The sequence below is a fragment of the Clostridioides sp. ZZV14-6387 genome (assembly GCF_020657835.1).
Classification (GTDB): domain Bacteria; phylum Bacillota; class Clostridia; order Peptostreptococcales; family Peptostreptococcaceae; genus Clostridioides; species Clostridioides difficile_A.
Genome location: NZ_JAGWCW010000018.1, coordinates 1 through 57,671, shown reverse-complemented (window position 1 = coordinate 57,671; position 57,671 = coordinate 1). Strand labels below are relative to the sequence as shown.

Sequence of the window (57,671 nt, the reverse complement as noted above, 5' to 3'; positions counted from 1 at the left end):
GAAGGTTATGTGGTCCAAATGGTCCTGGTTTTCCTAGCCCTGCAACATTAAAATTAGGATAAGGAAAATCTTTTGGTACTTCAGGATATGGAAACTGAGCAATTAATGTCGGTTTTGTTGGATTGCTAACATCAACCATATGTATATTATTCATAGCTTGGACATCTGTAATATTCTCTGGTTTAAAAAACTGAAAACGTTCTCCTTCGTTTTGAACAACAACCAAATCCCTTCCTGGTAATGGTAGTGCTGTATGCGTTCTTGCTCCTGCAAGTCTGCTAGAAAACGCAGGCATAAATGGTAATTCGCCCAAACATCTTGGTCTTGTTAAATCCTCAACATCTAACACAACTAAACCGGCTCCTCCATAACCACAATAGGCTTTTTTATTTCTTACAAATGGAGGTCCATGAAGCCATCCTTTATCCATAAATTCTGGACAATGAGGCGCTCCTGGATCAAATGTTCTATTTGGATATCCATCTGCATATTGGTCTGGTCTCCACCACTTACCTATTTCTACTGGATTAGTTGGGTCTATTATATCTATAATTCTATAAATCATTCCTTCAAATCCAACACAGTCACTTGATAAGTGTACATATCTTCCACCATTATACATAAATCTATGAACACCCATTACATGCTTTAATCCACAATCCCAATATCCTAAAAACTTAGGATTTAGAGGGTCCTCTTTTAAACTATATATTCTAATTCCTGCTTCACACTTAATACTTGATAATTTAGCTTGGTCAACAAGAGCTCCTGGCCCACTTCCACAGCTCATAGCTACTATCATTAAATCATCTGCTATTTGAATTTTTGGAGTTGTTGTTGTAGGATACTCTTTTGGGTCTAACATTTGAAAATGCTTTATAAATTGTGGACTATAAGGATTTGTAACATCACTAATCATTACTCCATTTTTCTTACTTCCGCCAAAACAACATCCATATAAATAGTATTTTTCATCTCTTTTGTACAGAGCCATTTGAAACATTCCACAAGTTCCATCTAAGTTATTAAAGGAACAAACTTCAAGATTTTTAATATAACCGTTATTTCCTTTACCTTTTGCATAAAATTTATCTTCCATTTTTTCTCCCTTCTCATTTAAGGTATTATCAATTGATATACTTTCATTTTATGAGATAAACTTACTTAAATCCAATATCGTTTTCATGGGAATATATAAGTTATTCTTATTAATAAATTTATAAAATCTAGTGTGAAAATATGTTTAAAATATATATTTTTATACAAATATTTTTCAATATCCTTTAAAAGTAAATTTTCTTATACTATAATAAGTTTTAATTATATATAAATGAGGTTTACAAACAATCAAATTTAAATAGGGGTGATTATTTGAATACTAAACAATTAGAATATTTTATATCTGTAGCAGAAAGTCTAAGTTTTACCAAAACAGCAGAAAAATTTTATATTTCCCAAACTGCTGTTACACAGCAAATAAAAGCTTTAGAAGAACAAATAAATGTAACTCTATTTACAAGAAGTAAACGACATGTTGAACTAACACCTGCTGGAAAAGTTTTTTTATCTGAGGTACGTACTATAATAAAAAATATAGATGATGCTATTACAAAAACACAGCAATTTGCACATGGTTTTTTTGGAACTTTGAGTATAGGAATTTTAATAGGATATGAAAAAAACAAATTTCAACAATATTTAAAAGAATTTTCTAATATATACCCTAATATATCTATGGAAATTTGTACTAATGAGATAACTGAACTTTTAAACTTAGTAAAAAATAATTTTATGGACCTTGCATTTGTAATTAATCCAGAAAATCAACCATTAAAAGATTTTGAATATAAAACTGTAGAAAGGTATTCCTTGGTAGCTCTTTTACCCCCTTGCCATCCACTTTGCAATGAGGATTATATTGATTTAATTGAACTACAACATGAGAAATTTATTTTTGTAAAAGAAACAGGAGATGAATATGGTCAGAAATCCATGATACAGAATAGATATCGTGAAGCAGGATTTGTGCCTAATGTAGTTCAACGTTCAAATAATCTTAACACTATTGAATCACTAGTAGCATCTAATATGGGGATATCCATTTTACCTTCATTTTGTGTTCTAGATACGATGATAGAACATGGTATTGCAATAGTACCTATAAAAGAAGTAGAAAATAGAATTGAAGTTGTAGTTGTATGGAATAAAAACAATACAAACCCAGCATTAGAAAAATTTATTTCTATAGTATAAAATTAATTATAAAAATAGCATTAACCACTTTTATATGGTTAATGCTATTTTCTACTTAATTAATTAGGTTTACCAAAACATCAATAATGGAACACTATAAATATGATATAAAAATATTATCTCAATATATCTAATTTCTCATTGTTCATCAATCTAAATACATGATTTGTATTTATTAAGGAACTATCGCCATAAGTTGTATGGGCTAACACTGAACTAGCAACTCCAAATTCAACAATATCTTCATTTCTCATCTTTTCCAAATATGAATATATGATTCCTGCTACATATCCATCCCCAGCACCTACTCTATCGTATATTTCTAGTTTATATTCCTTACTTTCAAAATAGCCATCATTATTTGATATGTATCCCTTTATAAATCTATTGTTCATATTATCAAATCTTCTCATAGTTCCAGCTACAATTTCTATATTATACTCTTTTCTAATTAATTCTGAACTCCATTTTATATCTAAAGTGTCTATATTAAGTATTTTATTTATATCTCTATAACTAGCAAATAACCCGTGACAATATGGCAGTATTTTTTTATAATCATTTACTAAATCATCATAAGTCTTATCTGGATTTAGTGATTGTCTAAAATTAAAATCAAAGAATACTTTTATTCCCTTTTCGTAAGATTCTTTAGCTAGTTGTAAAGCAATATGTTTAACTGAATCTGTAAGTTGCATAGCAATACCACAAATATGAACCACATCAATTCCTTCTAAACATTTATCAATATCATAGTCTTGTATCCTACTCTCGCAAAATGAACTATTTAACCTATTTAAGTAAGTCACTTCTGAAGGTCTTTCCCCATATCCATTCTCAAGAAAGTATACCCCCATATGATTTCCTCCATATGTAATAAAGTCATCTTTTACTCCAAGCTTTCTTATGTTTGCACTTGATGCTTTACCTACATTGTTATTAGGTAACTTTGTTAACATATAGGTATTATATCCAAAGTTTTTAAGTCCAGATAATATATTTAACCCTGTACCTGTAATTACATAATTTAGTTGGTCAGTTTGTGTTAAAAATTTATAATCAGGTACTGAAAGTCTCATCATTATTTCACCAAAGGCTAATATATTCATAAATCTATCCCAATAATTCTTTCATTATTTTATAAAGTGTTTTTATATCTTCTACTTTTGTATCACCTGTTACTTTATCGATTATTGATGTATAAACATGAGGTATGACCTTTTCTACACCATTATCAAGTGCAATTTGAACTATCTCTTTAAAGTTATCTAAATCTATGCCTCCTGTTGGCTCTAGATAAAAATTATGTTCTGCACAAGCTTTTACAACTTCTATATATTCATCTTTTGTTTTAAGCCCTCTCATTGGGAAAAACTTAACTGAACTTCCTCCCATATCCTTCATCATAGCTATGGCTGTTTCTATAGGAACTATACCATCTTCCTCTTTTGAACTTAATGGACCTGTAGATATCTTTACAAATCCTGGTTTACCAGTTGGAGAAACTAATCCATTTATTATACTATCGTTTTGACCAAGTAATGCTCTAGATGTAGCTACACCTGTAAATACTTGATTTATATGTTGTGGTTGAAGTTCTTTAGAAATTTGAGATACCATATTTGACTGATTTGGATCTCCAGCTCCAAGACCTACAGATACTGCATTATCTATTTCCTTTGAGTATTTTTTCATATCTTCAATAGCTGCTTCTACAGTACTATAATTCTTCGATAATATTCCTACTAATACATGCCCATCACAAGCATCATATATTTCTTTGGCGTTTTTTATACTTCCTGCAAGAACATTTAAACAAACTCTATCTTCATAATATTTTGGCGTACAATTCATATCACTTACCCCCGTTAGTAAAATTTAATAAATCTTTATAATTTTATTTATCTTATTTTCTATTTTTCTATTATCTCTTTTATTCTATTATAAATAATATCTAAATCATCTTCACTCACGCTTCTTATATCAACCTCTATATTGCCTTCATTAGACTTATAATCTCGAGTGTATATAGCTATCTTTCCACCTCTAAGTTCGTTTATAATTTGTTGTGTTGATTTATTTATTATATCTTCATTAAAATTAATCTCTCCACGTAATATTTCTCTCCCTGCTGAGTCTCTAGTTATATTCGCACTAGCTCCTTTTAAAGTATTTATCTTATCTATAAATGGATTTAACTTATCCTCCATTTCTTTTAAAGTTACTTTAGCACTATTAACATATCTCTCAATTGCACATGTTAAACCTATTATACTTTCTTTTCCTATTTTCATAGCTCTTCCAATACCCTTTGATTGAAGCTTTACATTATCTATGTATTTTTTTCTACCTATTACTAACCCTGAACTAGGACCCTCTATAGCCTTTGCACCACTGTATATAACTAAATCTGCTCCTAATTCATAGTATACTTTTAAATCTTCCTCTGCTGCTGCATCTACTATTAAAGGTAGGTTGTATTCTTTGGAAACTTGCACTGCATCTAATACACTTAGCATACTCTTTTGAACACAATGATGAGATTTAATATACATAATTGCTGCTGTATTGTCATTTATCTCTCTTATTATATGTTCCTTACTGCACATATTACTATAACCAGCCTCAACAACTTCTCCACCACCAAGTCTTATCATTGTTTCTACTGGAACTCCATAGTCAACATTGTGCCCTTTGGGAATTATTATTTCTCTTTTAATTTGTTTATTAGGGTTATTTATATTGTAAATTAAATTTATATCATCCTTTGCTATTATTGCACCTACACTCTGTGCAATTCCAGCAGATGCACTAGAAACTATTACTGCACTTTCACACCCTAATAAACTCGATATATATTCATCAGTTTTATTTACAAGCTCTTCTACTATGAAGAAATTTTCACACCCTTGACCTATTGCTTCAATAACTTCCTTATCTAATGTTGACACCCCTAGTATAGTCATCTTACCTGAAGCATTTATAACACGTCTTACAGAGTACTTTTCAAATATACTACTCATACAATCAGCTCTCCCATCTATACTTTCTATTTTATGAACTAACATATATTCAAATACTCTCCATTTATTACTACAGCCCTTGGCTTTATGGACGTATTTGTGATTACTGAATTATTCAAAGAATCTTGAAGCTCTTTTTCTTCATTCACTATATCAAATATAGTTAAATCAGCATCATATCCTTTTTTTATTAAACCTTTATTTTTCAAATTTATTGCATTTGCTGCATTTTTAGTAACCTTATTTATTATATCTTCAAGTGAGTAACCCATATATATAAACTTTTCCATTGTTGTAGATAAACTATATACTGGACCATTTATTCTATTTTTAATATATATATCTGTACTTATGGTATCTGGAAAAAGTCCTGCATCCTTAGCTTTCATTGCAACATCCATACTAAAACTTTCTGTTCCATGACCTACATCAAGGATTATACCTCTTTTCCTAGCTTCTATAATTTCCCCTTTAAGTTTATTACCTTTCAATATTCCATTTGGTTTTCCGTTATATATATGAGTTAATATATCACCTTTTTCCATATATCCTAATATATCCTCTATAGTTGGAGGAGAGCTGCCAAAGTGAACCATCATAGGTAGATTAAGTTCTTTTTTAACTCTTTTAGCTAACTTCAAAGGTTCAATGCCATTTGAAATTACAACACTTTTACTCATTCTAGCTTTGATTCCAACAATAAAATCTTTGTATTTTTTAACTGCATATTTAAGCGCCTCCTCATCTATGCTCATCATATTTGAAAGTTCATCTTGAGATGTTATTCCCTGCTTTGCAATATTTATCAAAGCATACACATTTGTTTTGTACTTTTTAGTATCCTCATAAAATTTTTCTATATCTAAAGCACCTGTTGTCCCTGTATCTACCACAGTGGTAACTCCACTTTTTACTCCAACCTCATCAGGATAATCCTTATAAATCTCTAACCTTTCATAGCAGTGTGTATGTATATCTATCCATCCTGCACTAATAAATGTCTCTCCATACAGTTCTATGATTTGGCTTGCTTGATACTTAGAATCATCTATATTATTTGTTACCTCTATTATTTTACCTTCTAATATAGCTATATCAATTATATGTTTATCTACTGTTTTTCCACCTTTGATTAATATGTCTATCTTCACTTTACTCTCCCTCTAAAATAATCTTAAATTTGCTCCAAGGTTCAATAAAGTCTAAAAGCATTATTTCATCTTCCTTTATTCTACCAACCCTATTTTTTCTTTCATCTTCACAGTCTTGAAGTATCAATTGTAATTCTCCTTTATACTTTCCAAAGTCATCATTACCAATCACTACGTCTCCTCTTTTAAAAACAGTACTGTTATCATGTTTAGGGAAATGTTCTTTAGCATATTTTTTTCTTACCTCTGTAGACCTGGCCACCTGGCTAGTTATGTCTCCTCTTCTAAAGTGTTGCTCTTTTATCATTATTCTCTTTTCTAGTTCAGAAATTTGCTCCTCAGCTACTACATTAAATACAATTTGATATTTATTTACTTCAGACATTCTTTTTAGTTCATCTTCACTTGCATATGCATTTCCTACAATCACATCATCAATCAAACCAGTTGCAAATAAGTGCTTAGTCACTGTAGATATATCTAAATTTCTATGCATTTCAAGTGTGCACAATCCATCATTTATATCCCAAGGTCCTATTGTTGCGTGTTTTGAATTAACAAAAGCAGAAGTTCTTATTCCATACTTTTTAAATCTATTTGAACATCTTACAAAGAAATCATATGATAAACCTGTACCCCTTTGAGGGTAAAAATTATGACAACCATATATATTATTTACATTTGGCTTGTATGTAATTATATTATCTAAGTATGCTACATCATTACTCATATTTAGCTCTACTTTTAAATCATATGGATTAAAAGAAATCATGGCTTCTTTACTTCCATCATATCCATAGTCAAGTCTTATTCCACTAGCATTTAACTCATTGAAGAATGTTAAATCATCGTAAGATATTTCTAATATATCAAATATATTTGGAGCTATATCAAGGATTACTTCAAATCCCAAGTCTCTTGCATAGGTTATAATCTCTTTAAAATGTTTTTTAACCTCTTCCTTTGGTCTTGTAATTGAAAGCATACACATAAATATTCTTTTAAATCCATACTTTGAAGCCATTTTTATATATGCTTTATCATCTTCCGTATTACTATGTTCTGGATATACTGATATCCCTAATCTTCTTTCCATCTTTATCCTCCTCAAACTTTTTAATATGTAAAATAAAAGTGAAGGTAATTCCTACTACCTTCACCTTTAATAATTTATAAGTTCTTTATATTTATATTATAAAACTTCTATTATATGTATTTTTATAAACTTTCACTCATTTCTTCTTGTTCTCTTTGTAATTGTTGCTTTTCAAAAACCTTGAAGAATGGATAATAAACAACAAATGATATCACAAAGTTAATTAACACTAAGACACCTGCCATTATACTCCAGTTAGTACTCATTACTGCTGCTATTGGTGCTGGCATTGCAAATGGTAATCTTGCTACCATCATAGGTATAATCCCTGTAATAGTAAGAACATACGACAAAGCTGTCATTATCATAGGTCCAATTATAAATGGTATCCCTAGTATTGGATTCATAACTATTGGTGCTCCAAATATTATAGGTTCGTTTATGTTAAATAACCCTGGTAAAAATCCTAATCTACCTAAACTTTTTAGGTACTTTGACTTAGAAAACATGAACATTACAACTAGTGCAAGAGTTGCTCCTGCCCCCCCTATCCATACATACCATTGTAAAAATTGTTCTGTAAATATATTTGGCATTGCATGAGCTGAGACTCCTTCTGTGAATGCAGTTATATTTTCTGCTATAGACATATCCCATATAGGTCTTATTACTGGACCCATTATAGCTGGACCATGTATTCCAAGTACCCAGAATAATGTTATTAGGAATACTGTTAGAAGTCCACCACCCAAACTGTTTCCTGATAAGAATCCTTTTAATGGTGATAACATAGAACTTAGTGCTGCACTTATATCAAATCCTAGCATATGTCTTGTTACCCAGAATAACATTAACACTACTGCTGTTGGCAATAATGCAATAAATGAGTTTGAAACCTCTGGTGGAACCCCTGCTGGCATCTTAATTGTAATATTTCTTTCCTTCATAAAACGATATATCTCAACTGTAATTAATGAAGTTACGATTGCTCCAAATAATGATGGTGAATTAAGTTTTGCCATGTCCATCCATCTACCAGCTTCTATAACTCCAGTTATTGGCTCAACAACTTGAGTTGGAACTATTGTAGAAACCAAAAATGCCATAACTGCGAGCATACCAACACCTGTTGTATCTAGGTTGTAGCTTTTAGCAAGTGATGATGCTATTCCAAAAGTAGCATATAAGGATAAAAATCCTACAGTATATCTAAATGGTATATCTAATGTTGCTCTGAATGGAGCTATAAAATCCATATAAGCATCAATAGGTATGTTTAATAATATTGTAAAAAATGACCCTACTATTGTTAGTGGTAATGTTGCTATTATACCTGCTCTTACAGCTCTCATATGTCTTTGATTACTTATCTTCGCTGCTACAGGCATGACCTTATGCTCTAAAAAACTTGCGAATTTTTCCATAGTTCCCCCCTATATTAGTGATATTCCCCTTTATTTATGATGCAATAACGATTTCATGACAAAAATTAATTTTTATATAATTGATAATATCACTTATTTTCTTAAAAATATTATAACATTATAATGTTTAATTGTAAACATTATAATGTTATAATATTATTTTTTTATAAAACCAATAAAAATCCTGAGCATATTATCACTTTAATAAGCTCAGGATTTTTATTATATTTCATATTTAATTACATAATTTTGTACTTCTGTATTATATCTTGCAAATGATAATTCAACTATATTATCATTTTCATCATAAGTCTTTCTCTTTCGTCCTAATAATTTGTCTTTATCTATATTTAGAGCTTTTGATACTTCTACTTCTGATTCTTCTATAAAAAATTCATCTTCAAATCTAGTTATATTTATATTCTGTCTATATAAGTACATATATAAAGAACTGTGGTTATTAAAGCTTTCAATAGTTAGATTTTCATCAAAAGGTATATAATGAGTAAAATATATATATGGTTTACTATTCAAGTAATACATTCTAGTAATCTTGCTACATTTTTCTCCAAATATACAAAATTCTTGTGAGTTTACATCATTTGTAATTTTTTCAATTGAAATAGTCTCTTTAGATAACTTATGCCCTTTAGATAGAAGTATACTTGAAAAAGAATCGGCCTTAGATAACTTATTAAAAAGACTATTACTTATTACTTTTGTACCTTTTCCACTCTTTTTCTCTACATACCCTTCTGATTCTAATATCTCAATAGCTTTTCTAATAGTAATTTTACTAACTCCAAACTCTTGCTCCAACTCTCTTTCTGTTGGGATATTTTCATCAATTTTATATTCATTATTCAGTATTTTTTGCTTTAATATCTCTACAACTTGTATATATAATGGTTGATTTCTTAACATGATTCACCTCTTAGATTATATGTTATAATATTATAACATATAATCTTATACTTTAATAGTAATATACATTAACTTTAAACTTAATATAAAAGAGTACTTAAAATAAACTTAATGTATACTTCAAGCACTCTCTCAATTTATTCTCTTTAATTTTTATTTATCTTGTAGCTTCAAATGTAAATCAACGATTTCCTCAGCTAACTGTTGAAAATTCATAGCATTCATTAAGTGGTCTTGTGCATGTACGAGTATGACACTCATTTCTGTCTTGTTTCCACTAGCTTCATTTTGTATTAATTCTGTTTGATATCTATGTGCCTTATTTATAACTTCCTTAGACTCTTTTAACAATTCTTTTGCTTTTTCTATATTTCCATTTTTAGCTTCTTGTATTGCCTCAAAAGCTAATCCTTTACCTTCACCTGCATAACCTATTATACCAAAAGAAATCTCTATAATTTTTTCGTCCATCCTTTGATTCTCCCAATTTATATATTAAAAGTAAATTATATTTTCTATTACTTCGCATTGTTAAGTTCTATTGCTCTATTTAGAACAGCTTTTCCGTCAACTGTCCCATAGTGCATCATATTTATAACCTCTACTGGTACATTATATGGCTTAGCTATTTCCTGAGCTTTAAATAATATGTATCTAACTTGTGGACCTAATAATAAAACATCACATTTTTCTATTTCATTTTGTATAGTTGATTCTGGTATTGCCCAAATTTGTGACTCTATACCGTTTTCTTTAGCTACACTTTCCATTTTATTAACTAATAAACTTGTAGACATTCCCGCTGAACAAGCCAACATTATTTTTATCATATATTCCCCTCCAAATTTTTATTAATAACCTTTTTAAATATTATAATGTTATAATATTATGTTTAATTCTACATTAAATATAATATACTTTCAACACTTTTTTATTATTTTAATATTATTAGTTGCTAAACAGATAAAAACTGTATCACTTGCTTGTAATATGATTCCCTGTACCTTACTCTACAAAGCAGGTTTTTATTCCTTAACTATAAGTGATTAATAATTGAATTTAATTTCCTTAAGCCAAAGTATAAAATACTCAATAACCCAGTATATCCAATTGTAACTATTAAAAATAATATCTTATTAAAAACTTGTCTTTTGTCTTCTATAAATAGACGGCGATACTCCTGTTTTCATTTTAAATTTTTCAATAAAATAACTAGTACTACCAAATCCACACTGATAAGCTATATCTGAAATCGAATCATTAGTTGAAATTAATAAATTTGAGCTAGCTACCAAGCGGTAATTAATAATATATTCAAAAATAGTGCAATTCATATATTTTTTAAATTCACGACAACAAGTACTTTTAGATAAATTAACTTCTTTTGCTAAATCATTAAGTTCGATTTTCTCCATATAATGGTCACATATATAGCCAATTATATTTCTTATATGCAAACTATTATTTCTAGCATTATCATTAGGAAATGATACAAAATAAGATTTTATTAAAATATTCCATACTTCTATTAATAATATAAATATATGTAATTCAAATCCCATTTCCTTTTTATTATACTCTTCATAAATTTTAAAGATATTGTTTAGTATAACCGATTTCCAGTCAATATCATTTTTCAAAATACAATAATTAATTCTAGAATTATCTATATAAGGTTGTATATATTTTATATTTATGAGACTTCCTGCAAAGCTAGATATAAAGTCTGAATTAAAAACTACACTTATATAAGAGCAATCACTTCCTTTATAATTTTTTGCCTGATGCAATTGCCTTGCATTTATGAATATCCCTTCTCCTTCAGATAAAATTATTGAATCTCCATCAACATTAAAATTAATATTACCTTTTGTTACAATACAAAATTGTAACTCTTCATGCCAGTGCCAATCAATATACCCCAAAATATTTTCACTTATTTTAGTCTTATAGACTGTAATTGGAAATTCAAATGAACCTTGTTGTGTTACTTCTTTTTTATTTTTATTAGTAACAATATTATCCTTCATAAATCTAGTCTCCTTTTGCTAATTTCGATTTTTTTTAATCATACACAACTTGATAATATAACGATATTTATTGCCTATATTATTATATATTTTTTGCTAATTAGTCAATATAATTATAATTAAGAAATAAATAATAAATAATTTTAGGAGATAAAAACTATGAGAAATATAAAAGATATCAAATATATACAAAATGAAAATGCAAGAAATTTACACAAATCTAAAGTAAGTGTAGACTTTATTAACAAAGAACAAATAGAAAAAATTAGAAACTTCCATAAAAGCTTTTCAGAGTATAAAGTAACTCCTCTTCACAGTTTAAGTGAATTAGCTAATGAATTAGGTATTAGTAATATCTGGCTAAAAGATGAGTCATATAGATTTGGACTTAATGCATTTAAAAGTCTTGGTGGTTCATATGCGGTTGGAAAATATATAGCAAAAAAATTAAATATGGATATTTCTAATCTTTCTTTTGAAATGCTAAATAGTAAAAATATAAAAGAAAAGCTTGGAGACTTAACTTTTGTAACAGCCACTGATGGAAATCATGGAAGAGGGATTGCTTGGTTTGCAAATCAAATTGGACAAAAATCAGTAGTATTTATGCCAAAAGGGTCTTCTGAGATAAGATTAAATAATATTAGAAAAGAAGGTGCAGAAGCATCTATAACAGACTTAAATTATGATGATGCAGTAAGATTAGCTACTAAATATGCTGATGAAAATAATGGTGTTATAATACAAGATACTGCTTGGGATGGTTATGAAGAAATTCCAACTTGGATTATGCAAGGATATGTTACTCTTATCGATGAAGCTATAGAGCAAATAAATTCTTTAGATAATGGAATCCCCACTCATGTATTCCTTCAGGCAGGGGTTGGCTCTTTTGCTGGAACTGTACAAGGATATCTAGAATATGTATTTGGCAATAATAGACCAATAACTACTATAGTTGAACCAAATGAAGCAGCATGTATATTTAAATCAGCAGAAATAAATGACCAAAAACCACATGCTATTACAGGTTTTATGGAAACTATAATGGCAGGGCTTAATTGTGGTGAACCTAACACTATAGGTTGGAATATTTTAAGAGATTATTCTGATATGTATATTTCTTGCCCTGATTATGTAGCTGCAAGAGCAATGAGAATACTTGCTAATCCACTAAAGGGAGACCCTAAGGTTGTATCTGGAGAATCTGGTGCGGTAGGTTTAGGGATTTTAAGTTTGATTTTAGAGGAAGATGGATTAAAAGAAATAGCTGATAAGCTAAACATAAATAAAGATTCAAAAATACTTGTTATAAGTACAGAGGGTGATACTGATCCTGAAAATTATAAAAGAATAGTGTGGGATGGCGCTTATACGTCAATTTAATAAAGTAAGGTAGATTAGGTATTCATTACCTTATCTACCTTACTCTATTTATTCTGTTATATCACTTACTTGTGATACGGTTCCCCATTATTTATCCTATATGCTCTATAAATCTGCTCCAACAATATCAACCTCATCATCTGATGAGGAAAAGTCATCCTAGAAAAAGATAACCTATAATCAGCTCTTCCTAGGACTTCATCAGAAAGCCCTAGAGAACCTCCAATTATAAAACAGAGACTACTATTACCTCTAACTGCTAAATCACTCATGGTCTTAGCAAGCTCCTCAGAAGACAAATTCTTTCCATCAATGGCTAAAGCTATAACATAACTATTGTGCTTTATCTTCCCTAAAATTTTCTTACCTTCTTTATCTTTTATAATTTCCATTTCCTTAGCACTCAAATTTTCTGGAGCTTTCTCATCGTCCAACTCTATAATTTCCAACTTACAGTACTTAGAAAGTCTTTTTTTAAACTCATCAATACCTAATTTTAAATATTTCTCTTTAATTTTACCTACCACAACTATACTTATATTCATATGTTTCTCCTAAACTTAATTTTGCTACACATTTATATCCTAATATAATCTATAAACTCTTATAAAATTATCTCACTCTTTCTTGATTTGCATACTCTATAAACTCTTCAAAAGTTACAGCTTTGCTATAATAATATCCTTGATATATCTCACATCCTAATCCATATAGCTTATCTCTTTGACTCAAATTTTCAACATATTCAACAACTATGTCAAACTCCAAATTTTTTGAAAGATTTACAATAGACATTATAATTTCACTACTTCTTTTATTTGTAAGTATCTCTTTAACTAACGAACCATCCAATTTAACTATATCAAAATTATTATTTTGAAGATATATGAGTGAGCTATGACCCATACCAAAATCATCCATAATTAGCTTTATTCCCAAGTTATGTATCGCATTGATACGTTCTATAATTATTTGCGAACCTGATAATGCAACCTGTTCTGTAATTTCTATACCTAACATATTAGGATTTATATCATTCCTATTAATGATATTTTTTATTTGCTCTGGTAATTTAGGGTCATCAAGTTGGTCTGGAGATATATTTACAGAGAATTTAACAGGATTTCTCAATAACTTCTCACTCTTCTTTAAGTCAATACATGCTTTATCAATAATATACTCTCCAAGCTCATCTAAGAACCCTTCTTCTTTAGCCAAAATTATAACTAATGGTGGATAAATGAATCCTCCTATTGAATGTTTCCATCTAAGTAATCCTTCTGCTCCTACAACACTTCCATTATAATTGACTTGAGGTTGATAAAAAAGTTCTATCTCTCCTCTTTTCATGGCGAACTTTAAATCTGAAGCTAACATTTTTGAAATTGACCCTATTTTACCACTGTAATTTAAAAGATTTGGCTGTTCACCTGTTAACTCATACCTTTTTACTAAATTTGTTAAATTTTCTATATTATTTTTAAACATATATGTATATCTATTTTGCGACATCTTTATAAATGGTATATAAATCATAACCCCGATACATAGATTAAACAATTGTAACATACTTCCTCTTATAGAGCCTGTAGCCATATAACCACTTAAAAATATAGGCGATGTCCATTCTACAGGAGAAACTGTACATGGAACAAACCCTATAGACATAGCTATATAACTTGTAATAGTCAAGATTATAGGCGTAATTACAAAAGGTACAAACATAATATGGTTAAAAACAATTGGTATTCCGAAAACTAACATCTCATTTATATTAAAAAGAGCTGGTATGGAAGCAATTTTGGCTAGCTTTCTTACATTTATACGTTTTTCACTAAGAAAAATCGCAATTACTAGACATAGCAAAGAACCGCATCCACCCAACAAGACCATTGTATCAAAAAAAGTCTTAGTAAAGATTTCTGTTGGCAATTGATTATTATTAACTAAATTGATATTAATTGCCATACTATTTTCAAATAAACTTTTTGCAACTGTATCTAGAACATTACTCCCATGAATTCCAAAAAACCACATAAAATGCATCAAGAAAATAAATAATAAGGCACTCATGAGATTTCTTCCCATTTTGCTAAATACATTTGAAAATAAATCGTAAAATATATCTTGAAAGTTTGAACTACCAATTAAACTTATCATTATTACTCTAAAAATAGAAAATAAAAATACTACAATTATAAATGGAACTATAGCTGAGACTACCATATTAAAGTCTGCATCTGCTCCCTCTGTATGAAACTTTACACTTGTGACAAAAGATTCTGTAAGTTTTACAAACAATACAGATGATGTCATAGCGACAATAATAGCCGTAAATAGCCACTTTGTGTTAAATACTTCTATATAATTAAGTTCATTGCCACTTGAAAACACTAAAAAAGAGCACATTGCAACTATAGGAACAAGTACTGTATACTTGCTCCCATATATTTTCCCATAACTATAACTTATTGTTAATAATATTATTAATGAAATTATTCCTAAAGTAGAGCCATTTATAAAGTTAAGAATCTTTGTGATTTCTCCATTAAATAAATTTGATAAACATTCTTGATACGCCCTTATTGGAAGATTTAAAATGACAAGAGCAGTTGAGCCAGTCATAATAGCAGGTATGGCTAAAATCATTCCTTGCTTTATAGAATATAAAATTTTATTATCTTCAACATTTTCGAAATTTCTTTTTAGCAAAGTTATTCACCTCTACTTCATTTCATAAACATTAGAAACATCATTTCGTGATAGTACATCTAGCTTCACATCTTGTCCAACTACTATATCATTTGATGCTAATACTCCTTTTGAAGTCTCATATGCCAATTCTGGAAAATTATTTTCTTTACTTAAGTGAGCTAATAATATAGATTCTGTACCTTCATTAATCAGCTCAACACAGAAATTAGCAGCATCTTCATTAGATAAATGTCCAGTGTTTGACATTACTCTTTTCTTTAAAGCATATGTATATGAACCCATCATAAGCATATTAGGGTCATAATTTGATTCTAATACTACTAACTTAGATTTATATAGATGTTTTTTTATATTTTGAGTTATACATCCTATATCAGTAGCTATAGATATCTTTTCATCACTCTCTGTATAGAAATTATATCCAACTGGGTCAGATGCATCATGTTCTATTGAAAAAGGTCTCACTATAATATCTCCTAGTGAATAAGTTTTATCATTTTCAAAAACTTTCATATTTTTATCTTTGACATCTCCTAACTTATCCTTCATAGAACACCATGTCTTTATATTGGCAAATATCGGTATATCAAACTTTCTTGATAATATACCTGCCCCTTTTATGTGGTCAACATGTTCATGTGTTATAAATATTCCTTTTAATTTATCTGCATCTACATCAATGTCTTTAAGACCTGTAGTTATTCTCTTTCCACTTAACCCTGCATCTACTAGTATATTAGTATTTTTATACCCTATATAATGGCAGTTTCCACTACTGCCACTTCCAACTGAACAATACTTTAGCATTCCTTCACCTCTTTTTCTGCCTTATAAATTATATTATACCAAAAAAACAGGAGTTGTCTCGAAATTGATTTTTTCCAATCAAATTTTAAGTTCAACTCCTATTTTAAATTTTCATGTTTTATTTTTGATACTTCATATTAACGAATAGGCAACATCATTTTAGTCAATAGTTCATTTGTTGGGCGATTTGGTGTATTTAAGTATTGATAATAAATTTCTCCAAGCATTTCATAGAGGCTACTCTGTACCCATGCAAACAATTCTTCTAATGTAGGGTCTTGCAAAATATAATCACCTTGGTCAATTGCAGTAACTATCTTTTGTGCAGGTATTTCTATACCCTGAATATCATCTACGCCTTCCATCTTAGTTGCAGTAGGAAAGCCTATTTCAATATTTAAGTTTTCTAAGTCCATATTGTGAAAGCAGACAATAGGTGCTCCTGCTACAAAAGTATTTTTACTTTTTATATAGTCCATGATTTTGGCATATCCTTCAGCAGAAAACTCTTGAAATTCAACCATGAAGTTAATTGTTTTCTTTATTACTAAAGCATAATATGCACTCTGTTCGACCACAGTAATATCTGTTATTCTTGACATTTCATTTCCTCCAATAAGTTTATTTTATATTTATAGTTAACATGATATCATCTAGCATATATTGTGGCTTGTCCTACAATGCTCTTTTCAAGCCCCAAAGTAATATTTATTAAATTGCATAAGCATATTTGAATACTATATACAATGTTTTCAATATGCAAACCATAAAGCAAGTTACTTTAAAAAGATATTATAAATTGCTAGGAATATTAACTCTATATTCTATAAGACATTATATATAAATAGTTTATTGTATAGCTATCTTTAATACGTTATAATTTTCCTAACATTCCAGTGCAGAGGATAGTTTACAATTAAAATCAAAGGAGGTAATTATGTATAGAGTAAGTCAGTTTTCTAAAATATCTGGTTTAACTGTAAAAGCTCTACGTTATTACGATAAAGAAGATATTTTAGAACCATCATTTAAAAATGAAGAAAATCAGTATAGATACTATGATGATGAAAAAAATTTGGGAATAGTACAAGTCATATAAACTCTGCTAAATAAAAAACTATTGTTGTAGCTATAAGGTAAATATGCACCCAAATAAAGTATAATGATATAATACTTATTTTGAAACAACAATTAGACATGATACTTTTCTTTTTTTAAGAACAATTCTCCTGTAGACTAGAGGTTCTTAAAAACCTCCATTTCTATTTTTCTGTTCTTTACATAAAAAAGGAAATGCTCCAAATTCTTATTTTGAAACATTCCCTATACAAAATTTACTTGTATTCACTTATAATCTTATTTATATCTACCCCTTTATTGCTCCATATCTCCACAAAAGCCCTTCCATTAGCATTTTTATGTTTATATTTATTATAGTATTCATTTAAAGTCTCAAAGAATACTTTATCACCAACTTCTTTTCTCACTTCATTAAACGCTATTGCACCTTTTGTATAAACATTCAAGCTATATTCAGTAGAATTTTTATACTCATTTGCTGGTTTAAATATATTCTCACTCAAATAACTCTTTGTCTGTATCTCCATAGTTTTTAGAAGTTTATTTGCCATCTCTTTACCATATTTTTGCTCAAAATACACTATTGTAGAATATTCAGTAAGTGCTTCATCTAACCAAGGTTCACTTATTTCATCATTTCCAACAGCAGAATACCACCATTGATGTGCTGTCTCATGGGCAATAACATATTCAAGTAGAAATTCATTTTTCTCATTATATAAGCTTTGGTCTATCATAACGAGCATAGGATATTCCATCCCACCTATAAAAAAGTCACTCGCTACGACAGAGTATTCTTTATATGGATATTTCCCAAATAATTCACTAAATATATCTATTGAATCTTTTGCCACTTCAGTTGCTTTTTTAGAAAGTTTTTTATTTAAATTGTATGTATTAATTGCTATTCCTTTTGAATCTACCTTAGTTACATCAAATTTACTACTTAATATAAATGCAAAATCCCTAACACTTTCAGCTTCTATTTCATATAGCATCTTTTTATTGTCATGTTTGTCATTAATAAGTTTTCCTGTGTGAGCAATCTTATACTTATTTGGAATTAATAGTTTCACATGAAAATCGCTAGTCTCACTATAGAATGGGTCACCAATTGTTTCATAACTCTTTAGATTCCAACCTCTTTCATCATTAACACAAACTATAGGAAACCAGTTAGTAACGTTTATAGTATTTTCCCCATATCCAAATCTTCCAACTGAATTTGGTATTTTTACATTATATTTTATATCTAATGATATTCTTTCATTCGGTTTTAATTCTTTCCCTAATTCTATTTCTAATATATCATTTTTATCCCCTTTAATCTTATACTCCATTTTACTATTCCTATTTAATATATTCTTTATATCTATGTACCCTTCATTAAACCCATTAGGATAAGCTTTTGTCATTTCCTCTTTTTCAAAAGGAGCAAACTCTTTTTTTGAAAAAGCATTTGGATATATATGAAAATATATTTTATCCATGTTTGATTTTGTATTATTTATGTACTCAACATTCTGATTACACATTAGCCTCTTCGTTTCATCATCAAATATAACATCCATATTATATTGATTTATCTTTGAATTAGTTTTTTCTTTATACGCTTCTAAACTGTCATCCTTTTCTATAAAGCAACCTATTATTAATACCATAAATAAAATTGCTACTGATAATGTTCTTCTTACTTTTTGGTTGAATTTTATAACCAAAATATCTCCTCCCTTTCAAAATGAATCTTTCTAGAAAATATTTACATGCTAATCTTGCGACCTTTTATTTGTTTACAGACAAATATAATATAAAAAATGATATAATTTAATCTGAGGTGATAAAATGTTTTTCAAAGAAAGCAATGAAATAGATTTAGGTGAAATCACTATTCCCAATATCTTTATAGATATATTTATGCCAATGGCGGACGGGTTATACGTAAAAGTTTATCTTTTAGGCTATAGACAAGCATGTGATATTACTTCTAATCCTAAGTTCGACAATAATTCAATAGCCAAAAACCTAAATATACCTTTGTCTGATGTGTTATCTGCTTGGAAATTTTGGGAGGAAAAGAAGATTATAAAAATACATGACAATGGAGAATATGATAATTTTAATTATTCAATAGAATTTTTAGATTTAAAAAATTTCTATATTGAGAATATATTAGGTAATAATTCATCTATAAAATCTAATACAGACCAAGTTGTATCTACTTCTGAAAATCCAAGTATTAGAAAAATGTTCAATTCCATAAATAAAATAGTTGGCCGCTATCTCGACCCAAGTGAAAAGATAAGTATCATGGATATAATGAATAAATACAATATGAGTCCTGATATGATACTTTGTGCTTATGAATATGTAAAAGATAAAACTGGTACATCAAAACCAGTTAAATACATTGAGGGTATTATCAGGAATTGGTATGATTCAAATTTATATACACCAAAAGATGTTGAAGATAGCTTTTTAGTTAGAAGTGAAAGATATATTTTATACAAAACTATTTTCAATGAATTAGGATTTTCAAGACAACCATCAAAGTCAGAAAAAGAACTTATGGACACTTGGTTTGATAAATTTGGTATGGATATGGACTTAATAATAAATGCTTGCTCTAAATCTAAAAATATTTCAAACCCAAGTATATCTTATATAAATGGTATAATTAAAAATTGGAATGAAAAAAATATAAAAAATTTAAATGATTTAAAGCAAAAAGAGGAAGAACGTATAGTTAAGGAGAATATTAATAAGAAGCAGATTAATACTACTCAAAACAACAATACTTACAAGAAAACTAAGTTTCATAATTTCAATGAGACATTCACTCAGTATACATCTGATGAACTCGATGAGATTATTAAAAAAAGTCAAAAAGAAAAGTTTAAGTAGGTGATTAAATGAATGAAGATAAAATAAGAAAAATACTTGCTAAATATGATAAGAGAAGAGATAATAGTGAACTCTTATTAGAACATAGAAAAAATGAGGTATATAATAGAATTCCTGAAATAAAATCTATAGATGATGAGATTTCTAAAATAGGCCTTAGTCTAGCTAAAATAGTACTTTTAAATCCTAAATCTAAAGATGAGATTGTAAATAAATCTAAAAATACTATAGAATCTTTAAAAGTAAAGAAGGAGGAACTTTTAGCTGAGAATAATATCCCTCTTGATTACTTAGAAATAAAGTTTCAATGTACTTCTTGTAAAGATAAAGGTTTTTTACCTAATGGGGAAAAATGCTCTTGCCTTAAACAAGAAATTGTAAATGAAGCTTATAAAATGTCTAATTTAGACAGGATTTTAAGTCAGGAAAATTTTTCGAATTTTAACTTGAATATATTTTCTCCTAAGAAAGGCTCTGATGGAGAAATATCTCCTAGAGAAAATATGCTAAATAATTTAAGTGTCTGCGAAAATTTTGTTCATGCTTTCAAGGAAGATAATGATGAAAATCTACTGTTTTATGGTTCTACTGGACTGGGAAAAACATATATGTGCAATTGTATTGCAAAGGAATTATTGGACAAAGGAAATGTTGTAATTTATCAAACTTCTTTTAGAATATTAGATATTCTCGAAGACTATAAATTTAGAAGAGACACAAATAATCCGATAAGTGAAGATAATTATAAAAACTTGTTTGATTGTGATTTATTAATAATAGATGACCTTGGTACTGAACTTAATAACTCTTTTACTAGTGGAGAAATCTTCAACATTGTAAACACAAGACTTGTTACTGGTAAAAAAATTATTATCTCAACCAACTTAACACCATCCCAAATAGGAAATACTTATACTCAAAGAACTCTTTCTAGAATTTTAGACAAATTTAGGATTTTAGAATTTACTGGTGATGATTTGAGATGGGAAAGATTTAAATAAAGTAGCCCTTAAAAAACATTTTTTTATTTTTAAATAGAGAGGTAAGACAAACTTGCTTCTCTGTTTAAAACTTATACTAAAGAAACTAATCTCTCTACTATAAGTACATTTCTAAAGTATCTTTAATACATCTAATTCTTTATATTACTTATAATTTATCAATATTGTAAGCTTAGCAGATTATATAATACTATTCTAAAAATACTCTAAATTTTAATCTTATAAATTATATCATTACAAATAACTTAATACTTTATTGTAATTAAATTTAATTTTTCAATCAAAAAAAGATACTTAAAAGTATCCTATAACGTAGAAAATTATATTAATTTGAATTTATGTACTTTGTGGAGCTGGTGATAGGAATCGAACCTACAACCTGCTGATTACAAGTCAGCTGCTCTACCGTTGAGCCACACCAGCATATAATCTAGTATTTATCTCTAATTCAAAAATGGTGGGACTAACAGGGCTCGAACCTGTGACCCCCTGCTTGTAAGGCAGGTGCTCTCCCAGCTGAGCTATAGTCCCATACTGGTGACTCGTAGGGGAATTGAACCCCTGTTACCGCCGTGAAAGGGCGGTGTCTTAACCTCTTGACCAACGAGCCATTTTGGTGATCTATCCGCGACTCGAACGCGGGACACCCTGATTAAAAGTCAGGTGCTCTACCGACTGAGCTAATAGACCACATTTTTTTCGACTTTTTTCGTCGTTTCTTTCACTCACAAGTTATATTATAACTGCTGTACAATTTTTAGTCAATAGTTTTTTTATTTTTTTTAGCATATAATTATAATCCTCTTGAACTACTTATTTTCAACAAGCATTTTGAATAAAATATGTAATTAGAATACAGAAATTCAACTTTAATCACACATAGAACATACATAAATAATTTTAACTGAATAAAGACTTAATACAAATCTAACACAAAAGAGTATCTCTAATAACTATAATCATTATCTTAAGATACTCTTTCCTTATTATTCACAATTTAAATTGTTTAATAAAATATTAAGCAAATATATTTTTTCTTATTATTGTTTGAGCTCTATTAGGCCCAACAGAAACCATGTCTACACTTACTCCGACCAACTCTTCTATTTTAGCTATATATTTCTTTGCATTTTCTGGAAGATTATCAAAATTATCTACTTGAGTTATATCTTCCTTCCATCCATCTAATTCTTCATATATAGGTTCACATTTTGCTAAGTCGTCTAATGATGCAGGGAAATCTGTTATTATTTTATCACCCATCTTATAAGATGTACAAACTTTTATCTTATCAAATCCAGTTAAAACATCTAGTAACATAAATGAGATACTAGTTAAACCATTAACCCTAGCTGCATACTTAACTATAACTGCATCAAACCATCCACATCTTCTGGGTCTACCAGTAGTTACTCCAAATTCATGACCTTGCTCTCTTATTTTGTCACCAGTTTCATTTATTTGTTCTGTAACAAATGGACCTTCTCCAACTCTTGTAGTATATGCTTTTACTATCCCAACAACATCTTTTATCATGTTTGGTCCTATACCTGCACCAATTGCAAATCCACCAGATGTTGGGTGAGAAGATGTAACAAATGGATATGTTCCTAAATCTAAATCTAATAAAGTACCTTGTGCTCCTTCAAATAATACTTTTTTACCTGCTCTCACTGCATCATATACAATAACTGATGTATCTGCAACGTATTTTCTTATTTGTTCTGCATATCCGATATATTCATTATATATTGTTTCAAAATCAAATAATTCTTCTTTTCCATATATATTCTTAACTATTTCATTTTTAGCATCTATCTGAGCTTTTAATTTTATAGCAAATTTTTCCTTGTCCATTAAATCACAGATTCTTATTCCAGATCTCTCTGTTTTATCCATATAGCAAGGTCCAATACCTTTTTTTGTTGTACCTATCTTTAAATCGCCTCTGGCTTCTTCTGACAATGCATCTAGTTCTTTATGATATGGGAATATGACATGGGCTCTATCGCTTATTTTTATATTTTCTGTATTTATATTATCCGCTTTAAACATTTCCAATTCTTCTAAAAATCCTTTAGGGTCAAATACTATACCATTTCCTATTATATTCACTGTTTTTGGATTTAATACTCCAGATGGAATTAAATGTAGTGCATACTTCTTACCTTCTACAACTAATGTATGTCCTGCATTATTTCCACCTTGTCCTCTTACTACTACATCTGCTTGAGTAGCAAGATAATCTATAACTTTACCTTTACCTTCATCTCCCCATTGAGAACCAACAATTGCAACTGTTTTCATGTAATTCACCTCTATATTTTATATACTCTCGAACGCTTTACTTATTTATTCTATCAAACATTCGTATTTTTTTCAACTTTTTTAGCGTTCTCCAATATTTAACAGATATTTTTCTATTTTTGAAAATTCATCTTTCTCTATGATTTCTTTTTCATAGTTTATAACTTTTTCCATAAATTTATCCACATCTAGAAGTTTTTCTAACTTACATATGTTAGTTATATTTCCAAAGTTTGTGTTAGTCATATTTATATAATATTGACTATCCACAATACTAGCATAGACAACAATTGATTCCTTTAGGTTATTATCAATTACTCTAAATAAGTTTATTTCATCAAGTACTTTAATTATATTGGGATATATACACGTTAAGCTTATTTTTTCCATATTATTCCTCCTAATAATTAATATTTATACACAGATAAAGCAAGCTAAAAGCTTGCTTTATCTACTTATTCACACTTATCAACAGGCCATCTGTGGATACTGTGGATAATTTTTTAGCTATATTTCAAGGTTTAGACATATTTAGTGACATGTATCCACATTTTTCCTGTAGAAAGAAAGGATGTTCTGTGGATATTCGTTAGATTATAGGTCTCTCAACTTATCCCCAAATCGTTGAACTTCACCAAGCCAAACTAGTTCTACAGAACCAGTTTCACCATGTCTATTTTTTGCTATTATTACTTCTCCTATATTTTTACTCTCAGAATCAGCATGATAATATTCATCCCTATATAAAAACATGACTATATCTGCATCCTGTTCTATTGCTCCAGATTCTCTTAAGTCAGATAACATTGGTCTATGGTCTGCTCTTTGTTCTGGTGCACGTGATAACTGAGATAATGCCACAACAGGACAGTTCAATTCTTTTGCTAGTATCTTTAGTGACCTTGATATTTTAGATATTTCTTGTTGTCTGCTTTCGTTATTACCTTCTCCTTCCATAAGTTGAAGATAATCAATAAGCACTAAATCTAGACCTTTTTCTATCTTTAACTTTCTACACTTTGACCTTAATTCTGATATTTTTATACCAGGTGTATCATCTATGTGTATTTTCGCATCTGACAACACTGCCATAGCATCTATAATTCTAGGCCAGTCATTATCATTAAGTGTTCCAGTCTTTATCTTTTTTAATTCTACACTAGACTGTGAAGATAACATACGTTGTACTAATTGTTCTTTAGACATCTCTAGACTAAACACAGCTACAGATGCATCACCTTTTAAGGCGGCATTTTGTACTAAGTTTAAAGAAAAAGCAGTTTTACCCATTGCTGGTCTGGCTGCAATTAATATTAAATCAGTCCTTTGAAGACCATTTATTTTTTTATTTAAATCTTTAAAACCAGTAGTTATGCCAGTTACATCACTCTTATTAGTGTATAATTTTTCTATCATATCATAGGCGTCCATCAAAACTAAGTTTATAGATTTAAAATCATCACTAGTTTTCTCCTGTGATATATCAAATATGCTCTTTTCAGCTTGTTCTAAAACATCTTCAATTTTAGTTGCTCCACTATATCCTAGATTTATTATTTCATTAGAAGCTTTTATAAGCTTTCTAAGCACAGACTTCTCTTTTACTATGTCAGCATAGTATTTTACATTTGAAGTCGTAGGTACTATAGTAGAAAGACTTGTAATATAACTGATTCCTCCAATATCATTAAGATGCCCTTGTTTTCTTAGTTCTTCTGTCAGTGTTATCAAGTCTATAGGCTCACCTTTATTACTTAAAGTTATCATACATTCATATATTATTTTGTGAGCCTCTTTATAGAAATCATTAGGCTTTATAGTTTCTGTAACTGTTATTATAGCATCTTTATCTAGAAGTATAGAACCCAATATTGATTGTTCTGATTCTACACTATGAGGAGGAATTCTCGTCATATCTTCCATCTTTATCACCTCTAGTTATTACTGTTTTTCTTTTACATCTACTCTTATTTTAGTAGTTACTTTTTGATGTATTTTTATTTCTACAAAAGTTGAACCTAGAGTTCTTATTGGTTCATCTAATAATATTTTTCTTTTATCTACATCTATATCTTTTTGTTTCTTTAATTGCTCAGCAATCTCTTTAGCAGTTATTGAACCAAAAAGTCTTCCACCTTCTCCTGCTTTTGAGTATATTTCTATATTGATTTCTTCCATTTGTTTCCCTAATAAAACAGCTTCTTCATATTCTTTTTTCGCTTTTATCTCTTTAGACTTATTCTTTTCATTTAACTCTTTTATTGCTACATTATCTGCTTGCACAGCCATCTTTTTAGGAAATAAGAAATTTCTTGCATATCCATCACTTACTTCTTTCATTTCCCCTTTTTTACCAGTTCCTTTTACATCTTTTAATAATATAACTTTCATCTATTCTTCCTCCTCCAAATACTCCTCTATTATTTTATTTACCATCTTATAAGCTTCTTTTAGAGAAACATCTTTTAACTGTGCTCCAGCTATATCTATATGTCCCCCGCCTCCTAATTTCTCCATAAGCACATGTACATTTATTTGTCCTAAAGACCTCGCACTTATAAATATCGTATCATCTTTTTCACCTAATACAAAGGAAGCCTCTACTTCTTTTATGTTTAATAACTCATCAGCAGTTTGAGCTATTATAACATTTATACTATCTATCTCTGTACTTGAATATGCTAAGCATATTCTATTGTTAATTATTTTAGTACTTTGAATTATTTCAGCTTTTATTATGAAATCTTTCACATCAGAATTGAAGAATTTTTTGACCTCAATAGTATCTGCTCCAACTTTTCTAAGATAAGAAGCAGCTTCAAAAGTCCTAACACCTGTTTTGAATGCAAAGTTTTTAGTATCTAGACTTATTCCTGCTAAAAGACCTTCAGCTGTTAGTTTATTTATTGTTACATCTTCATCCATATATTGAACTAATTCTGTAACCATTTCACAGGTTGAAGATACATATATCTCATGGAATAAAAGTACTGCATCATTTATAAATTCCACACCTCTTCTATGATGGTCTATTACCACTATCTTCTCTGATAGCTTTAATAGCTCTTCACATTCGGTATAATTAGGTCTATGAGTATCAACTACCACAACTAACGTGTTTTTAGTACAGTTGTCAATAGCATCTTCTTTTCCAATAAATAGTTTCTTATAATAATTATTTTCATTTATTTTATTTATAAATATTTCTATAGATTCATTTACCGATTGTAAAACTATATTTGCTGTTTTGTTACAGGATTTACATATGTCATAAACTCCAACTGCAGCTCCCATAGCATCCATATCTGGATATTTATGTCCCATTATATAAACTTGGTCACTTTGTTGTATAACCTCTCTTAAGGCATGACCTATCAATCTAGATTTTACTTTGGTTTTCTTTTCTACAGCTTTAGATTTTCCTCCATAAAACACAAATTTATCTTTTGTTTTTACAACAGCTTGGTCTCCACCTCTACCAAGTGCTAAATCAAGTGCACCTGTCGCAAGTTTTAGGTTCTCATTTAATGTATCTCCATCTATACCAATTCCTATACTTATAGTAACAGGAAGATTATTTCCATAATCAATATGTCTTATTGTATCTAAAATAGAGAACTTCTCAGTTTCTAATTTTTTTAACTCTTTTTTATGCATTACCAAGAAAAATTTATCTTTTGAAGTTCTTCTCAATGCACCATTGGAGTTTAATTCTAAAGCAGAAAGTATTTTTTCTACTTCAACATTAATTAAAGCTCTCTTGTCTTCTGCTGCACTTTTTAATACTTCATCATATCCATCTACTTGTATTAGCATCATTGCATTTTTTTCGTCATCATAATCTTGTTTTACTTTTAAATATTCTGTCTTATCTATCCAGTATAATATCATCAAATATTTAGGATTCTTTTCTTGATCATTTTTTATAACATTATAAATTATTGTATATTCTTTTTCTTTGTAGTTTATTTCTGTGTACATCTCTTTATTTTCATTCAATACTTTTCTTAAATTAAGATTTTTAACTATCTCTTCTATATTTTTATCAAGTAAATCTTTTTGACCAATCATATCATAAAACTTTCCATTATACCACGATATATTTCCATCAAACTCCAGGATACACAGTGGTATTGGAAGATTTATTATGGCTTTCTTGGTTGTTTCATCTATGTCTAAAGATAAATTTTGAATATACTCTGTCCATTCATGACGTCTAATATTAGTTGTTCTCCAATTGTGAAAAACCATATATACAAAAATACAGAAAAATAAACACCCTACATACAAGTTGTAATAAAGCAAAATTATACTAGAAATACCAATAACAATTATATATAAATTTATTTCTGGCATATTTAATTTAAAGGTTTGTTTATTACTCATTTCTATCCTCCTAAGTGGATTTATAACTTCTCACCTTTCTAAAGTCAATTATACTATCTACCATACCAACAAAAGATATTCCCATAAATCCAAATAAACATAAAATTATCCCTGAAAGAAACATAATTTTATTTGGTCCCTGTCTTATCCATTTCTTTAAAAAATAAATACAAACTGCTATACCTTGAATTACAAACATTAAATTAAAAACTAGCTGTAAATTAGTCATTATTAATTCTGTATATAGTTTTGAACCAATAATTTGAATAAATAAGACTAACAAATAAAGTAAGAAAGTTGTGAGTATAGCATTTCCTGGTAAATAAAAATCTGCAAATTTAGGAAATCTTATATCCATCTTTGTAATTCTTTTGATAAAAAATACACTTAAATAATATGTTACAAATGCTGATAATAACCCTTGTAAAAATAGCATCATTGGTAACATGTTTGTAAAATAGCTTACAATCTCATCTGGCTTCATCTTATCAAATATTTTAAGTTCAGTTGCTGAAAAACTATTCTTTTGGATGTTTACAATTTCTGCTATCATCTTAGAAACTTCATCTAATAAATTTACATTTAAAAATGTTTTTAATACAAAGAAATATACAAGCATTGAAAGTACAAATATTATTGTTCCACCATATATGGGTTCAAATTTATTGCTATCTTCTTGTTCAAAACTTCTCTTTAACATCTTTCCTATTGCTATACCTGGTAAAGAATACATTATACATATATTTAATGCATAAGAAATGTCTGCAAATAGAATTAGTACGCAAAATGTAATCAAAATAGATATAAAAGAATACCTTCTATCAGTAATAGCACCTATAATTACATATGGAACAGCTGCTAATATACTAAACATTCCTAGCATTGGAATATAGGCTATTACTAAAGCGATTATTATAGCTAAAACTATTATATGCATTGCTTTAGATAGTCTAATTTTATTATTCAATTTAATATCACTCCCTATTATCCATATGTTTTTTTAAATTAGATAAATCTCCATACCATCTTTCAACACTATGCTCTTCATCTATACCAATTTTTATTTTTTCTTTGACTTTATAATCCACATCTCTAAAACTAATTCCTAATCTCTTTGCTAAGAGATATGTTATCATTATTATATTTGCTAGAGTATCTTGAATTGCTTCATCTAAAGGTTTTACCCCTTTAAATAATAAGTTAAACAAATCACTTACACTCATTAATATTTCTGTTTTCATCCATTCTATTATCTTTATGTTTCTCGTTATTTCAGAACCTTTATCTATTTTCACGTTTACAACCCTCCTTAATATATAATATTATATCATAAATAATAATATATTTAAGTATATAAACAAAAAAACGAGCTTTATAGCTCGCTTCATTTAGATATATAAATACCTATAATAAAAAATGAGCACAAGGCTCATTTTTTTAGTCTAATGTATATGGTAAAAGTGCTATATTTCTCGCTCTTTTTATAGCAACTGTTAATTCTCTTTGATGCTTAGCACAAGTTCCAGATATTCTTCTTGGTAATATCTTTCCTCTTTCAGTTATATACTTTTGTAATCTTTGAGTACTTTTGTAATCTATTTTAGCGTTTTTGTCAGCACAGAATTGACAAACTCTTTTTTTCTTACGTCTTTTTTTATTCATCATGACTTTTTTCCCTCCTTTTTAAAATGGTATATCGTCATCATCTATAGCTTGGAAACCTTGTGGGTCTAGACCTTGAGGTTCAAAGCTTGGCTCAAAAGCTGGAGCACTTTCTCTATATGAATTTTCCGATTTATTCTTACTATCCAAAGCTTGTACTGATCTAGTACTTACTTTTGTAAAAGTTCTCTTTTCACCTGATTGTGTCTGATAATTGTCTACTCTTATAGATCCTTGCAATGCAACTAATCTACCTTTAGTTATGTAGTTAGCACAAAATTCAGCAGATTTACCCATTACTTCAACAGGTATAAAATCAGTTTCTTTAGATCCATCTTTTTTTACATAGTCTCTATCAATGGCTATTGTAAAGGATGCCACTGGTGTTCCTGTACCTGGGATGTATCTTAATTCAGGGTCTTTAGTTAATCTTCCCACTAATACAACTTGATTCATAAAAACACCACCTATTTTTTATAATAAAACCAGTTATTAAGCAACAACTATCATGTGTCTTATTACGTTTTCATTTATCTTTAAGTTTCTGTCTATCTCTTTAGGAACGTCTACTGCTGATTTAAAGTTAACTAATACGTAAAAACCTTCTGTAAACTTAGCTATTGGATAAGCTAATTTTTTAGTTCCCCAAGTATCAACTTTAACTATTTCTCCGTCAGTTGCAACAACTTCCTTAACTTTGTTTAGTATAGCCTCTCTTACTTCTTCATCAGAGTTTGGCTTTACCACATAAACTAATTCATAATTTCTCACTATAATTCACCTCCCTTTGGACTTAACGGCTCTACACTCTTAGAGCAGAGAAATGAGACTAAAATCTCATACCTACACATTTTATCATTTATTCTCATTTATGTCAATTTAAATTTTGGACAAAGTTTAATATAAGGCAAATTATATATTCTTAAATTAACAAGGGATGGCAATAGCCATCCCCTATAATATATCTATATAAGTTATTATTTTTAATTAAGCTTCAACACCCATAGCTTCTTTTAAAACTGATGCTATATTTTTTATACCTTCTATTATTTTTTCTTCTGGCATATTTGAATAGTTAAGTCTGAAAGTATTTTCTCTACCACCATTAGGGAAGAATCCTCCTCCAGCAACATAAGCAACATTCTTTTCTAAGCATTTTGGCATTAATTCTTTAGCATTTAAATTACTTGGAAGCTCTACCCATGTAAATAATCCACCTTCTGGATGAGTAAATACTAATCCTTCTGGGAATTCTTCTTCCATAGTCTTAAGCATTACATCTCTACGTTTAATATAAACTGCTTTAATTTTTTCAACGTGTGCATCTAAGTCATACATATCCATGAATTTACTTACTTCCATTTGAGATATAGTTGATGCTTGTAAGTCTGCACCTTGTTTTGCAAAGTTAAATTTAGATAATATTTCTGGAGAAGCACAAGTCCATCCTAATCTGTATCCTGGGCAGAATATTTTAGAGAAAGTTCCTAAGAATATTACTAATCCTTTTGTATCCATTGATTTTAAAGATGGTAAAGATTCTCCTTCAAATCTTAAATCTCCATATGGATTATCTTCTATTACTGGTATTTCAAATTTGTTTACTATTTCCATGAATTTTTTACGTCTTTCAAGTGGCCAAGTTCTTCCTGTTGGATTTTGGAAGTCAGGAATTACGTAAATCATTTTTATTCTATCAGTTGTTTCTAGTATTTTTTCTAATTCTTCCATTATCATTCCATCAGAATCAGTTGGAACGTCTATGAATTTAGGTTGATAAGATTTAAATGCATTTATAGCTCCTATGTAAGATGGGCTTTCACATAAAATTACATCACCTTCATCAATAAATACTTTTCCTGCAAAATCTAGACCTTGTTGAGAACCACTTGTAACTAATATATCGTCTTTGTCTACATTAGTTTGATTTTTCTCATTCATTCTAGCTGCTATTTTCTCTCTTAATGGTTCATATCCTTCTGTTGTAGTATATTGCATAGCTGATCTTCCATTTTCTTCAAGCACTGCAACTGATACTTTTTTCATTTCTTCAACTGGAAATAATTCTGGAGCAGGCATTCCACCAGCAAAAGATATTATTTGTGGTTGTTGAGTAAGTTTTAAAAGCTCACGTATTTCAGATCCTTGTAAACCTTCCATTCTTCTTGCATATTTAATTGCCATAATTAAAGCACCCCCATGAAAATGTTTTCTTCATTTTCTATTATACCAAAATTTCGGATATTAATATACGGTATTTGACATTTTTTAAATGTTAATTTTATATCATTCTTTTATTAGCTTTTTTACTCTCTTTTCTAAGGTCTCTCTATCAAGCATTATTAACCTTGAACATTTGGTACATTTTATCTTTATATCCATTCCAGTTCTTATAATTTCGAATTCTTTACATCCACATGCGTGTTGTTTTTTTAATTCGACAATGTCTCCTATTTTTAAATCCATTGGCATAAATAATTAGCCTCCTAATCTAGCTTCTCTGCTTCTTTCGAACCATCTTCTAATTTACTTATACAATAAATTCCTTTTATATCTACATTATTTTCAGTTAAAATTGTTTTTATATTTTCCATGTCTTCAAAAGAAAATTTAATTGATATCCCACAACTTGCTGTTATTTCTCTTGGTGTTGGAAGAGCCATTACCTTTAGACCATTTTCACCAAATAACTTTTCTGATCTTATTGCATGATGTGTCGAATTAAATGACACTATATACATCTGATTCATTGCTTAATCCTTTCTGACTATCTGTTTTTCTTTAAATTAATCATTATTATTAGTTTTTATATTATTAAACAAACGTACATTATATAGAAATAGTATTTGATGCATTCTTTAATGTTTCAACTATAGTATACATATTTGTAACTGAACCTACTTGTAGTTTGTCTTTTAAATTGTAGTAGTCTAAACAAGTACCACAAGATAAGACTTCTACGCCTTCATTTTCAAGTATTTTTAAATTTTCTATAGTTTCTTCATTTTCAGCACTTAGTGTTACTCCTCCATTAACTAAAAGTACATATTTAGGATAAGGCTTAGATTCAGTTAAAGTATATATAAATCCTTTTATTAATACTTTCCCTAATTCATCATTTCCAAGCCCCATTTTGTCTGAAGATATAAATATACATGTATCTTCTAGTTTACATTCTTCCTTGTCTACAATATCTTGTTTATCTAAGATATTTTGACCTTTTATAATTTCTATAGATATAAAATTTTCTTTTTCGTCAACAATACTTGCCTCACAATTTAAAGATTTAGCAAGTTTTAATACATTTTCTTTAGCTGTTTCATTGTCAACTGTTGTAACTACAATACCTTCTTCTATTTTATCTAATTCCTTTTTTGTATTTATAACTGGTTTAGGACAAGCAAGTCCTCTAGCATCTATTTTTATACTCATTGTTTGATTCATCTCCTTAAAAATATTCATACAATTTATATTTTATCATAGATGTTATCTTGCTTGTTATAGATTGTTTCTATAACCTTATAGGTTTATTTTTCTTACATTATTTCTAGATTTTTATACATAAATACACCTTTTTGATAATATTCTAACTCTTTTTCTTTTGAGATACTTGAATATAATTGACCTAAGTCTATATATAAATTAGCCAATATTCTACTATTTCCTAGGTCTGATACTATTTTTATACATTTGATTAAATACTCAATTGCAAGGGTAATCTCATTTTGATTCTTATACATATTAGAGTAGAATTTTAATGCTCTATATTCATTGAACTTATTTTTATTTTTTATTGATGAAGCTAAGGCTATCTTACAATATTTTCTAGCTAAATCATAATCTTCTTTATCTATATATGCTTCTATTATCTTGAATAATCCTGACATCATATATTCATCTTCATCATTTTTCTTTATGTCATATACCTTTTGTGAATATTCAAGTACTCTATCTGTTTCACCTATTTTTCTGTAAACATCACAAATTGTTAAATATACATTTGCTAATCCAGTTTTATTATCTTCATTTTCAAGTATCTTTAATGCTTTTTTAAAATAATCTTTTGATTCCTCATATTTTCCTATCTCAAGCATGTTATTTGCTTTTAACACCAAAATATCGACATCTTCTTTTCTATCATTTCTATTGTCTATTTCATTTATCTTATCTATGTACTTCAATGACATATTTGGATTATCTAATTTTATGTAACAATATGCCATTTTACTATATAGTTCCTTGTATATATTAACATCCTCAAATTTACTCTCTGACAAAATTTCTTCTGCAAAATTAAAGTGGCTTATAGCACCTTTATAAAAGTCTTCTTGCATGTATATCTTTCCTATATTTAAATAGCACTTAAGTATATTTTCACTATCACTATTTTTTATAAAGAAGTATAATGCCTTTTCAAAGTTTTCTATAGCATCATTATAATCAGATTTTTTTAGGTTAATATTAGCCATTAAAAAATTACATCTGCCATAGTTCTCCATTAAATCGTATCTCTTACATATATTTAAAACTTCTTTTATTTGGTCCTCAGCCTTGTTTAACTCATTTTCTTTTATGTAGATTTCGCTCTGTAGTATTAAATTATCAGTTATCTTTTTTGACTGCATTTCTTTGGTTTCTAATAAATACTCTACACTTACATCTAACTTATCGCCTAGATATTCCAACAGTTCATAACTAGTATGAGATTTATCTCTCTCTATATGGCTTATTTGTGCTGCTGTTATCCTATCTCCAGCTAATTCTTTTAATGTCATGTTTTTTTCTTTTCTTAATTTTTTAATCTTTTCTCCTAAGCTCAAAATTTCCATACTATTCCCACCTTTTGAAGACATTTTTTTATAATATAATTATAACTTATATTTATTTTAAAAACACTACTTTTATTTTACAATATTTTCTGTGTACATTAAATGATTTCCCATAAAAATGACTAAAATTTAGTTTATTTTGGATTTAATTAATTTAAATAAATCATTTTTTAAATTTGTTACTATTTTGTATTCATATATTTGCTCATAACGACTATAATTATATATAAGAATAGTTTTTATGAGAGGAGAAATTTTTATGAAAAATAAGAAAATAATGTTAGTGTTAAGTATATTATCTATATCTATATTCGCAATTGGTTGTACTAATGCTCAAGTTGGGAATGATACACCTAAAAAAGAAACTAAGAGTAATACAAATGTTGAGCAACCAAAAGAAGAAAATAATGCCGAGAAAGAGGTTCCTAATAAAAAAGCTACTTCTACTCCAAAAGAGGAAAATAAAACTCAATCAGCTATTATTTACTCTTTCGATGTAGACCAGACAGATTTAATAGAAAACAAAGTTGACCTAAGCAAAGTTGATGAAAATACTTTATTTGAGGAGCTTCAAAAACTTAAAGTTGTTCCAGAATCTGCAAAATTAAACTCATTTACTACAAAAGACATTGATGGTGTAAAAACTGGTATATTAGATGTTAATTCTGATTTTACAAAGTCAAACTTAGGTAGTGATGCAGAAACTTTAATGCTTGATTCAGTTGCTCGTACTTACATAAAAAATATGAATGTTGAACAAATAAAACTTACTGTTGATGGTGCTAATTATGAAAGTGGCCATATAGTTCTTGAAGAAGGAGATTACTTAAAGTAATTTTTTAGGACACACTTTAAGATACATTTAAGGCATACTAAAATAGTGTAGATTATATAATCTACACTATTTTTTATATTCTTTAATTCTATAATACTTAATATTACTTATTATTTTTTGAAATTTTCTTTAAAGCTTCTACTGCTTTATCTATTTCATCTTTTGTATTGAAATATCCTATGCTAAATCTTACTGCACCTTGTTTTAAAGTGCCTAAAGTGGTATGTGCTAGTGGAGAACAATGTATTCCTGATCTAGTTGCTATATTATAATCACTGTCTAGTAAAAAAGTAACCTCTCCAGAATCCATGTTTCCTATATTTATAGCTATTACAGACGCTCTTTTTTTACTATCTTTTGGTCCATATATCTTTATATCTGGCACTTCCTCTAACTTGTCTATCATATATTGACATAATTCTTCTTCATGTTGTCTTATATTGTTGATTCCTCTTTCAAATATAAATAATACACCTTGGTTAAGACCTGCTATACCTGGAGTATTATGAGTCCCTGACTCATATTTATCTGGGAACAATTCTGGTTGAACCATTTCTTCTGACTTACTTCCTGTTCCACCTTCTTTTAATATATTTAGATTTAAACCATCTCTTACGTATAGTATACCTGTTCCTTGAGGTCCAAATAAGCATTTATGACCTGGCATTGCCAACATGTCTATATTAAATTCATTTACATCTATATCATAGACACCTGCTGTTTGTGATGCATCTACTAAAAATAATATATTATGTTTTTTAGCTATTTCTCCAACCTTCTTTATATCTATTAAAGTACCACATACATTAGATGCATGTGTCGTTACAATCAATTTAGTGTTTCCCTTTATTGACTTCTCTAATTCTTCATAATCTAGAAAGCCTTCATAATCGCATTTTACTACAGTATTTTCAATACCTCTTTTTTCCAATGCTTTTATAGGTCTTATTACTGAATTATGCTCCATAGATGTTGTTATTACATGGTCACCATCCTGTAATACACCTTTTATTGCTAGATTTAAAGAATCTGTAGCATTAGATGTAAATACTATATTCATAGGATTGCTCACATTAAATAACTTAGCTATATTCTCTCTTGTATCATATATTTCCCTAGCAGCTCTCATAGCAAGCTTATGTCCAGCTCTACCTGGATTTGCACAGTAGTTCTTCATACAATCTAAAACAGCATCATACACTCTTTCTGGTTTTGGATATGTAGTTGCAGCATTATCTAAATAAATCATAACAATCTTCCTCTCCGTTTTATAGTTTTGTTTTATTCAAGAAGCATTGATACAATACTGTTTAAATCATCATCATTGTAGTATTCTATCTCTATTTTACCTTTTTTCTTTCCTTTAGAAATATTTACCTTCGTCCCAAATATATTTCTAAGTTTATCTTCTACATCTAAGATAAATACATCCTTAGGCTTAGATTTTTTTGGTACTTCTTCTTTGTTTTCAGATATTTTTTTAGCTATATTTTCGACTTCTCTTACAGAAAGCTCTTCTTCTTCTACTTTTTTTGCTATTTGTAGCTGTAAATCCTTATCTACAATTCTCAACAACGCCTTACCATGCCCTGCTGTAATTCTACCACTATCTATCATATCTATAACATCTTGTCCAAGATTTAAAAGTCTTAGAGTATTAGTTATATGAGGTCTGCTTTTACCAACAGCTTCTGATATTTCCTCTTGAGTTACATTATAATGTTCTATTAAGCTTTTATATGCTAGGGCCTCTTCTATTGAGTTTAAATCTTCTCTCTGTAAATTTTCAATTAAAGCTATCTCCATTATGTCTTTCATATCTATATCTTTAATTATAGCAGGTATTTGACTTTTATTTGCAAGTTTTGATGCTCTAAATCTTCTTTCTCCCGCTATTATCATGTATTTGTCATTTTCATCCATCTTAACTACTATTGGTTGTAATACGCCATAATTTTTTATAGAATCAGATAATACTTTTATTTTTTCTTCATCAAACTGTTTTCTAGGCTGAACTTCGTTTGGATATATTTTGTCTATATCGATGTTGATTATCTCTTTTTCTGAAGTTTCTCCTTTAATTTCTGGTATCAATGCACTAAGACCTCTACCCAATCTGTTACTTCTTTTAGACTTATTCTCCATACTAATATTCCTCCTCTTCTAAATCTATAAATTCTTCTGCTAGTTCCAAATAAGCTATAGAGCCCCTACACCTTTTATCATAGTAAATAACAGGTTTTCCATGACTTGGAGCTTCTGCAAGCCTTACATTTCTTGGAATTAGAGTTGTATATACACTTCCTTTAAAATATTTTTTGACTTCTTCAACTACTTGTATTGATAGATTAGCTCTCCCATCAAACATACTTAAAACAACACCCTGAATCTCTATGTCTGCATTTAATCTTGATTTTACCAATTTTATAGTCTCCATCAATTGACTAACTCCCTCTAAAGCATAATATTCACATTGTATAGGAATTAAGACACTATCTACAGCAGTTAGACAATTTATTGTAAGCATCCCAAGTGAGGGTGGACAATCTAAAAATATATAATCATATTCATCTGCTACTGCTTTTATGGAATTTCTTAAAATATACTCTCTATTACTTTTAGAAGTAAGTTCTATTTCTGCACCTGATAACTCAGTAGCTGATGGAACTAAATCGATATTTTCAAACTCAGTATTTATTATTGCTTCTTTAATATGTAACCCATCTAGCATAATTTCATAGATTGTATTTTCTACTTCATTTTTATTAATACCATATCCACTAGTTGTATTTCCTTGAGGGTCCAAATCTAATACTAATATTTTCTTTCCTAAGATTCCTAAACTAGCACTTAAATTTACATTTGTTGTAGTTTTTCCGACTCCACCCTTTTGATTGAATACAGCTATAACTTTGCCCATGATGTTCCCCCCCTTTAAGAATTAAATTAATTTTAAATGTTGACTAGGTGATTTTATAATTACAAATAATGTCTATAAATCAATTTATATTACAAGGCTTATATTACAAAAAAAGATTACTGGTAAGCAGTAATCTCTATTTTTTAGGGATTTTTACAACGACTTCCATGTAATCTCCCTTATCTATTTCATTATACTTAGCATCAATTCCTGTATTTGATATAGCATCAAAGGCCTGCTTTATAGTATTTATGTAAATTCTTATACTCATAGCACCCTTTATATTCTGTTTTTTATCAGGCTCTTCTTGAATTTTGGTTTCTTCTAATATCTCTTGTATCAATTTCTCTGTTTTTTTAACAGTTAATTCATTCTTTATAACTTTATCTAGTACATTTTGCATTAAATCTTCACTTGGTAGTTTAAGGAATGCTCTAGCATGTCTCTCTGTTAAGTTATTCTCTATCAGCTTCATTTTTATGTTGTTTGGAAGCTTTAATATTCTAAGCTTGTTTGCTACAGTAGATTGATTTTTGCCCAATTTCTCTGCTAGTTGCTGTTGAGTAAAAGCATGTTCTTTTATTAAGTTTTCATAACCAATTGCTTCTTCAATGAAATTTAAGTCTTCTCGTTGCAAATTTTCTAATAACGCTAGAACAGCAGAAGATTCATCGTTCATATTATTTATAATTGCTGGTACAGTTTTAAGTTCTGCCAATTTAGCTGCTCTTAATCTTCTTTCTCCAGCAATTAGTTCATATTTACCATCTTTTGCTCTAACTGTTATAGGTTGAATTATACCATATACCTTTATAGAATTACTCAATTCCTCCAATGAAACTTGTGAAAATATTTTTCTTGGTTGGTATGGATTTGGAACTACATCTTCTATAGGTATCTCCATAACTCTTTTATCTTCCATAACATACCTCTCTTATTTTAGATATAAATATTTTTGTTCTCTATATGTACATACAAATTTATTTCTGCATCCACTTTAATAATTCCTTTATTTTTGTTTTGTTTAAGATAAGCTTAATTATTTCCTGAGAAATAATTAAGCTTACCTATAATAATCTTTTAACTATATAATAGGATTCTTAGCTGGTTTCCCAGCCTTTCTAGGATACTTAACTGGTGTTTCTTTTATTTTTTTAAAAACTAATATATTATGATTTAAATCTATTTCTGGCAATTCCACATCTATTTTTTCAACAAATTCTAGCCCCAAAATATCAATAGCTTTTTGTGATTCTTCTAGTTCTAAATTAGCATTTGGTCCCTTTAGACAAATGAAATATCCTCCAACCTTTACAAATGGTACACAAAATTCCATAAGAATTGGTAATCCAGCTACAGCTCTCGCTGTAGCAATATCATATTTTTCTCTATACTTTTCATCTTTACCAAAATCCTCAGCTCTTCCATGTATAAATTTAATATTAGCTAGCTCTAGTTCTCTACTAACTTCCTCTAAGAAGTTTATTCTTTTATTTAAAGAATCTAATAAGGTAAGCTCTAAATCATCTAAGCATATTTTTAATGGTAGACCAGGAAACCCAGCACCTGTACCAACATCTATTATAGACATACCATTTTTTATATATCCATTTTTTACAGCTGAAATAGAATCTAAAAAATGCTTCACATATACCTCTTTTTCATCTTCTATGCCAGTAAGATTCATTTTTTGGTTCCAATCAACTAGTATTTCTCTATATTTTTTAAATTTTTCTAGCATACTCTCATTAATAATTATGTTAAAACCTTCAATCCCATTTTTCAGAAGTTCTATGTTAGTCACCTTTGCCACCTCTAGTTCTTCTGACTTGTTCTAGATATATAAGCAAAACAGATATATCAGCTGGAGAAACTCCAGATATACGAGAAGCTTGTCCTATTGAAATAGGTTTTATATCATCCAACTTCTGTCTTGCTTCTAATCGAAGTCCTTCTATAGATGCATAATTTATTTTCTCATCTAACTTTTTATTTTCAAGTTTCTTAAATTGATCTATTTGTTTTAATTGTTTTTCTATATAACCTTCATATTTAGTTATTATTACACATTGTTCTTTGACTTCCCTTGAAACATCTTCGCCAGCGCCTTTTCCTAATTCTTCAAGTAATTCATAAGTAACCTCTGGTCTCTTTAAAAACTCGTATAACGAAATTCCAACCTTTATTGGTGCCGCTCCTTTTGCTTCCAATAGGCTATTTACTTCTTTTGGTGTAACTCTTTCATTTTTTAATCTTTCAAATTCTTTCTCTACAGCAGTCTTTTTATTTATGAATCTTTCATATCTATCTTTTTTAACTAATCCTATATCATAACCTTTTTGAGTTAGTCTCATATCTGCATTATCTTGTCTCAAATACAATCTGTATTCTGCTCTTGATGTCATCATTCTATAAGGCTCATTAGTCCCTTTAGTCACAAGGTCATCCAATAAAACACCTATATATGCCTCTGAACGGTCTAATACAAAAGGTTCTTTTCCTTCTATCTTTCTAACTGCATTTATGCCAGCCATAAGCCCTTGAGCTGCGGCCTCCTCATATCCAGAAGTCCCATTAAATTGTCCAGCACTAAATAAGTTCTCAACTCCCTTTATTTCCAAACTTATTTTTAGTTGTGTTGGGTCAACACAATCATATTCAATGGCATATGCAGGTCTCATTATCTTACAGTTTTCAAGTCCTTTTATCGTCTTGTACATATCTAATTGCACTTCAAAAGGCAAACTAGTTGAGATTCCTTGGATATACATCTCTTTAGTATTTAAACCTTCTGGTTCTATAAATAGTTGATGTGATGTTTTATCACTAAATCTCACCACTTTATCTTCTATAGAAGGACAATATCTTGGCCCAGTACTTTCTATTACTCCACTATACATAGCAGACCTTTTTAAATTTTCCAATATAACCCTCTGAGTTTCTTCAGTAGTTCTTGTTAAATAGCAAGGCTCTTGTTCTTTTTCTATATTTTCATTCATAAATGAGAAAGGAGTTACTTTTTCATCACCTTCCTGTAAAGACATCACAGAAAAGTCTATACTATCTCTATGAACTCTAGCTGGAGTTCCTGTCTTAAATCTTCTCATTCTCAGACCCAATTCAACTAAACTATCTGTAAGGTATTTTGCATATCCTAATGCATTAGGTCCTTCATAAAATGCAACCTCACCCATATATATTTTTGAATTTAAATAAACTCCAGTAGCTAGTATTACAACTTTAGATTTAAATGAACATCCTAGCTTAGTCCCAACTCCTGTTACAACATTTCCTTCATGTAACATTTCCACAACTTCATCCATAGTTATATCAAGGTTTGGTTCATTTTCTAACGTCTTTTTCATTTCTTCATGATATTTAAATTTATCTGCTTGAGCTCTTAAAGAGTGCACTGCTGGTCCTTTGGCAGTGTTTAACATTCTACTTTGTATATATGTCTTGTCTATATTTAATCCCATTTGACCACCTAAGGCATCTATTTCCTTAACTAATTGACCTTTACCAGTTCCACCAATTGATGGATTACAAGGCATCAATGCTATAGAGTCTAAAGACATTGTTATTATCAAAGTTTTATATCCCATTCTTGCAGTAGCCAAGGCAGCTTCACATCCAGCATGTCCTGCCCCAACCACTATAACATCATATTTTCCTGCTTCAAACTTTATCATTTATAATTCCTTTCTTTTAAATTAATGTTTCATGAGAAACACTATAATTTTTTAACACCTATATAATCAAAAAATCAAATTTGTTTTACACCTTACTTACCTATACAGAAGTTATGGAATATATTATCTAATAAATCCTCTGTTACTGTATCTCCATTAATATAACCAAGATAATCCCATATATTTTTTAAGTCTACTTCTACAAAGTCAAATGGCATGCTTTGTTCTAAAGCAATTAAAGCATCTGTAGCAGATTTATATGCTTTATTAAGTGCATCTTTATGTCTAGAATTTGTTACTACTAAACTAGAGTTATTTTTAACACTACCTTTATATACCATAGACTCTATTTTATCTTGTAATTCTTCTATACCTTCTTGCTGTAAAGCTGATATTTTTATTATACTATTATTTTCTACATATTTAAGTATTTTTTCTTCTTCAATTTCCTGTTTTAAATCATTCTTATTTAATAGTACTATTGTTTGCTTATCTCTAAGATTTTCTAATATCTCTATATCTTCTTCTGATAGCTTTCTAGATGCGTCTAAAACCATTATAATCAAATCTGCACTAGTAAATGATTCTTTAGACTTTTCAACACCTATTTTTTCAACTATATCATCTGTATCTCTTATACCTGCTGTATCAACAATTTTTAAAGGTATTCCTTTTATATTTACAAACTCTTCTATAACATCTCTAGTAGTTCCTGGTATATCAGTAACTATGGCTCTATTCTCTCCTAAAATAGAGTTAAGTAATGAAGATTTACCTACATTTGGTTTCCCAACTATTACTGTTTTTAAACCTTCTCTAAGTATTTTTCCACTTTCAGCTGTATCATATAATTTTTTAATTTCCTTTTTAAGTTCATCAGTTTTTTCCTTAAGAGTCTGATATGTTATATGTTCAATATCTTCCTCAGGATAATCTATAGCAACTTCTACATGGGCTAATATCTCAGTAACTTTATCTCTTAGTTCCCTTATTCTTTTTGATAAAGAGCCTTCTAATTGGTTTTGAGCAACTTCATGAGCTATATCTGTTTTAGCCTTTATAACATCAATTACTGCCTCTGCCTGTGATAAATCTATTCTCCCATTTAAAAACGCTCTTTTAGTAAACTCTCCAGCTTCTGCTAACCTAATATCTTTTGATAATATTAATTCTAATATTTTCTTTACTGATATAAATCCACCATGACAATTGATTTCTATTACATCTTCTCCTGTATATGAATTTGGACCTTTCATATATGCCAATAAAACTTCATCAATTACATTTTCATCGTCTACTATATTTCCATATATTAATGTTCTCTTATTATATTCTTTAATACTCTTTCCTGACATAGACTTAAAGATTTCTTCTGCAACCTTTAAGGATTTTTCTCCACTTATTCTAAGTATTCCTATACCACCTTCTCCAGGTGCTGTAGCTATTGCTGCAATTGTATCATCTATAAACAAATTTATCACCTCTTAATTTATAATTTTTTACATATAGATTTACTTTTGGCTAATCACAATAATGTAATAATATTAAAAAATAAAACCCCCTAATGTTTAGGAGGTTGATTTTATCTTTTACACTCAATTACTAATCTTCTATATGGATCGGTACCTTCACTATATGTAATTACATATTTGTCATTTTGAAGAGCTGAATGTATTATTCTTCTCTCATACGGATTCATATAATCTAATTTTTTAGTTTTTCTTGTTTTCGCTACTTCTCTAGCAACTTTATTAGCATATCTTATTAAAGATTCTTCTCTTTTTGATCTATAGTTTTCTATATCTACAAGTACTCTTGTATGAGAATCCTTATTTATTTTATTAAGAGCTAATCCAGTTAAAAATTGAATAGAATCTAAAGTTTCCCCTCTTCTACCAATTAAACTTGCAGCTTCTTTGCCTTCAATATCAACCATGATTAAATTATCTTTTTGAGATACATTGACTTTGGCATCAACATTTGCATTTTTCAACATTACCTCTATAAAATTTTTAGCTACATCTAGTTCCCTCTCGATAACAAAAATTTCATAAGTACCATCTTTAGCACCTATAAGACCTAAAAACCCTTTGCTTGGATTTTCAAGTATTTCAACTTCTATATCCTCTGCTTTTAAATTTAACTCTGCTATAGCCTTACTTATAGCTTCTTCCTTGCTTTTACTTTTTATTAATTTTAGGCTTTTTCTCATTAACTTTTTCCTCCTTAGAGTTAGCAGCCAGTTTAGCTTTTAAAGGATTCATTATTAAGTAATATTGAGCTATTGAGAATAAGTTACTTACTGTCCAGTACAATGTAAGTCCTGCTGGGAATATAAATCCCCAATAGAAAGACATACCTGCCATTACATATGTCATTACTTTCATAGAGCCTTGTAATTGATCTTTTGGAGTCATTACTTTTTGCATTACATATGCACTTGCTCCTGAAAATACTGCTAGTACATAATCTGGTGCTGTTAAGCTTTTTATCCATAAAAACCCATTATCAGCTGCTAAAAATGCAGCTTGATTTGCAAAAACGCCATGAGCAACTGGCTCTCTCAAAACGCTAAATAATCCTATTAATATAGGAAACTGTATTAATAAAGGTAAACAACCAGATAGTGGATTAATTTTAGCCTCTCCATATAACTTAACAATTTCTTCATTTTGTTTTTCTGGCTTATTTTTATATTTTTCTTGTATCTCTTTTATACGAGGTTGTATATCTTGCATTGCCTTTGTTGACTTAGTCTGCTTAACTGTTAATGGTAATAAAATAATCTTTACAAGAATAGTAAAAAGTATTATAGAAATACCATAGTGGTTAACAAATTCAAATATTACCTTAAGAATCATTCCTAAGAAATTTCCTATTATATTCAATTTTTTTATACCTCCTAATAGTTACTCTCTTTTATTTTAGAGGATCGTAACCTCCTGGATGAAAAGGATGACATTTTAAAACTCTTCTTACTGTTAAATACATACCTTTTACAAATCCATATTTCTTAAATGCCTCTATTGAATATTGTGAGCAAGTTGGATAAAATCTACAGGTAGGTCCCTTTAAGGGAGATATATATTTTTGATAAAATCTCACTAAATAAATACATAAATTCGATAAATGCTTACTTATTTCCTTTAATATATAAATTATTTTATTCAAAGTTATGAACCTCCATATTTATAGCATACAATTTAAATAGAAATATCCGTTCTTTTAACTAAGTTTTTTATAGACTTGTCTATGTCTTTAAAAGTAGCATCTTTACTAGATACTCTTGCTATAAATACTATATCATATCCAGGCTTAATTTTTTCATCAATATTTAATCTGTAGACTTCTTTTATTAGTCTTCTTACTCTATTTCTAGTGATGGCTTTTCCTACTTTCTTCGAAACAGAAATACCCACTCTACTATAATCTGATTTATTTTTAAGTATATATATTACTAAATATTTGTTTGCAAAAGATTTGCCGTGTTTATATACTTTTCTAAAATCAGAGTCCTTTTTTAACCCTTTAGTCCTATTAAAGTCCATAGTTAACCTCCATAAACACAGCTATGAATTGTAATTATTTACACAAAAAGGCCACCTTTGCAGCGGCCCTTTTGTAATTAATGAGTTAATCTATTTCTTCCTTTAGCTCTTCTTCTCTTTAACACGTTTCTTCCGTTAGACGTCTTCATTCTTTTTCTGAAACCATGTTCTTTACTTCTTTGTCTCTTTTTTGGTTGATAAGTTCTTTTACTCATTATTTTGCACCGCCTTTCAGATTTCATTTTCCGTTTATAAAAATAATAACTTTACCCTCAAAGTAAACATAACACATATAATTATAAATACTTTTACCACTGTTGTCAACGAGTTTTTGGGACGCTTCTATCACAAAATCTACCATATATATATTATGTATTTTTTTTATTGAAAATACTAGTAAAAATCTATTTAATTTTATTCTAAATTATTTTTTTCAATTATATACACAAATAAAGTAATTTTAACATGTTTATATTTTTATCAACAATTAGTTAATATTGTGGATAAATTAGTTACAAATCATTGAAGTTTGACATATATTTTGATATTATAAATATACTTGTTGATAATGTGCATAAATGTTATCAACTTATTAAAAATTATTCACAGCTTGTGGATACTTTTGTGTATAACTTTTAAGATTACTGACAATACTCTAGTTATAATCACCATTTATTGTATGTTTATGTTATTTATAACTTTATCTACATATTGTTTATATCTTTTCATATTTTTTTAATAATTTATACTATTATTAATTTATCAACACCATTATCCATAAATTTAGTTATTCTGTAAAATTTATATATGTTTTTGCTTTTCTGTTAATAACTTTGTGGAAAATATTAATTATTCTGTTCGGAGGTTTATATTATGGATATAGTTTCTTTATGGGACAAAACCCTACAATTAATAAAAGGTGACTTAACTTCAGTAAGTTTTAATACCTTTTTTAAAAACATCGTACCATTAAAAATACATCTTAATGACTTAATACTGTTGGCTCCTAGTGATTTTAATAAAGATATCTTAGAAAACAGATATCTGCATTTAATTGAAGATGCCATAAATCAACTGTCATTAAAAAAATATAATATTAAATTTGTATTGAGCGAAAAAGAGGTTGCTGACCTAAATTCTGATAGTACAGATTTAAATTATAGAGTACTTTACCCTAACCTAAATCCAAAATACACATTTGATACGTTCGTTATTGGTAATAGCAATAGATTTGCTCATGCTGCATGTGTTGCGGTCGCTGAATCTCCTGCTAAGGCTTACAATCCACTTTTTTTGTATGGAGGAGTTGGGCTAGGTAAAACCCACTTGATGCACGCTATAGGGCATCACATTGTTAGTCAAAAAAAAGACTCAAAAGTTGTTTATGTTTCTTCAGAAAAATTTACTAATGAACTTATAAACTCTATAAAAGATGATAAAAACGAAGAATTTAGAAATAAGTACAGAAATGTAGATGTATTATTAATTGATGATATTCAATTTATAGCGGGAAAAGAAAGAACTCAAGAGGAGTTCTTCCATACGTTTAATACTCTTCATGAGGCAAATAAACAAATAATTATATCTAGTGATAGACCACCAAAAGATATACCTACACTAGAAGATAGACTAAGATCGAGATTTGAAATGGGACTTATAACTGATATTCAAGCACCAGACTTTGAAACGAGAATTGCTATACTTAGAAAAAAAGCTCAATTGGAACGCATCGAAGTACCAAATGAAGTTATGTCATATATAGCAAAAAATATTAAGTCAAACATAAGAGAACTAGAAGGTGCCTTAACTAGAGTAGTTGCCTATTCTTCTCTTAGTAATAGAGTGATATCTTTTGATCTTGCTACAGAAGCTTTGAAAGATATTATAACTACATCTAAAAATGAAGAAATAAATGTTCTTAGAATAAAAGAAAAAGTATCTTCTGTATTTAGTATAAAAATGGAAGATTTTAATTCTAAAAAAAGAACACGCTCAATAGCTTATCCTAGACAAATAGCTATGTATTTAACGCGCGAACTTACTGATTTATCCCTTCCTAAAATAGGAGAAGAGTTTGGGGGTAGAGACCACACAACAGTAATTCATGCTCATGATAAGGTATCTAAAGATATAGCAGAAAGCGAAGAAATTAAAACTAAAATAGAGAAAATCATATCAGATTTAAAGGGATAATTTATACACAATTGTCTGTTTATATCTATTGGATAACTTGTTAATATTTTTTTTGAATAAAAATTATTAACAAATAATTAAGTCTCTAATAACAAAGATATTAACATTTTATACACATGTTGATATCTTTGTATTTATAACGTTATAAGTACTTATTAACATTATCAACAACACCTACTACTATTACTACTATGATTTTAACTTATTTTTTTATATAAAAGACCAAAGGAGGTTATCCACATTGAAAATAATTTGTAACCAAAAAATCCTAGCAAATAGAATTGGGATTGCTCAAAAAGCTATTAATGGAAAAACAACTATAGAACTATTAAAGGGTATACTTATATCTACAGAAGAAGGTCAATTAAAACTTACTGGATATGATGCTGAGATAGGAATAGAAACGTATGTACAAGCAGAGATTATAGAAAAAGGTGATGTTGTTGTAGATGCAAGATTATTTGGAGATATAATTAGAAAATTACCAGATTCGTTTGTTGAGATAGAAACAGATTCAGAAAATAATATTTACATAAATTGTGTAAATTCAAGATTCAAGATTAAAGGATATGCAGCTAAAGAATTTCCTAAGCTACCAGAATTAAACGAAGAAGATTTATATAGCATACCTCAAGAAATTCTAAAAAATATGATTAAACAAACCGTATTTGCTATTTCACAGGACCAAACAAAACCTATTTTAATGGGAGAACTTTTAGAAATTGTGGATAGAAATTTGAATTTAGTCGCTATTGATGGATATAGATTGGCTGTAAAAAGTTGTTCAGTGGATAGTTTAACTGAAAATATAAAAGTTATAATTCCAGGAAAGACACTTATAGATGTAAATAGCTTACTTTCTGGAGAAGATAATGTTAAGGTTGGATTTAATGAAAAAAATGCTATTTTTATAATTAATGATACAAAAATTATTACGAGATTGCTTGAAGGAGATTTTATCGATTATAAAAAATTATTACCAAGAGAGCACAATAGTAGAGTTAAATTAAATACTAAAGAACTTTTAAATAGTATAGAAAGGGCATCTTTATTATCTCAATCAGAAAAAAATAATCTTATAAAATTATCTATAAGAGATAAAGTAATGGCAATTACCTCTAATACAGAAAAAGGAAATGTATATGAAGAAGTTGAAATAGATTTAGATGGAGATTATTTAGATATAGCTTTCAATTCTAGATACTTTATTGAAGGTTTAAAAAATATAGATAATGAAGAAATATTTATAGAATTTACTACAAATGTAAATCCTTGTATAATTAAACCAACAGATGATGTTAATTATATTTACTTACTACTTCCAGTAAGAATATCATCAAATATATAGCAGACATGAAGGAGTTGTCTTTTGTAGAAAAATTTTTCTAATATTAGACAACTCCTTTTATAAGCACATTTATGGTATAATATACTTTTAGTGTATCAATAGGGGTTTACCTAAAATAGTGACAAGGAGGAACTATTATGACTGAAATAACTATAGAATCAGAATATATAAAGTTGGACCAATTTCTCAAATTAGCAGAGATTGCATCAACAGGAGGCCATGCAAAATTTTTAATTCAAGAAGGTTTAGTGACAGTAAATGATGAAATAGAATTAAGAAGAGGAAAAAAGATAAAATCAGGAGATATAGTTGAAATAGAAGGAACTAAAATAAAAGTATTGTAAAAAAGGAGAACTTTTTGTGAAACTTAAAAGTTTGCAACTTGTTAATTTTAGAAATTATGAAAAGTTGCATCTGGAATTTAATGGAAAAGTAAATCTTCTTGTTGGGAAAAATGGTCAAGGAAAGACAAATATAGTAGAATCTATTTATATGCTCTCTTTTGGTAAATCATTCAGAACCAACAAAGATAAAGAAATGGTTAGATTTAATAGTGAAAATTTATATATTGGAGGAAGTTTTTCAAAATATAATAAATATAGTCTAATAGAGCTAATTATTGGAAAAGATAAAAAGGGGATACGAATAAATAAAGTCCCTTTACAAAAAATACAGGAATTACTTGGCAACTTAAATGTTGTCATATTCTCTCCTGAAGATTTGAGACTGGTTAAAGAAGGACCTAAAGAGAGAAGGACATTTATAGATAAAGAGATTAGTCAGATTATGCCTAAATATTATAAATATCTTACCAATTATAATAAAACACTTTCTCAAAGAAGCAGAGTGCTTAAAAGCATGCATGTTGATGAGGCTTTATTAGATGTATATGATGATACATTAGCAAAGTATGGAAGTTATATTTATATTTTACGTAGAGATTTTGTAAAAAAGATAGCTAATATATCTGAAAATATGCATATGAATTTGACTAATGGAATTGAGAAATTGTCAATTAGATATAAGAATCAAATAAATATAACTGATGAAGATACTATAGAGACAGTATATAATAAATTTTTAGCCAAGTTGTCATCGAATAGACCTAATGATATAGAATCTAAGACTACCAGATATGGTATACACAAAGATGACTTAAATATATTCATAAATGATTTAGATGCAAGACTTTTTGGTTCACAAGGTCAACAAAGAACAGCTTCAATATCATTAAAGCTATCAGAAATAGAATTAATAAAAAATGAAGTTGAAGAATATCCAATATTAATTTTAGATGATGTTTTTAGTGAGTTAGATGAAGCACGACAAAAACTTTTAGTAAACAATTTAAGCAATGTTCAAATGTTTATAACAAGTGCTGAGGTTTCACATAAAAAAATATTTGATGAAAAGGATGTTACAATATTTAATATTGAAAATGGCGATGTTATTAGCATAGAGAATGGAGGAAATTAAATGAAACAAGAATACGGTGCAAGTCAGATACAAGTATTAGAGGGATTAGAAGCCGTTAGAAAAAGACCAGGTATGTATATTGGTAGTACAAGCCCTAGAGGTTTACATCACTTAGTTTATGAAGTTGTAGATAATAGTATAGATGAGGCTTTGCAAGGATATTGTTCAGACATATATGTATCTATCAATGAAGATGGCAGTGTTTTAGTAAAGGATAATGGAAGAGGTATACCTGTTGAAATACATCCTAAGACTGGTAAATCAACTTTAGAAACAGTATTAACTAATCTTCATGCAGGAGGAAAGTTTGGAGGCGGAGGATACAAAGTATCTGGAGGTCTTCATGGTGTTGGTGTTTCTGTAGTTAATGCACTGTCAAAATGGATGCTAGCAGAGGTTTATTTAAATGGAAAAGTATACAAGCAGACATATGAAAAGGGATTACCAACATCTAAACTTGAAGTAGTTGGAGAATCACAAGATAAAGGAACAATGATTCAGTTCATGCCAGATGAGACAATATTTGATGAAATAGAATTTAAATATGAAACATTGGAGTATAGACTTAGAGAACTTTCTTTTTTGAATAAAGGTATAAAAATAGTATTTGAAGACAAAAGAGAAGGTCAAGAGAAAAGAAAAGAATTTCACTATACAGGTGGCTTGGTGGAATATATTAAGTATTTAAATAAATCTAGAACTGGTATACATGATGACATAGTTTATATAGATAAAAAGGTCGATGATTGTTTTGTCGAATTAGCTATGCAATATACAGATGGTTATACAGAGAACATATATTCCTTTGCAAATAATATAAATACACATGAAGGTGGTTCTCATTTAAGTGGATTTAAAGCTGCTCTTACTAAAACGGTAAATGATTATGCTAAGAGAAATAAATTTTTAAAAGAAAATGATGTTAACTTACTTGGTGAAGATATAAGAGAAGGTCTTACAGCAGTGGTATCAGTTAAATTACCAGAGCCTCAATTTGAAGGTCAAACTAAAACAAAACTAGGTAATAGTTTTATGAGAGGTTTAGTTGATAGTGTAACAGTTGATGAACTTGGGTCCTTCCTAGAAGAAAACCCAGCAACAGCTAGAATAATAGTTGATAAAGCTTTAAGAGCACAAAGAGCTAGAGAAGCTGCAAAAAAAGCAAGAGAGTTAACAAGAAGAAAAAGTGTACTAGAAAGTACATCCTTACCTGGAAAACTTGCAGATTGTGCAGAAAAGGACCCTGCCAAAAGTGAAATATTCTTAGTCGAAGGGGATTCAGCAGGAGGTTCAGCTAAACAAGGTAGAGATAGAAATAGCCAAGCTATACTTCCATTAAGAGGGAAGATACTTAATGTTGAAAAATCAAGACTAGATAGAATATTATCTTCAGATGAAATAAAAAATATGATAACAGCTTATGGTTGTGGTATTGGAGAAGATTTTGATATAGATAAAGCTAGATACCATAAAATTATAATTATGACCGATGCCGATGTAGATGGAGCTCATATAAGAACTTTATTATTAACATTCTTCTTTAGATATATGAGACCTCTTATAGATGAAGGTTATGTTTATGCAGCACAACCGCCTTTATATAAAGTAACAAAGCAAAAAAAGGAACATTATGTTTATTCAGATAAAGAACTAAATATCTTATTAGATGAAATTGGAAGAAATGGTGCGGAGCTTCAAAGATACAAAGGTCTTGGAGAGATGAATGCAGAGCAATTATGGGATACAACTATGAATCCTGATACAAGAACATTGTTACAAGTAACAGTAGAGGATGCGGCAATAGCAGATGAAGTATTTTCAATGCTTATGGGTGATAAGGTTGCTCCAAGAAAAGAATTTATAGAAGAAAATGCAAGATTTGTTAGAAACTTAGATATATAGAGAGAGGGGATTAGTATACATGGAAGAAAAAAACAAAATACTCCCTATTGAAATAGCGGAAGAAATGAAAAAATCATATATTGATTATTCTATGAGTGTTATAGCTGGACGTGCTCTTCCTGATGTTAGAGATGGTTTAAAACCAGTTCATAGAAGAATATTGTACTCAATGAGTGAATTAAATTTAACTCCAGATAAGCCTTACAGAAAATCAGCCCGTATTGTTGGGGACGTTTTAGGTAAGTACCATCCTCATGGAGATACTGCTGTTTATTATGCAATGGTAAGAATGGCTCAAGATTTTTCAACTAGAGCACTTTTAGTAGATGGTCATGGTAACTTTGGTTCTGTTGATGGAGATTCACCAGCAGCTATGCGTTATACAGAAGCCAAAATGAGTAAATTATCATTAGAGTTATTAAGAGATATAGAAAAAGAAACTGTAGACTTTAAACCAAACTTTGATGAGTCATTAAAAGAGCCTTCAGTATTACCAGCAAGATATCCTAATTTATTAGTGAATGGTTCTAATGGTATAGCTGTTGGTATGGCAACTTCAATACCTCCACATAATTTAGCTGAGGTAATTGATGCAACGATATATTTAATTGATAATCCAGAGTGTAGTGTAGATGATTTAATAAAATTTGTGCAAGGTCCAGATTTTCCTACAGCTGCGATTATAATGGGAAAAGAGAGTATAGCAGAAGCATACAGAACTGGGAGAGGTAAAGTTAAAGTTAGGTCTAGAGCTTTTATAGAAGAGCTTCCAAAGGGAAAACAACAAATAATAGTTACAGAGATACCTTATCAAGTAAATAAAGCTAAATTAGTTGAGAGAATAGCTGAGTTAGTTAAAGAAAAAAGAATAGAAGGTATATCAGATTTAAGAGATGAAAGTAATAGAAATGGTATGAGAATTGTTATAGAATTAAAGAGAGATGCTAATGCTAATATAGTATTAAATAATCTGTATAAACATTCTCAAATGGAAGATACTTTTAGTATAATAATGCTTGCACTTGTAGATGGACAACCAAGAGTTTTAAATCTTAAGCAAATATTATATCATTATATTAAACATCAAGAAGATGTTGTTACAAGAAGAACTAAATTTGAATTAAATAAAGCTGAGGCAAGAGCACATATTTTAGAAGGATTAAAAATTGCTTTAGATAATATAGATGCAGTTATAAGCTTGATAAGAGCTTCAAAAACAGGTCAAGAGGCTAAACAAGGTTTAATAGATAAATTTAATTTAACTGAGATTCAAGCACAAGCTATATTAGATATGAGACTTCAAAGACTTACAGGTCTAGAAAGAGATAAGATAGAAGCTGAATATGAAGAGTTAATTAAGAAGATAAATAGATTAAAAGAAATTTTAGCTGATGAAAGATTACTTTTAAATGTAATAAAAGACGAAATTACAATAATAAAAGAGAACTATGCTGATGAGAGAAGAACTGAGATAAGACATGCTGAAGGCGAAATAGATATGAGAGACCTTATAAGCGATGAAGAAATAGCAATAACTCTTACTCACTTTGGTTATATAAAGAGACTTCCATCGGACACTTACAAGAGTCAAAAAAGAGGTGGAAGAGGTATTTCAGCACTTACAACTAGGGAAGAAGATTTTGTAAGACACTTAATAACTACAACTACTCATAGTAGACTGTTATTCTTTACAAATAAAGGTAGAGTATTTAAACTAAATGCATATGAAATACCTGAAGGTAAAAGACAAGCTAAAGGTACTGCTATAGTGAATTTACTTCAATTATCAGCAGATGAAAAAATTGCTACATTGATACCTATAGATGGAAATGATGAAAATGAATATTTACTACTTACAACAAAAAAAGGTATTGTTAAAAAGACTAAGAGAGAAGAGTTTAGAAATATAAATAAATCTGGTCTTATTGCTATAGGTTTAAGAGATGATGATGAACTTATTGGAGTAGAACTTACAGATGGAAAACAAGAAGTACTTTTAGTCACTAAAGATGGTATGTCTATAAGATTTGATGAAAATGATATAAGATATATGGGTAGAACAGCAATGGGTGTAAAAGGTATAACTTTAAGTAAAGACGATTTTGTTGTGTCTATGAACCTTTGTAGTAAAGGTACAGATGTATTAGTTGTAAGTAAAAATGGCTTTGGAAAAAGAACAAATATAGAAGAATACAGAAGCCAAATAAGAGCTGGTAAAGGAATTAAAACTTATAATATATCTGAAAAGACTGGCACAATTGTAGGTGCAGATATGGTTAATGAAGATGATGAGATAATGATTATAAATTCTGATGGAGTTCTTATTAGAATAAGAGTTAATGAGATATCACTATTTGGAAGGGTTACAAGTGGTGTTAAATTAATGAAAACTAATGACGAGGTCAATGTAGTTTCGATTGCCAAAATAAATATTGAAGAAGAATAGGATAAATATCCTATTCTTTTTGTATAATGTACTTAGATAAAAATTTAAAATTGAAAGGAGTAATTGTTATGTGTAATAAAAAAAGTTGTAAAAAAGGTGGATTTTTATTAATAGGAGCTATTTTAGGTTTTGTATTTGGTCTGTTTTTTGCACCAAAAAAAGGTTCTGAATTAAGAAAAGAAACAAAAGAGAAGTTTAATGATGTGAAAGAAAATCCAAAAGAAGTTCTACATGAAACATTTAATGATGTCAAAGAGAGAATAATAAATTTAGTAGATGATGATAATAATGAAGAAGATATAAAGATTTCTGAAGAAGACATAGTAATAAGTAAAAGCTTTGATGAGGAGGGAGATGTTAACTAATGAATGCATGGGGGTGGCAGATTGGAGCAGTGTTAGTAGGTAGTTCTGCTCTTATAGTAGCAATTTATTTAGCAAAAACTCTAAATAGTCTAAATAAGGTTGTTGAAAAGGCTTATAAAATTGTAGATTATAATGAGAGACACATACAGGATATTGTTGAGAATGCGTCATCAATATCAAAGGGAATAGATGATATAGTTTATGTAATTAACAAAATAATGAGTATAGGAAATATATTTAAAATTATTAAGAGGAAATAGGAGGTTTTTACATGTCTATGAATATAGATTCAAATTTAGATTCTCAAAATAAATTTTGGAATGTTTGTCTTGATGGAGAACTTGATGTTTCTACAGCAGATAAACTAAAGGAACATTTGCATAACTTGATAGAAAAAAATATGTTAGATGTAAAAATTAATCTTAAAGATTTAGATTATATAGATTCAACAGGTTTAGGAGCTATGATAGGTGTATTAAAAAAATTAAAAATAAACGAAAAAGAGATATACATAGTAAATCCTAAGAGTAATGTCAGAAAGATTTTTACTATAACAGGTCTAGATAAAATATTTAAAGTGGAGGGATAGACTTTGGCTTGTGAGACTATAAAGATGGAAATTACTACAAATCCGGATTATGTTAGTATAATAAGATTAACAGCGTCTGGAATTGCTAATAAAATGGGATTTCCAATAGATGATATAGAAGATATAAAGGTAGCAGTATCAGAAGCGTGTACAAACGCAATAAAGCACAGTAAAGATGATGTGTTCAATATAGTATTTAATATCTTAGACAATGCAATTAATATAGAAATTCAGGATAATGGAAAAGGATACGATGTTAGCTCAATAAGTACACCAGATTTAGAGAATCCAAAAGAGAGTGGTCTTGGACTATTTATAATTAGAACTTTAATGGATGATGTAGATATTGAATCGGAACACAATCAAGGAACAAAAATAAAAATGACTAAATATTTAGGAGTTGATATTTAATGAAAAATGTAGCTAATGCTACACATTACCTAAATATGGATACAAAAGAGCTATTTAATTTATATAATAAAAATAAAAATGTAGATATTAGGAATATTCTTATTGAAAGGCATCTGTATTTAGCAAGATTGTTAGCTAAGAAGTATATAAATAAGGGTGTTGATTTTGAAGATATATATCAAGTTGCTTCATTAGCGTTAATTTATGCTATTGATAGATATGATGTTGAAAAAGGATTTGAATTCTCCAGTTTCGCGACACCAACTATAGTAGGAGAAATAAAAAAATATTTTAGAGATAAAGTATGGACACTTAGAGTACCAAGAAGAATACAGGAACTAAGTAAAAAGATAAGTGATGCAAAGATTAAATTGGAGCAAGAAAATAAAAAGCATCCGAAAGTAAAAGATATAGCTGATTATATAGGAGTTAGTGAAGAAGATGTTCTAGAGGCTATGGAAGCTTCTTACGGGTATCAACCTATGTCTTTAGATTCATCAAGTAATGATGATTCAGAAGATAAAGATATAACTCTTATTGACAAGATAGGAAAAGAAGAAGGTAATTTTGGAAGTATAGAGTATGAAGATTTTATTAATAAGTTTATTAAAACTTTGAATGAATTGGAAGTAAAAATATTTAAAGATAGATTTTTCTTTGATAAAACACAATCTAGTATAGCTAAGGAATTAGAGATATCTCAGATGACTGTTTCTAGACTGGAGAAAAAAGTAGTAGAAAAGCTAAAAAAAGAATATGAAAAGAATTTATAAAAAAATATAAAAAAAGTATTGACCTACTGTTTTAAAGGTGGTATAGTATTACTTGTCCTTGAAAAAAGGAAAAAGAAATAAATACGAACATTGAAAATTAAACAGTAGGTTAATTTATATTAAGAAACAAACCATAAAGCCAGATATTTTGATAACAATAGTATCTGAGCCTGATAAACTTTTATTTGAGAGTTTGAT

At 28.9% G+C, this 57,671-nt stretch carries 60 protein-coding genes and 4 tRNA genes (1 of these 64 running past the window's edge); 17 read left to right on the top strand and 47 right to left on the bottom strand.

What is annotated here, in order from left to right:
* A protein-coding gene (locus KGF38_RS12675) for an LVIVD repeat-containing protein (RefSeq protein WP_074179482.1) crosses the window boundary here: on the bottom strand, positions 1–1,099 show its 5' portion. Its footprint begins 290 nt before the window's first position; only the first 1,099 of its 1,389 coding nucleotides appear in the window; its start codon is at positions 1,097–1,099; its stop codon lies off the left edge, out of view.
* Positions 1,100–1,371: 272 nt separating this feature from the next.
* On the opposite strand from KGF38_RS12675, the gene KGF38_RS12670 reads away from it, so the two are divergent.
* Positions 1,372–2,253 (top strand): LysR family transcriptional regulator, encoded by an 882-nt coding sequence (locus KGF38_RS12670; protein WP_074179481.1) that lies wholly within the window; start codon positions 1,372–1,374, stop codon positions 2,251–2,253.
* 116 nt (positions 2,254–2,369) lie between these two features.
* Here the strand turns inward: KGF38_RS12670 and KGF38_RS12665 are convergent, their stop codons facing one another.
* From KGF38_RS12665 to KGF38_RS12615, 10 genes are all read right to left on the bottom strand, one after another.
* Entirely contained in the window at positions 2,370–3,362 is a 993-nt protein-coding gene (locus tag KGF38_RS12665; protein ID WP_074179480.1) for a sugar kinase, read from the bottom strand.
* A 4-nt stretch (positions 3,363–3,366) separates the two neighbouring features.
* Positions 3,367–4,107, bottom strand: a complete 741-nt coding sequence (dagF, locus tag KGF38_RS12660) for a 2-dehydro-3-deoxy-phosphogluconate aldolase (RefSeq protein ID WP_227832433.1) — start codon at positions 4,105–4,107, stop codon at positions 3,367–3,369.
* A 59-nt stretch (positions 4,108–4,166) separates the two neighbouring features.
* On the bottom strand, positions 4,167–5,321 hold the full coding sequence (locus tag KGF38_RS12655) for a DgaE family pyridoxal phosphate-dependent ammonia lyase (RefSeq protein ID WP_227832432.1): 1,155 nt from the start codon (positions 5,319–5,321) through the stop codon (positions 4,167–4,169).
* Positions 5,315–6,427: an amidohydrolase/deacetylase family metallohydrolase gene (locus tag KGF38_RS12650; protein WP_227832430.1), complete on the bottom strand. Its 1,113-nt coding sequence runs from the start codon at positions 6,425–6,427 to the stop codon at positions 5,315–5,317. Before KGF38_RS12650 ends, KGF38_RS12655 begins: the two co-directional genes overlap by 7 nt.
* A gap of 1 nt (position 6,428) precedes the next feature.
* On the bottom strand, positions 6,429–7,523 hold the full coding sequence (locus KGF38_RS12645; RefSeq protein WP_227832427.1) for a MupG family TIM beta-alpha barrel fold protein: 1,095 nt from the start codon (positions 7,521–7,523) through the stop codon (positions 6,429–6,431).
* Between the two features lie 122 nt (positions 7,524–7,645).
* Entirely contained in the window at positions 7,646–8,947 is a 1,302-nt protein-coding gene (locus KGF38_RS12640) for a PTS sugar transporter subunit IIC (protein ID WP_227832426.1), read from the bottom strand.
* 222 nt (positions 8,948–9,169) lie between these two features.
* Complete coding sequence (locus tag KGF38_RS20520) at positions 9,170–9,871, bottom strand: GntR family transcriptional regulator (protein ID WP_074179475.1); 702 nt, start codon at positions 9,869–9,871, stop codon at positions 9,170–9,172.
* A 153-nt stretch (positions 9,872–10,024) separates the two neighbouring features.
* The gene (locus KGF38_RS12625; protein ID WP_223153268.1) at positions 10,025–10,342 is read right to left on the bottom strand and encodes a PTS lactose/cellobiose transporter subunit IIA; all 318 of its coding nucleotides are present in this window, start codon (positions 10,340–10,342) and stop codon (positions 10,025–10,027) included.
* A gap of 47 nt (positions 10,343–10,389) precedes the next feature.
* Positions 10,390–10,701, bottom strand: a complete 312-nt coding sequence (locus tag KGF38_RS12620) for a PTS sugar transporter subunit IIB (protein WP_223153267.1) — start codon at positions 10,699–10,701, stop codon at positions 10,390–10,392.
* A 306-nt stretch (positions 10,702–11,007) separates the two neighbouring features.
* Positions 11,008–11,901 (bottom strand): AraC family transcriptional regulator, encoded by an 894-nt coding sequence (locus KGF38_RS12615; protein WP_074179473.1) that lies wholly within the window; start codon positions 11,899–11,901, stop codon positions 11,008–11,010.
* A gap of 168 nt (positions 11,902–12,069) precedes the next feature.
* Between KGF38_RS12615 and dpaL the strand changes: the two genes are divergently transcribed.
* Complete coding sequence (dpaL, locus tag KGF38_RS12610; RefSeq protein WP_413926755.1) at positions 12,070–13,287, top strand: diaminopropionate ammonia-lyase; 1,218 nt, start codon at positions 12,070–12,072, stop codon at positions 13,285–13,287.
* 65 nt (positions 13,288–13,352) lie between these two features.
* On the opposite strand, the gene rlmH is transcribed toward dpaL, so the two are convergent.
* The 4 genes from rlmH to KGF38_RS12590 form a co-directional block, all read right to left on the bottom strand.
* A complete protein-coding gene (gene rlmH / locus KGF38_RS12605; RefSeq protein ID WP_054272067.1) occupies positions 13,353–13,832 on the bottom strand; it encodes a 23S rRNA (pseudouridine(1915)-N(3))-methyltransferase RlmH in 480 nt (159 codons plus the stop codon).
* A 67-nt stretch (positions 13,833–13,899) separates the two neighbouring features.
* Complete coding sequence (locus tag KGF38_RS12600; protein WP_054277829.1) at positions 13,900–15,999, bottom strand: EAL domain-containing protein; 2,100 nt, start codon at positions 15,997–15,999, stop codon at positions 13,900–13,902.
* A gap of 12 nt (positions 16,000–16,011) precedes the next feature.
* A complete protein-coding gene (locus tag KGF38_RS12595; RefSeq protein ID WP_021386601.1) occupies positions 16,012–16,809 on the bottom strand; it encodes an MBL fold metallo-hydrolase in 798 nt (265 codons plus the stop codon).
* 137 nt (positions 16,810–16,946) lie between these two features.
* Complete coding sequence (locus KGF38_RS12590; RefSeq protein ID WP_223153264.1) at positions 16,947–17,411, bottom strand: GyrI-like domain-containing protein; 465 nt, start codon at positions 17,409–17,411, stop codon at positions 16,947–16,949.
* A gap of 335 nt (positions 17,412–17,746) precedes the next feature.
* Here KGF38_RS12590 and KGF38_RS12585 point away from each other — a divergent pair, with 335 nt between their 5' ends.
* Entirely contained in the window at positions 17,747–17,908 is a 162-nt protein-coding gene (locus KGF38_RS12585; RefSeq protein WP_079739825.1) for a MerR family transcriptional regulator, read from the top strand.
* A 235-nt stretch (positions 17,909–18,143) separates the two neighbouring features.
* Here the strand turns inward: KGF38_RS12585 and KGF38_RS12580 are convergent, their stop codons facing one another.
* On the bottom strand, positions 18,144–19,607 hold the full coding sequence (locus KGF38_RS12580) for a M1 family metallopeptidase (RefSeq protein WP_054272070.1): 1,464 nt from the start codon (positions 19,605–19,607) through the stop codon (positions 18,144–18,146).
* A 124-nt stretch (positions 19,608–19,731) separates the two neighbouring features.
* Here KGF38_RS12580 and KGF38_RS12575 point away from each other — a divergent pair, with 124 nt between their 5' ends.
* A complete protein-coding gene (locus KGF38_RS12575) occupies positions 19,732–20,790 on the top strand; it encodes a DnaD domain protein (RefSeq protein WP_054272071.1) in 1,059 nt (352 codons plus the stop codon).
* Between the two features lie 8 nt (positions 20,791–20,798).
* On the top strand, positions 20,799–21,791 hold the full coding sequence (locus KGF38_RS12570) for an ATP-binding protein (RefSeq protein WP_167640163.1): 993 nt from the start codon (positions 20,799–20,801) through the stop codon (positions 21,789–21,791).
* Positions 21,792–22,139: 348 nt separating this feature from the next.
* On the opposite strand, the gene KGF38_RS12565 is transcribed toward KGF38_RS12570, so the two are convergent.
* The 19 genes from KGF38_RS12565 to rstA form a co-directional block, all read right to left on the bottom strand.
* Positions 22,140–22,214 (bottom strand) — tRNA-Thr (locus tag KGF38_RS12565).
* Between the two features lie 32 nt (positions 22,215–22,246).
* Positions 22,247–22,322 (bottom strand) — tRNA-Val (locus KGF38_RS12560).
* 4 nt (positions 22,323–22,326) lie between these two features.
* Positions 22,327–22,401 (bottom strand) — tRNA-Glu (locus tag KGF38_RS12555).
* 4 nt (positions 22,402–22,405) lie between these two features.
* A tRNA-Lys gene (locus KGF38_RS12550) sits at positions 22,406–22,481 on the bottom strand.
* A 327-nt stretch (positions 22,482–22,808) separates the two neighbouring features.
* Positions 22,809–24,098: an adenylosuccinate synthase gene (locus KGF38_RS12545; protein WP_054272073.1), complete on the bottom strand. Its 1,290-nt coding sequence runs from the start codon at positions 24,096–24,098 to the stop codon at positions 22,809–22,811.
* Positions 24,099–24,179: 81 nt separating this feature from the next.
* Positions 24,180–24,488, bottom strand: coding sequence for a hypothetical protein (locus tag KGF38_RS12540; protein ID WP_054272074.1), 309 nt, complete (start codon positions 24,486–24,488; stop codon positions 24,180–24,182).
* Positions 24,489–24,692: 204 nt separating this feature from the next.
* Positions 24,693–26,021, bottom strand: coding sequence for a replicative DNA helicase (dnaB, locus tag KGF38_RS12535; protein ID WP_054272075.1), 1,329 nt, complete (start codon positions 26,019–26,021; stop codon positions 24,693–24,695).
* An 18-nt stretch (positions 26,022–26,039) separates the two neighbouring features.
* A complete protein-coding gene (gene rplI / locus KGF38_RS12530) occupies positions 26,040–26,489 on the bottom strand; it encodes a 50S ribosomal protein L9 (RefSeq protein ID WP_054272076.1) in 450 nt (149 codons plus the stop codon).
* Positions 26,490–28,484 carry a DHH family phosphoesterase gene (locus tag KGF38_RS12525; protein WP_054272077.1) on the bottom strand — a complete coding sequence of 665 codons (1,995 nt, stop codon included), beginning with the start codon at positions 28,482–28,484 and terminating at the stop codon, positions 26,490–26,492. It abuts the gene before it with no gap.
* Between the two features lie 10 nt (positions 28,485–28,494).
* A complete protein-coding gene (locus KGF38_RS12520; protein WP_054272078.1) occupies positions 28,495–29,451 on the bottom strand; it encodes a YybS family protein in 957 nt (318 codons plus the stop codon).
* Between the two features lie 7 nt (positions 29,452–29,458).
* A complete protein-coding gene (locus KGF38_RS12515; RefSeq protein WP_054272079.1) occupies positions 29,459–29,779 on the bottom strand; it encodes a MazG-like family protein in 321 nt (106 codons plus the stop codon).
* 142 nt (positions 29,780–29,921) lie between these two features.
* On the bottom strand, positions 29,922–30,149 hold the full coding sequence (gene rpsR / locus KGF38_RS12510; protein ID WP_003420527.1) for a 30S ribosomal protein S18: 228 nt from the start codon (positions 30,147–30,149) through the stop codon (positions 29,922–29,924).
* 18 nt (positions 30,150–30,167) lie between these two features.
* Entirely contained in the window at positions 30,168–30,602 is a 435-nt protein-coding gene (locus tag KGF38_RS12505; protein WP_021386628.1) for a single-stranded DNA-binding protein, read from the bottom strand.
* Between the two features lie 36 nt (positions 30,603–30,638).
* Positions 30,639–30,917 carry a 30S ribosomal protein S6 gene (gene rpsF / locus KGF38_RS12500; protein WP_003420522.1) on the bottom strand — a complete coding sequence of 93 codons (279 nt, stop codon included), beginning with the start codon at positions 30,915–30,917 and terminating at the stop codon, positions 30,639–30,641.
* 216 nt (positions 30,918–31,133) lie between these two features.
* Positions 31,134–32,330, bottom strand: a complete 1,197-nt coding sequence (locus KGF38_RS12495; RefSeq protein WP_054272080.1) for a PLP-dependent aminotransferase family protein — start codon at positions 32,328–32,330, stop codon at positions 31,134–31,136.
* A 102-nt stretch (positions 32,331–32,432) separates the two neighbouring features.
* A complete protein-coding gene (locus KGF38_RS12490; RefSeq protein ID WP_021386561.1) occupies positions 32,433–32,618 on the bottom strand; it encodes a DUF951 domain-containing protein in 186 nt (61 codons plus the stop codon).
* Between the two features lie 14 nt (positions 32,619–32,632).
* Positions 32,633–32,896, bottom strand: a complete 264-nt coding sequence (locus KGF38_RS12485; protein WP_054272081.1) for a DUF3343 domain-containing protein — start codon at positions 32,894–32,896, stop codon at positions 32,633–32,635.
* Positions 32,897–32,975: 79 nt separating this feature from the next.
* Positions 32,976–33,578, bottom strand: a complete 603-nt coding sequence (gene yedF, locus KGF38_RS12480; protein WP_054272082.1) for a sulfurtransferase-like selenium metabolism protein YedF — start codon at positions 33,576–33,578, stop codon at positions 32,976–32,978.
* A 104-nt stretch (positions 33,579–33,682) separates the two neighbouring features.
* A complete protein-coding gene (gene rstA, locus KGF38_RS12475; RefSeq protein WP_054272083.1) occupies positions 33,683–34,975 on the bottom strand; it encodes a toxin production/motility transcriptional repressor RstA in 1,293 nt (430 codons plus the stop codon).
* A gap of 259 nt (positions 34,976–35,234) precedes the next feature.
* Here rstA and KGF38_RS12470 point away from each other — a divergent pair, with 259 nt between their 5' ends.
* Positions 35,235–35,810: a GerMN domain-containing protein gene (locus tag KGF38_RS12470; protein ID WP_054272084.1), complete on the top strand. Its 576-nt coding sequence runs from the start codon at positions 35,235–35,237 to the stop codon at positions 35,808–35,810.
* 103 nt (positions 35,811–35,913) lie between these two features.
* Here the strand turns inward: KGF38_RS12470 and KGF38_RS12465 are convergent, their stop codons facing one another.
* The 12 genes from KGF38_RS12465 to rpmH form a co-directional block, all read right to left on the bottom strand.
* Complete coding sequence (locus KGF38_RS12465) at positions 35,914–37,059, bottom strand: aminotransferase class V-fold PLP-dependent enzyme (RefSeq protein ID WP_054272085.1); 1,146 nt, start codon at positions 37,057–37,059, stop codon at positions 35,914–35,916.
* A 32-nt stretch (positions 37,060–37,091) separates the two neighbouring features.
* On the bottom strand, positions 37,092–37,955 hold the full coding sequence (locus tag KGF38_RS12460; protein WP_054272086.1) for a ParB/RepB/Spo0J family partition protein: 864 nt from the start codon (positions 37,953–37,955) through the stop codon (positions 37,092–37,094).
* 1 nt (position 37,956) lies between these two features.
* Complete coding sequence (locus tag KGF38_RS12455; protein WP_054272087.1) at positions 37,957–38,730, bottom strand: ParA family protein; 774 nt, start codon at positions 38,728–38,730, stop codon at positions 37,957–37,959.
* Positions 38,731–38,866: 136 nt separating this feature from the next.
* Positions 38,867–39,652 (bottom strand): nucleoid occlusion protein, encoded by a 786-nt coding sequence (gene noc, locus KGF38_RS12450; RefSeq protein ID WP_054272088.1) that lies wholly within the window; start codon positions 39,650–39,652, stop codon positions 38,867–38,869.
* A gap of 162 nt (positions 39,653–39,814) precedes the next feature.
* Positions 39,815–40,534, bottom strand: a complete 720-nt coding sequence (gene rsmG, locus KGF38_RS12445) for a 16S rRNA (guanine(527)-N(7))-methyltransferase RsmG (protein WP_227832423.1) — start codon at positions 40,532–40,534, stop codon at positions 39,815–39,817.
* Positions 40,527–42,422, bottom strand: a complete 1,896-nt coding sequence (mnmG, locus tag KGF38_RS12440; RefSeq protein ID WP_054272090.1) for a tRNA uridine-5-carboxymethylaminomethyl(34) synthesis enzyme MnmG — start codon at positions 42,420–42,422, stop codon at positions 40,527–40,529. Before mnmG ends, rsmG begins: the two co-directional genes overlap by 8 nt.
* A gap of 92 nt (positions 42,423–42,514) precedes the next feature.
* Entirely contained in the window at positions 42,515–43,894 is a 1,380-nt protein-coding gene (gene mnmE / locus KGF38_RS12435; protein WP_054272091.1) for a tRNA uridine-5-carboxymethylaminomethyl(34) synthesis GTPase MnmE, read from the bottom strand.
* A 110-nt stretch (positions 43,895–44,004) separates the two neighbouring features.
* On the bottom strand, positions 44,005–44,634 hold the full coding sequence (gene jag / locus KGF38_RS12430) for an RNA-binding cell elongation regulator Jag/EloR (protein WP_054272092.1): 630 nt from the start codon (positions 44,632–44,634) through the stop codon (positions 44,005–44,007).
* Positions 44,603–45,310, bottom strand: a complete 708-nt coding sequence (locus tag KGF38_RS12425) for a YidC/Oxa1 family membrane protein insertase (protein WP_021386599.1) — start codon at positions 45,308–45,310, stop codon at positions 44,603–44,605. The genes jag and KGF38_RS12425 overlap by 32 nt, the downstream gene beginning before the upstream one ends.
* A gap of 31 nt (positions 45,311–45,341) precedes the next feature.
* Positions 45,342–45,593, bottom strand: coding sequence for a membrane protein insertion efficiency factor YidD (yidD, locus tag KGF38_RS12420; protein WP_021386578.1), 252 nt, complete (start codon positions 45,591–45,593; stop codon positions 45,342–45,344).
* A gap of 32 nt (positions 45,594–45,625) precedes the next feature.
* Complete coding sequence (gene rnpA / locus KGF38_RS12415; RefSeq protein WP_003420486.1) at positions 45,626–45,970, bottom strand: ribonuclease P protein component; 345 nt, start codon at positions 45,968–45,970, stop codon at positions 45,626–45,628.
* Positions 45,971–46,047: 77 nt separating this feature from the next.
* Positions 46,048–46,185, bottom strand: a complete 138-nt coding sequence (gene rpmH, locus KGF38_RS12410; RefSeq protein ID WP_003420485.1) for a 50S ribosomal protein L34 — start codon at positions 46,183–46,185, stop codon at positions 46,048–46,050.
* Between the two features lie 658 nt (positions 46,186–46,843).
* On the opposite strand from rpmH, the gene dnaA reads away from it, so the two are divergent.
* The 11 genes from dnaA to KGF38_RS12355 all read left to right on the top strand — a co-directional run bounded on the left by dnaA (position 46,844) and on the right by KGF38_RS12355 (position 57,473).
* Entirely contained in the window at positions 46,844–48,163 is a 1,320-nt protein-coding gene (gene dnaA / locus KGF38_RS12405) for a chromosomal replication initiator protein DnaA (protein WP_054268626.1), read from the top strand.
* Between the two features lie 241 nt (positions 48,164–48,404).
* Complete coding sequence (dnaN, locus tag KGF38_RS12400; protein WP_021408963.1) at positions 48,405–49,511, top strand: DNA polymerase III subunit beta; 1,107 nt, start codon at positions 48,405–48,407, stop codon at positions 49,509–49,511.
* A 137-nt stretch (positions 49,512–49,648) separates the two neighbouring features.
* The gene (gene yaaA / locus KGF38_RS12395) at positions 49,649–49,855 is read left to right on the top strand and encodes a S4 domain-containing protein YaaA (RefSeq protein WP_003420479.1); all 207 of its coding nucleotides are present in this window, start codon (positions 49,649–49,651) and stop codon (positions 49,853–49,855) included.
* Between the two features lie 16 nt (positions 49,856–49,871).
* The gene (gene recF / locus KGF38_RS12390) at positions 49,872–50,987 is read left to right on the top strand and encodes a DNA replication/repair protein RecF (protein WP_054268627.1); all 1,116 of its coding nucleotides are present in this window, start codon (positions 49,872–49,874) and stop codon (positions 50,985–50,987) included.
* The gene (gyrB, locus tag KGF38_RS12385) at positions 50,988–52,889 is read left to right on the top strand and encodes a DNA topoisomerase (ATP-hydrolyzing) subunit B (protein WP_054268628.1); all 1,902 of its coding nucleotides are present in this window, start codon (positions 50,988–50,990) and stop codon (positions 52,887–52,889) included. It abuts the gene before it with no gap.
* A 19-nt stretch (positions 52,890–52,908) separates the two neighbouring features.
* Positions 52,909–55,335, top strand: a complete 2,427-nt coding sequence (gyrA, locus tag KGF38_RS12380) for a DNA gyrase subunit A (protein ID WP_054268629.1) — start codon at positions 52,909–52,911, stop codon at positions 55,333–55,335.
* A gap of 68 nt (positions 55,336–55,403) precedes the next feature.
* Positions 55,404–55,700 (top strand): YtxH domain-containing protein, encoded by a 297-nt coding sequence (locus KGF38_RS12375; protein WP_054268630.1) that lies wholly within the window; start codon positions 55,404–55,406, stop codon positions 55,698–55,700.
* The gene (locus KGF38_RS12370) at positions 55,700–55,960 is read left to right on the top strand and encodes a hypothetical protein (RefSeq protein WP_021386594.1); all 261 of its coding nucleotides are present in this window, start codon (positions 55,700–55,702) and stop codon (positions 55,958–55,960) included. The genes KGF38_RS12375 and KGF38_RS12370 overlap by 1 nt, the downstream gene beginning before the upstream one ends.
* A gap of 11 nt (positions 55,961–55,971) precedes the next feature.
* Positions 55,972–56,289 carry an STAS domain-containing protein gene (locus KGF38_RS12365; RefSeq protein ID WP_054268631.1) on the top strand — a complete coding sequence of 106 codons (318 nt, stop codon included), beginning with the start codon at positions 55,972–55,974 and terminating at the stop codon, positions 56,287–56,289.
* A 3-nt stretch (positions 56,290–56,292) separates the two neighbouring features.
* A complete protein-coding gene (locus tag KGF38_RS12360; protein ID WP_021386612.1) occupies positions 56,293–56,700 on the top strand; it encodes an ATP-binding protein in 408 nt (135 codons plus the stop codon).
* Positions 56,700–57,473 carry a SigB/SigF/SigG family RNA polymerase sigma factor gene (locus KGF38_RS12355; RefSeq protein ID WP_021386626.1) on the top strand — a complete coding sequence of 258 codons (774 nt, stop codon included), beginning with the start codon at positions 56,700–56,702 and terminating at the stop codon, positions 57,471–57,473. Before KGF38_RS12360 ends, KGF38_RS12355 begins: the two co-directional genes overlap by 1 nt.
* Positions 57,474–57,671: the final 198 nt, after the last annotated feature.

Coding starts and splice junctions, on each gene's coding strand:
- KGF38_RS12665 (WP_074179480.1), bottom strand. CDS start 3,362: ATGAATATATTAGCCTTTGGTGAAATAATGATGAGACTTTCAGTACCT.
- dagF (WP_227832433.1), bottom strand. CDS start 4,107: ATGAATTGTACGCCAAAATATTATGAAGATAGAGTTTGTTTAAATGTT.
- KGF38_RS12655 (WP_227832432.1), bottom strand. CDS start 5,321: ATGTTAGTTCATAAAATAGAAAGTATAGATGGGAGAGCTGATTGTATG.
- KGF38_RS12645 (WP_227832427.1), bottom strand. CDS start 7,523: ATGGAAAGAAGATTAGGGATATCAGTATATCCAGAACATAGTAATACG.
- KGF38_RS12640 (WP_227832426.1), bottom strand. CDS start 8,947: ATGGAAAAATTCGCAAGTTTTTTAGAGCATAAGGTCATGCCTGTAGCA.
- KGF38_RS20520 (WP_074179475.1), bottom strand. CDS start 9,871: ATGTTAAGAAATCAACCATTATATATACAAGTTGTAGAGATATTAAAG.
- KGF38_RS12625 (WP_223153268.1), bottom strand. CDS start 10,342: ATGGACGAAAAAATTATAGAGATTTCTTTTGGTATAATAGGTTATGCA.
- KGF38_RS12620 (WP_223153267.1), bottom strand. CDS start 10,701: ATGATAAAAATAATGTTGGCTTGTTCAGCGGGAATGTCTACAAGTTTA.
- KGF38_RS12615 (WP_074179473.1), bottom strand. CDS start 11,901: ATGAAGGATAATATTGTTACTAATAAAAATAAAAAAGAAGTAACACAA.
- rlmH (WP_054272067.1), bottom strand. CDS start 13,832: ATGAATATAAGTATAGTTGTGGTAGGTAAAATTAAAGAGAAATATTTA.
- KGF38_RS12595 (WP_021386601.1), bottom strand. CDS start 16,809: ATGCTAAAGTATTGTTCAGTTGGAAGTGGCAGTAGTGGAAACTGCCAT.
- KGF38_RS12590 (WP_223153264.1), bottom strand. CDS start 17,411: ATGTCAAGAATAACAGATATTACTGTGGTCGAACAGAGTGCATATTAT.
- KGF38_RS12585 (WP_079739825.1), top strand. CDS start 17,747: ATGTATAGAGTAAGTCAGTTTTCTAAAATATCTGGTTTAACTGTAAAA.
- KGF38_RS12575 (WP_054272071.1), top strand. CDS start 19,732: ATGTTTTTCAAAGAAAGCAATGAAATAGATTTAGGTGAAATCACTATT.
- KGF38_RS12570 (WP_167640163.1), top strand. CDS start 20,799: ATGAATGAAGATAAAATAAGAAAAATACTTGCTAAATATGATAAGAGA.
- KGF38_RS12545 (WP_054272073.1), bottom strand. CDS start 24,098: ATGAAAACAGTTGCAATTGTTGGTTCTCAATGGGGAGATGAAGGTAAA.
- KGF38_RS12540 (WP_054272074.1), bottom strand. CDS start 24,488: ATGGAAAAAATAAGCTTAACGTGTATATATCCCAATATAATTAAAGTA.
- dnaB (WP_054272075.1), bottom strand. CDS start 26,021: ATGGAAGATATGACGAGAATTCCTCCTCATAGTGTAGAATCAGAACAA.
- rplI (WP_054272076.1), bottom strand. CDS start 26,489: ATGAAAGTTATATTATTAAAAGATGTAAAAGGAACTGGTAAAAAAGGG.
- KGF38_RS12525 (WP_054272077.1), bottom strand. CDS start 28,484: ATGAGTAATAAACAAACCTTTAAATTAAATATGCCAGAAATAAATTTA.
- rpsR (WP_003420527.1), bottom strand. CDS start 30,149: ATGATGAATAAAAAAAGACGTAAGAAAAAAAGAGTTTGTCAATTCTGT.
- KGF38_RS12505 (WP_021386628.1), bottom strand. CDS start 30,602: ATGAATCAAGTTGTATTAGTGGGAAGATTAACTAAAGACCCTGAATTA.
- KGF38_RS12495 (WP_054272080.1), bottom strand. CDS start 32,330: ATGGCAATTAAATATGCAAGAAGAATGGAAGGTTTACAAGGATCTGAA.
- KGF38_RS12490 (WP_021386561.1), bottom strand. CDS start 32,618: ATGCCAATGGATTTAAAAATAGGAGACATTGTCGAATTAAAAAAACAA.
- KGF38_RS12485 (WP_054272081.1), bottom strand. CDS start 32,896: ATGAATCAGATGTATATAGTGTCATTTAATTCGACACATCATGCAATA.
- yedF (WP_054272082.1), bottom strand. CDS start 33,578: ATGAGTATAAAAATAGATGCTAGAGGACTTGCTTGTCCTAAACCAGTT.
- rstA (WP_054272083.1), bottom strand. CDS start 34,975: ATGGAAATTTTGAGCTTAGGAGAAAAGATTAAAAAATTAAGAAAAGAA.
- KGF38_RS12470 (WP_054272084.1), top strand. CDS start 35,235: ATGAAAAATAAGAAAATAATGTTAGTGTTAAGTATATTATCTATATCT.
- KGF38_RS12465 (WP_054272085.1), bottom strand. CDS start 37,059: ATGATTTATTTAGATAATGCTGCAACTACATATCCAAAACCAGAAAGA.
- KGF38_RS12460 (WP_054272086.1), bottom strand. CDS start 37,955: ATGGAGAATAAGTCTAAAAGAAGTAACAGATTGGGTAGAGGTCTTAGT.
- KGF38_RS12455 (WP_054272087.1), bottom strand. CDS start 38,730: ATGGGCAAAGTTATAGCTGTATTCAATCAAAAGGGTGGAGTCGGAAAA.
- noc (WP_054272088.1), bottom strand. CDS start 39,652: ATGGAAGATAAAAGAGTTATGGAGATACCTATAGAAGATGTAGTTCCA.
- mnmG (WP_054272090.1), bottom strand. CDS start 42,422: ATGATAAAGTTTGAAGCAGGAAAATATGATGTTATAGTGGTTGGGGCA.
- jag (WP_054272092.1), bottom strand. CDS start 44,634: ATGAGAAAAAGCCTAAAATTAATAAAAAGTAAAAGCAAGGAAGAAGCT.
- rnpA (WP_003420486.1), bottom strand. CDS start 45,970: ATGGACTTTAATAGGACTAAAGGGTTAAAAAAGGACTCTGATTTTAGA.
- rpmH (WP_003420485.1), bottom strand. CDS start 46,185: ATGAGTAAAAGAACTTATCAACCAAAAAAGAGACAAAGAAGTAAAGAA.
- dnaA (WP_054268626.1), top strand. CDS start 46,844: ATGGATATAGTTTCTTTATGGGACAAAACCCTACAATTAATAAAAGGT.
- yaaA (WP_003420479.1), top strand. CDS start 49,649: ATGACTGAAATAACTATAGAATCAGAATATATAAAGTTGGACCAATTT.
- gyrB (WP_054268628.1), top strand. CDS start 50,988: ATGAAACAAGAATACGGTGCAAGTCAGATACAAGTATTAGAGGGATTA.
- gyrA (WP_054268629.1), top strand. CDS start 52,909: ATGGAAGAAAAAAACAAAATACTCCCTATTGAAATAGCGGAAGAAATG.
- KGF38_RS12375 (WP_054268630.1), top strand. CDS start 55,404: ATGTGTAATAAAAAAAGTTGTAAAAAAGGTGGATTTTTATTAATAGGA.
- KGF38_RS12370 (WP_021386594.1), top strand. CDS start 55,700: ATGAATGCATGGGGGTGGCAGATTGGAGCAGTGTTAGTAGGTAGTTCT.
- KGF38_RS12365 (WP_054268631.1), top strand. CDS start 55,972: ATGTCTATGAATATAGATTCAAATTTAGATTCTCAAAATAAATTTTGG.
- KGF38_RS12355 (WP_021386626.1), top strand. CDS start 56,700: ATGAAAAATGTAGCTAATGCTACACATTACCTAAATATGGATACAAAA.